Origin of the sequence: Amycolatopsis albidoflavus (assembly GCF_039525725.1) — a bacterium.
Lineage (GTDB): Bacteria > Actinomycetota > Actinomycetes > Mycobacteriales > Pseudonocardiaceae > Amycolatopsis > Amycolatopsis albidoflava.
Genome location: NZ_BAAAHV010000011.1, coordinates 1 through 57,671, shown reverse-complemented (window position 1 = coordinate 57,671; position 57,671 = coordinate 1). Strand labels below are relative to the sequence as shown.

Below are 57,671 nucleotides of genomic sequence, written 5' to 3'. Positions count from 1 at the left end.
ACGACGGGTCCACTGTGGACCTTGCTCGCGGTCTCGCGCCACGCGTCGTCAGTGACCAGGATCTTGACGCCGGACAGGAGGGTCTTAAGCCGGGGCTCGGGGGCGCGGGTGTCCAGCGGCAGGTAGGCCGCACTGGCCTTGACGATCGCGAGTTCGGCGATGATCAGCCCCGGCGAACGGTCCATCAGCACGCCGACGAGCGTTTCCGGCTGAGCGCCGAGCGACACCAGGTAGCGGGCGAGCCGGTCGGATCGCCGGTCCAGCTCCGCGTAGGTCAGGCGGATCCCGTCGCCCGCCACCGCGACCGCATCCGGTGCCAGCCGGACCTGCTCGGCGAACAGTTCGATCAGGTCGCCTTCCGGAAGCGGCTGGCTGGTGTCGTTCCAGTCGCGGAGCACCCGCTGCCGCTCGGCCGTCGTGAGCAGGTCGATGTCCTCCAGCGACTGATGCGTGCCGAAGGCCTCGAGGACAGAGGTGAGCTGCCTGGTGATCCGCTCGGCGGTCTCCTCGTCGAAAAGATCAGGGTCGTAGCCGACGTCCAGGGTCAGCTGCTCCCCCGGTGACGCAACGACGCTGATCGGATAGTTCGTCGTCTCGGCGGCGTCAACGTCGCGCAGCTTCAGTCCGCGCGTTGACGCGTTGTCGATCGGGTAGTTCTCGAACACCACGATGCTGTCGAAAAGGCTTCCTCCGCAACCACTCCACGCCTGCAGCTTCGTCAGCGGAAGGTGACCGTAGCGGCGGGATTCGACCTGAGCGGCCTGCAACTGGGCGAGCCACTCGGTCACGTCGGCCCCGGCCACGGTGACCCGCACGGGCAGGGTGTTGATGAAGATGCCGGTGATGTCGTCCGCGCCGGGCAGGTCGACCGGACGGCCGGAAACCGTGGTCCCGAAGCAGACGTCGCGCTCACCGCTGAGCCGGGCCAGCACCAGCGCCCACGCGCCCTGCAGAACGGTATTGAGCGTGAGACCGGCGCCGCGAGCGAAGTCCCTTAGCCGGGCGGAGTTTTCGACCGGCACGCGCAGCCATTCCGAAGACCGGGAGGTGTGCGCCTGCGCGGGCGCGCGGTCGTAGGGCAGCCGGGCCGGGGCCACGAGACTGCCGAGTTCCCGCCGCCAGTGCTCCTCGGCCGCGGCGTCGTCCTGCCGGTCCAGCCAGGCCACGTAGTCGCGGAACGGCGGTCGTTCGGGAAGCTCGGCGCGGGAGTACGCGGCGAAGACGTCCGACAGCACACCGAAGACGCTCCAGCCGTCGAGCAGGACGTGATGGAACGTCCACAGCACACGCACTTCGGTGTCCGACAATCGAGCGAAAGCCAGCCGCAGCAACGGCATTGCGGTGAAGTCGAGCCCTTGTGCCCGGTCGGCGGCGAGGAGTTCCCGCCACGCCTGGTCGCGTTCGTCCGGGGTCCGGCCGCGCCAGTCGTGCCGCGCGATCGGGATCGGGACCTGCCGCTGCACGACCTGGACCGGCTCGGGCACGCCCTCCCACGCGATCCGCGTCCGCAGCACCGGCGTCCGGTCGACCACCTGCTGCCACGCCCGTTCCAGCGCGGCCACGTCAGTTTCGTTCCGGACGCCGTCGAGCACGAAGCCAACCTGCTGGAAGTAAACGCGCTCGCCGGGCTGGGACAGCGCGTGGAACACCATCCCGGACTGCATCGGCGTCAGCGGGTAGACGTCCTCGACCTCGCGGCCGTCGCCGACCAGGTCGTCCACAGTGGACTGACTGAGCGCCGCCAGCGGGTAGTCCGACGGCGTCCGGCCGCCCGCCCCCGGCTCCGCGCAGTGCCGGATGATCTCGCGCAGCGCGGTGGTCATCGCTGCGGCTAGGGTGTCCATAGTGGACCGTTCGTGGACGCCTTCGGCGTAGTACCAGGTCAATTCCAGCTCGCCGGCCTCGACGCGGCCGACGACGTCCAGCAGGTGCGCCCGAGCCGAGCGCGGGCTCTCATCGGACTCCAGCCGGCCGGAGCCGAACTGGCCGAGGTAGTTGAAACTCACCTGCGGGTCGATCTCCGGCGCGGCACCGGTCAGGTACCGCAGCGCGCCGTAGCCGATCCCGCGGCGCGGCACCGCGCGCAGCTGTTCCTTGACGGACTTGAGCGCGGGACCCCAGTCGTCCGGGACGTCCAGCGCCACCGGGAAGACCGTGGTGAACCAGCCGACTGTCCGGGACAGGTCGACGTCGCCGAACAGTTCCTCGCGGCCGTGGCCTTCCAAATCGACCACGGGGGTCCCGCCGGTCCAGTCGCGCAGGACGCGGCCGAGTGCGGTCAGCAGCACGTCGTTGACCTGCGTGCGATAGGCCTTCGGGACGTCCCGCAGCAGCGCTCCGGTCTCCGCCGCGGACAGCCGGGCGGTCACCGAACGCATCGAAGCGTTGGTCGCGTCGCCTCGGCCGTCGACCGGCACCGTGGTCCGGCCGGACACGCCTCGCCAGTAGCCGAGTTCGTCGTCGAATCCGCCCGCGGCGGCGTGCTCGGCGAGCCGGATCGCCCAGTCGCGGAAGGACGTCGTGCGGGGGCCGAGATCGATCGGTTTGCCCTCCAGCACCTGGTTGTACGCGCGCTCGAAGTCCTCGATGAGCACGCGCCAGGAGACGCCGTCGACTACGAGATGGTGCACGGACAGCCGATCCTGGTCGAAGCTGACCAGCGGTGTCTCGGCGCCGACCGGGCCGTTCTCCTGCAGCCAGTGGGTTTCGCCGCGGGCGAAGCGCATCCGGAGCGCGTCGTGGTGCGTCAGCAGCGCCTCCACGGCCGCGCGCGCCGCGTCCGGATCGACGGTGCCGAGCCGGACGTACTGGTGGAAGTGGTCCGGCTCAGCCGTTTGCGTCGCGAAGAACCAGCGCTGGATCGGGGTAAGCGGCACCGGACCGTGGACCGGGCCGCGTTCGATCGCCGCCGTCGCGGTGCGGGCCGCCGTGGCGAGCGCGGCCGGGGTGCGGTGCGCGAACAGGTCCCCGGGCTGCAGTTCCAGTCCGGCTCGGCGAGCGCGCGAAACCACCTGCATGCTGAGGATCGAATCGCCGCCCAGCTCGAAGAAGTCGTCCGTCGCGCCGACGCGTTCGACGCTGAGCACATCGGCCCAGATCTCGGCGATCGCGCGTTCGCGCTCGGTCCGCGGCGCGACGTGGTCCCGCGCGCCGAACTCGGGCGTCGGCAACGCCTGCCGGTCGAGCTTCCCGTTGACGTTCACCGGGAACCGCTCCAGCCGGACGAACGCGGCAGGCACCATGTAGTCCGGCAACGTCTTTCCGAGAAATTCCGCCAGGTCACCGGTTTCACCGACGACATAGGCGACCAGACGCTTCACACCGCCGTCCTCGCGGGCCAGCACGGCAGCCTGTTCGACGCCGGGATGCTCGCCGAGCGCCGCCTCGATCTCGCTCGGCTCGACACGGAACCCGCGGATCTTGACCTGCTCGTCGGCCCGGCCGACGAATTCCAGCGCACCGTCGTCGTTCCAGCGCACCAGGTCGCCGGTGCGGTACATCCGCTCCCCCGGCGGCCCGAACGGATCCGCGACGAACCGCTCGGCGGTCAGCCCGGACCGGCCGAGGTAACCGCGCGCCAGGCCCGCGCCGGCGATGTGGAGTTCGCCGGGCGCGCCGGGCGGGGCGAGCCGGAGGTCGTCGTCGAGGACGTACACGCGGGTGTGGTCGAGCGGTCCGCCGATCGGGACGACGTCCGGCACCTCGCCGGGCAGCGGGTGCACGGTCGCGAACGTGGTGGTCTCGGTCGGGCCGTAGACGTCGGCGACCAGGGTGTCCGGGCAGGCGGCCTGGACGCGGCGCAGCGCTGCCGCGGGGACGGCGTCGCCGCCGGTCCAGACCTCCCGCACGCCCGCGAAGACCTCCGGCGATTCCTGCGCGACCAGCCGGAACAGCCCGGTGGTGAGGAACGCGCCGGTCACGCCGTGCGTGGTGAGCGAGCGGCCGAGCGTCTCGACGTCCACGTCCCCGGGCGGGGCCAGCACAACAGTGCCGCCGTTCAGCAGCGGCACCCACAGCTCGTAGGTCGCGGCGTCGAAGGCCTGTTGCGAGTGCAGCAGAATCCGGTCGTGCCGGGCGAACCGCTGGTCGATGGTGAGTGCCACGACGTCGCAATGCCGTGCAGAGACGCCTTTCGGACGGCCGGTGGAACCGGAGGTGTAGATGACGTAGGCGAGCTGTTCGGGATCGACGCGGACGGCAGGCGGCGTGTCCGAGGCGCTGCTTTCGCCGGTGATGATGGTGCCGGTGTGGACCTCCTCGGCGGTGGCCAGCCAGGTCGCGTCGGCGATCAACACCGTCACGTCGGCCTCGTCGAGGAGCAGCCGCAGCCGCTCGGTCGGGGCGCGCAGGTCAAGCGGCAGGTAAGCGCCGCCGGCTTTGACGATCGCGAGTTCCGCGACGACGAGTTCCGGCGAGCGGTTCATCAGCACGGCGACCCGGTCCTCCGCCCGCACGCCTGCCGCGAGGAGCCGATGGGCCAGCCGGTTCGCGCGGACGTCGAGTTCGCGGTAGGTGATCTGCTCCTCGTCCGTCACCAGCGCGACGGCGTCCGGAGTGCGGCGGACCTGGGCCTCGAACAGCTCGGGCACCGTCTCGGCCGGGAGCGGACGGGCGGTCTCGTTCCGCTCGGCGAGCAGCTGCTGGACCTCGGCCTCGGACAGCATCGGCACTCGGGACACCGGCTTGTGCGGGGCCGCGATCATGCCCCGGACCAGCGCTTCGAGGTGCTCCGCGAGTCTTGCCGCCGCGGTGTCGCCGATCCTCGCGGGGTCGTGCGTGAGGATCATCGACAGCCGGCGTCCGGGGTAGGCGACGACGCCCAGCGGGTAGCTGGTCCGCTCGGCCGCGCGGACGTCGCGCAGCTGCGACACCTCGTCGATCGGATAGTTCTCGAAGACGACGATGCTGTCGAACAGGCTTCCGCCGCCGCTCCACGCCTGCAGCTTGGTCAGGCCGACGTGCCCGAACCGGCGGGATTCCGCTTGTGCCGCTTGAAGATCGCGCAGCCACTCCGCGACTCCGCGCGTCCCGTCGAGCCGGACGCGCACCGGAAGGGTGTTGATGAAGATGCCGGGAATGTCGTCCGCGCGAGGCAATTCCGCCGGACGGCCGGACACCGTCGCGCCGAAGCACACCTCGGTTTCGCCGCTGTAGCGCGCCAGCAGCGCGGCCCAGGCACCCTGGACGACGGTGTTGACCGTGAGCCGGTGCCGCCGCGCGAAGGCGTAGACGGCTGTTGACGTCTCGTCGTCCAGCTCCACCGGGATCCGGCCGGTCGAACTCGACGTGTGCGTGCGGACCGCAGGACGTTCGAGGGGCAGCGGAGTCGGCATCGCTCCGGCGAGTTCGGTTCGCCAGTGTTCCTCGGCTCGCTCCTCGTCCTGGGCGGCGAGCCAGGCGGCGTAGTCGCGGAACGGCGGCCGGGCGGGCGGTTCTTCGCCGCGCAGCAGGGCGACGACGTCGGAGAGGATGCCGAAGACGCTCCAGCCGTCGAGAAGGACGTGGTGGAAGGTCCAGAGCACGCGCACCTTCGTGGCTGATTCTCGTGCGATGACCAACCGTGCGAGCGGGGCCTTGGCGAGGTCGAATCCTTCGGCGAGGTCTTGCTCCAGCTGATTTGCCAGTGCTTTCTCGACGTCCACAGTGGACCAGTCCAGATAGGACACCGGAAGGTCGACCTGGCGGTGCACGATTTGCAGCGGCTGGGGCACGCCGTCCCACACGACGCGGCTGCGCAGGATCGGAGTCCGCTCGACAACCCGCCGCCAGGCCTCGCCGAGCCGCCGCGGATCCGGGACATCGTCCACAGTGAACGAAACCTGTTCGAAGTAGACGCGGTCATCGGGTTGCGCCAGGTCGTGGAACACCATCCCGGCCTGCATCGGCGTCAGCGGGTAGATGTCCTCGACGTCGCGGCCATCGCCGACCAGATCATCCACTGTGGACTGGTCGAGCCCAGCCAACGGGAAGTCCGATGGCGTCCGGCCGCCAGCTCCCGGCTCCGCGCAGTGCCGGACGATCTCGCGCAGAGCCTCGGCCATCGCCGTGGCCAGCCGGTCCACAGTGGACTTATCGTGGACGCCCTCGGCGTAATGCCAGGCCAGCTCCAGCTCGCCGCCCTCGACCCGGCCGACCACCTCCAGCAGGTGCGGGCGAACGGCGTCCGGCGCGACGTCCAGCGCGAGTTCTCGGTGCAGGGTCAGGTCGCCGGGCACGTCGAACTGGCCGAGATAGTTGAAGCTCACCTGCGGTTCGATCACCGGCGCCGAACCGGCCAGATACCGCAGCGCGCCGTAGCCGATCCCCCGTCGCGGGACCGCGCGCAGCTGCTCCTTGACCGCTTTCAGCGCCGCGCCCCAGCCGTCCGGGACGTCCAGCGCGACCGGGAACATGCTGGTGAACCAGCCGACCGTCCGCGACAGGTCGACGCCGTCGAACAGCTCCTCGCGGCCGTGCCCTTCGAGGTCGACGACCGGCGGGTTCCCGGTCCAGTCCCCCAGCACCCGGCCCAGCGCGGCCAGCAGCACGTCGTTGACCTGCGTCCGGTACGCCTTCGGGACCTCGCGCAGCACCGCGTGCGTCTCGTCCGCGGTGAGCCGGGCCGTGACGACGCGGGCTTGGCCGAAGGTGTTCTCCGCCGTGCCGTCGACCGGCAGCGGCGTCGGCGCGGGCAGTTCCCACCAGTGCGCGAGTTCGTCGTCGAAGCCGCCCGCCTCCGCGTGTTCGGCTAGCTTTCTCGCCCACTCGCGGAAGGAAGTCGTCCGGGGTCCGAGGTCGATCTGTTCGCCGCGCACGGCCTGCTGGTAGGCGCGGTCGAGGTCTTCGAGCAGCAACCGCCACGACACGCCGTCGACCACGAGGTGGTGCGCGGCCAGGTGCAGCGTCCGCGGCTCGCCGGACAGCGACCACCGCAGCAGTGTGTGCCCCTCGCCGACCGCGGTGTTGTGCTGATGCCAAGCGTCGCGGTCGTGGCTGAACCGCATCCGCAGCGCGTCGTGCCGCTCGGACAACGCGGCCAGCGCGGAGATCAGCGCGGTCAGGTCGACGTCGGCGGGGAGTTCGACGGCGATCGTCTGGTCGAAGCGGTCCGTGGCCAGCCCGAAGTACCAATGCTGGATCGGGGTGAGGACGACGTCGCCGCTCTCCGGGCCGCGCTGCGGGATCGCCGCGGCCTCGCCGACCGTCGGGGCGAGCGCAGCGATGGTCTGGTGGCGGAACAGGTCGGCGGTGGTCACGCTGAGTCCCGCCTGCCGGGCCCGGGCGCTCACCTGGATGCTCAGGATGGAATCGCCGCCGAGGGCGAAGAAGTTGTCGTCCACGCCGACGCGGTCGAGGCCGAGCACGTCGGCCCAGATCCCGGCGAGCACCGCCTCCCGTTCGGTGCGCGGGGCGACCGTCCGCTCGCTGGAGGTCTGCGGCTCCGGCAGCGCGCGGCGGTCGACCTTGCCGTTGGCGGTCAGCGGCAGTTCGGTCAGCGGGACGAGCACCGACGGCACCAGGTAGTCCGGCAGCGTCCGGGCGACGGCGCGGCGGAGCGCCTCGGTGTCCACGGTTGCCGGGACCACGTAGCCGATCAGCTGCTTGCGTCCGCCGGTGGTCCGTGTGGTCACGAACGCCTGTGCCACCTCGTCCTCGGCGGCCAGCGCGCGTTCGATCTCGGCCGGTTCGACGCGGAAGCCGCGGATCTTGACCTGGTCGTCCACGCGGCCGAGGAATTCGAGGGTCCCGTCGGTGCGCCACCGGCCGAGGTCGCCGGTCCGGTACATCCGGTCCCCGGGGTTGCCGAACGGGTCGGCGACGAACCGGTCCGCGGTCAGGCCCGGCTGGTCGAAGTAGCCGCGCGCGAGCCCGGCCCCGGCGACGCAGACCTCGCCGGCCGCGCCGCGCGGCAGCAGGCGGAACCGGTCGTCGACCACGTGGATCCGGACGTCCCGCAGTGGCGTGCCGATCGGGATGACATCGGGGACCTCGTCCGTGATCCGGAACGAGGTGGCGAAGGTGGTGGTCTCGGTCGGGCCGTAACCGTCCACGACGGCGATCCCGGGGCAGCTGTCGAGGACCCGTTGCGCGGCGGCCGGAGGGACGACGTCGCCGCCGGTCCATACCTCGCGCAATCCGGCGAAGCATTCGGGCGTCTCCTCGGCGAAGAGCCGGAAGAGGCCTGCAGTCAGCCAGAGGGCGGTGATCTTCAGCCGTTGGATCACCTCGGCATCCAGATCGCCCGGCGGCGCGACGACCACCGTGCCGCCGTTGAGCAGCGGCACCCACAGCTCGTAGGTGGAGGCATCGAAGGCGAGCGGGGAATGCAGCAGGACCCGCTCGTGGCCGGAGAAGCGCGGGTCGGTCGCGAGTGCGGTGACGTCCGCGTGCCGCACAGCCACGCCCTTCGGGACACCACTGGACCCGGACGTGTACTCAACGTAGGCCAGGTTGTCCGGGCTGAGGTCCGTGAAGGGCTCCTCGAGGGAATCAGATTCCCTCAAGGAGTCCTTCACGACCAGCGACGTTCCTCTGTGGACAGTGACAGCGGTGTCGTGCCAGGTGTCGTCGGTGAGTACCAGCGACACTCCGTCGAGGACGCGGCGCAGGCGATCGGCGGGGGCGCGCAGGTCCAAGGGCAGGTAGGCCGCGCCTGCCTTGAGGATCGCCAGCACGGCCACGACGAGGTCGGCCGAGCGGTCCAGCAGCACGCCGACCCGCTCCTCCGGCCTGATGCCGCGCCGGATCAGGTGCTGCGCGAGATGGTTCGCCTTCGCCCGCAGCTCTGCGTAGGTCAGGCTGGTGTCGCCGCACACCACCGCTGTGGCGTCTGGACTTTGCTCGGCGCGTCGGTCGAACAGCTCCGGCACCGTCTCGGCCGGTGTGCTCTCCAGCTGGCGTGGAAGCAGGAACCGCCGGTCCTCGGCGGTGAGCAGCGGGAGGTCGCCCACCGGCCGCGACGGGTCGGCGGCGATCCCGGTGAGCAGCACTTCCAGGCTCTGCGCGAGACGTTCGATGGTGGCGGCGTCGAAGAGCGCGGTGGCGTACTCGACGGTGACGCGCAGGCCGTCAGGGCGCGGCCAGAACTCCACGACCAGGTCGAACCGCGCCGAAGGCCGGGGCAGCGTGCACTCGCTGACCTGCAGCCCGGCGACCGTTCGTTCCGACACCAGCGGGCGTTGCAGGACGACGACGGCCTGCACCAACGGCGTCCGCGACGGGTCGCGTTCCGGCTGGATCTCCTCCACCACGCGGTCGAACGGGACGTCGCCGTGCGCGAACGCGGCCAGCGCGGTCTCGCGGAACTCCGCCAGGAAGCGGTCGAACGGCTGCGCACCGTCCACTGAGGACCGCAGTACGAGCGTGTTGACGAAGAATCCGGTCAGCGGCTCCAGTTCGGCCCGGTCGCGGCCGGACACCGCTGTGCCGACCGCGATGTCGCGCTGGCCGCTGTACGCAGCCAGGACCGTTTGGACAGCCGCGGTGAGGGTCATGAACAGGGTCGCGCCCTGCGTCCGGCCTGCTTCGGCGACCCGGCGGACCAGGTCAGCGGGCAGGTCGTGCCGGTGCACCGCGCCTGCCGTGGTGCGCTGCGGGGGCCGGGGGCGGTCGGTCGGGAGCGCGAGCGGTTCGAGACCGTCGAGCGTCTCGCGCCAGTAGCCGAGCTGGTCGAGACGTTCGGACGCCAGACGCCACCGGGTGTAGTCCTGGTAGCCGAGCGGCAGCGGAGGCAGGGACTTGCCGCCGTACAGGTCGAGAAGTTCGTCGGTGAGCACGGCGATCGACCGGCCGTCGGTGACGATGTGGTGCTGGCACAGGAGAAGCAGGTGCTCGTCCGCGGCGAGCGGGAACAGCACGGCTCGGGTCAACGGGCCGGTCCGCAGGTCGAACGGCTCACTCAATTCGGCCTTCAGGACGTCGTCGTCCGGGGCGGTATCCGCCATCCTCAACAGGATTTCCCCGGTCGGCGCGATCCGCTGCATCCCTTGTCCGGCAACGGAATCGAACGTCGTGCGCAGCGATTCGTGCCGTGCGCACAGTGCGGCCAACGCGGTGCGCAGAGCTTCGAGATCAAGCGAGCCGGACAGCCGGATCCCGACGCCGGTGTTGTATTCGGTGCTGCCGCCGGTCATTTCGTCGAGGAACCACAGTCGCCGCTGCGCCGGGGACAGCGGAAGCAGCTCAGTCGGCGACGCGACCGGGATCGCCTGCTCGGCTCGCGAGCCGTTTTCCAGCAGCAGTGCGAGTTTTTCCACACTCGGCGCGTCGAACAGCGCCCGTGCGGAGAGATCCGCGCCGAACGTTCGGCGCAAGCGGGACAACGCCTGCACCGCCAGAATCGAATCACCACCCAGGGCGAAAAAATCGTCGTCGACGCCAATCCGGTCCAGGCCCAGCACTTCGGCGAGGATCTCGGCGACCGCGCGTTCGATGTCCGTCCTCGGTTCAGCCCCGGCGTCTGCCGGTTCCGCCGACGGCGCGGGAAGCGCTTTTCGGTCGACCTTTCCGTTGGCGCTCAACGGAAGCGCGTCCAGTACGACAATCGCCGAAGGCACCTGATAGTCCGGCAATACCGCCGCGACAACGGCTTTCAGGTCCTTTCGCGGCGCGCCCGGCACCAGCACGACGTACGCGACCAGACGCTTCGTGCCCGGCCCGTCCGCCCGCGCGACGACCACAGCCTCCGCGACAGTGTCGTCCGCGGCGAGCACGGTCTCGATTTCGCCGAGTTCCACGCGGAAACCGCGGATCTTGACCTGGTCGTCGGTGCGGCCGAGGAATTCCAGCTCGCCCTCGTCGTTCCAGCGGACCACGTCGCCGGTGCGGTACATCCGCTCGCCGGGCACGAGGGGATCGGCGATGAACTTCTCCGCCGTCGCCCCGGGACGCGCCCAGTACCCGCGCGCGAGCCCGGCACCGCCCAGGTGCAGCTCGCCGGGTTCGCCGAGAGCGACCGGATTCAGCGCGTCGTCCAGCACGTACGCGCGGACGTCGTCGAGCGGGCGGCCGATCGGCATCGCCGTCACGTTCGCCGACTGGGCCGCGTGAGCCGTCGCGAAAGTGGTGGTCTCGGTCGGGCCGTACCCGTCGACGACGGTGACGCCGGGGCAGGCGCGCAGCACTCGTCGCACCGCGCCGGCCGGGACGACGTCGCCACCGGTCCAGACCTCTCGCACGCCCTGGAAACAGTCCGGCGCTTCCTGCGCGACGACCCGGAAGAGACCCGCGGTCAGCCAGACCGCGCCGATGTCGTGCCGGGAAAGAACTTCGCGGAGGCTCTCGACGTCGAGGTCTCCGGGCGGTGCGACCACCACGGTGCCTCCGGTGAGCAACGGCACCCACATTTCGTAGGTCGAGGCGTCGAAGGCGGCCGGAGAATGCAACAGCACCCGCCGATGCGCGTCCCCCGCGAACCGCCGGTCAGCCGCGAGCGCAGCGACGTCGCGATGCCGGACCGCGACCCCCTTCGGCTTGCCGGTCGATCCGGACGTGTGCATCAAATACGCCAGGTTGTCCGGATGCACTGTCACCGAAGGGAAATTAGCTTCCGGCAGCGGCCGCCCCAGCATCGCTATCTGTCCACTGTGGATTTCCGCGGCCCGTACCGGGTCGTCGGTCAGCAGCACGGTGACCCCGGCTTCGACCAGCAGCGTCCGCAACCGGCTGTCCGGCGCTCGCCGATCGAGCGGCACGTACGCACCGCCCGCGGTCACCACGGCCAGCTCCGCGACGATCAGCCCGGCCGACCGCTCCGCCAGCACCCCGACCCGGTCCTCCGCGCGCAGCCCGAGCCGCAGCAGGTACGCAGCGAGCCGCCCCGCCTCGTCGGCCAGTTCGGCGTAGGTCAGCCGGGCCGCACCGTCCACGGCGACGGCGTCCGGTGCCGACCGCGCCTGTGCGGCGAACAGCTCCGGCAGACCGGCGGTCGCGTCCGTTTCGGCCGGGATGTCTTGGGCGGTCATCGTTTCTCGCTACCTTCCGGGCACACCAAGGGATCCCGCGTGGCGCGGGTGGGGACGAGGAGTTCTGCGGGCCGCTCAGCACCTCCGCGCGAGCCGGCCGCCGATTTCGACGGCGGCCGCCGCGCCGGGTTCGCCGCGGAACCGGCCGCAGGGGGTGGCGCGGCCGGTCGCCGGATCGCGGACGGTGAACGTGCCGTCGGCGTACCGGGTCAGTTCGGGGAAGACGTCGCCGTCCACGTCGAGACACGCGCCGCCGAGGCCGTCCGGCCGGACCGTGTACCCGATGGCACCGTTGCGGAAACTGCCGAAATCGCCTTCCGGCATGGGAATCGGGCAGGATTCCGCGACCTGGACGCGGTGCGGCGGGAGGCCGAATTCCGGCAGTTCGCCGACCAGGTCGTGCCAGAGGTCGGTGCCCCCGGCCCCGTTGGCGGTCAGCGCGAGCACGCAGGCGCCTGCCTGGTCGATCCGCAGGTGGCACGAGGTGCCGTCGGCCGTCCCGTCGTGTCCGAGCCAGCGGGATTCCTCGTCCCCGAAACAAGCCAGCCCCAGGCCCCAGCCGTCCGCGAGGCCGAACGGTTCCGCGCCCGGCACCGGCCGGTGCAGGTCGCTCGCGGTCACGACGTCGAGCAGCCCCGGTTTGCCGAGGTGGACCCGGCCGAGCGCGACGAGGTCGCGGGCGCTCAGCGCGAGCGCGCCCGCCGGGTCCAGCATCGGCGGCAGCACCTGCGCGAGCGGGCGCTCGCCGTCGCGCGCGTGCCCGGTCGCGACGCCCGGGCTGTCGACGTAGACCGGCTCGATGTCCAAGGGCCGCAACAGGATCGACTCGACCGCCTGGCGCCAGCCCATCCCGGTGACGTCCTCGATCAGCTGGCCGACCAGGGCGTAGCCGAGATTGGAATAGGAGAACGCGGTCCCCGGCTCGCAGACGAACTCCGCGGACCGCACCTCTCTCCGGCAGTTCCCGGCGGCGTCGGCCGGATCGGAAGGAAGCCCGCTGGTGTGGCTCAGCAGCCCCCGCAGGGTCAGCGAAGCGGGCAGCCCGGGGTCGCCGAGGATCTCGCCGACCGGCTGGTCCAGCTCGAGATCCCCGTCGGAGACGAGCACCATCGCCAGCGTCGCGGTCGCCACCTTGGTGATCGAGCCGATCGGCACGCGCGAGCTCTCCCGCATCGGCCGCCCGCGGCTCTCGACACCGGTCTGGACCATTGCGGTCTCGCCGCCGGACCAGACCGCGACCTGCGCTCCCGGCACCCGATGCCGCACGGCCAGCCGCGCGAGCACCGCGGCCAGCCGCTCGGCATTGCCAGCGCCGGGCGCCGGCCGCTGTCTCGGGGGGTCGAATCTTTCTTTCCGGGAGTGCATGACCATGCCCTTTCGAATACTCGCAGGAGCCGCCCGGGGAATTGCCCCCTGCCCGTGCGGCACTAGCCCCAGCAAGCGCGGACGCCACGAAGCACAGACCCGCGCCGGAATCCATACCCTGCCTAGATCGGTTGCGCTCCAGCAACCGCCAAACGAAGGACCCCCGCAAACACCGGCTCGCACCCTGCGTCACACATTGCCGAGAGCATTCTAAAATATGAACAACGGACTCACACCTCGGGGCGAACACAGATAAGCGGAAGATCAGCCTTCGCATTCGGCGGATCTCCGTCCCGCGCACCGCAGCGATTCCGGTTGCGCCGACCAGCGTAAACCCGCGTTTCCCCGCGCCGCCGGAACGGCGATCACCACCAAAGAAGTGGTGCCAACAGCCGTCGCCGTTACCCCGACCGCAGCAACAGCACGGCCGCGGGCGCGCCTTCGGCCCCACTACGGGAAAAGATCACCGGCCGCCTTCGCCGATAACGTTCCCGAACAGGTAGCGGGACAAGTCGATCTCAGGGAATCCGAGAATCCGCCCGCTAAACCTCACCCGATCACCGGAAGATTCCGGCAGCTGCCCGCCAAGCGGAATTCCCCGATCCCGGTCCGCCGCGCGAATGGCGCGCCGCGGCAGTAGCGCTTACCGCCGGGCAACCCGCTCTTCCGCTGTTCCAGTCCCGCTCGAGTACGCAGTGGCTCCGCCGATTCCGTCACAAGCACCTCCGCCCGCACAGTCGCCGCCGCCGACCGAAACGTTGCAGCTTCTCCCCGACCAATAGCCGAACAGCGGAACCGCCTTCTTGCCGCCGCGGCGTAAATGCCAGTTGTCGGCAGCCTGCCAATAAGCAGACTATTCCAATAAGGACGGTAAAGGAATCCATGCAGTCGGTTTCCCGATCATTGACCAGCGACCTGTGCGGTTCCGGAATACGTCCACTCAGGACATTTCCGCCGCCCTCTCCCACCCGCCCGTTCAGCCGGACGTCTTCCCCGCCCGCATCGCCGAGAGAAGCACCGGCAACGCCGCGGCCAACGCGATCCCCCGCACCGCGCCCGCCACCGGATACGCCGCCCGGATGCCGGCCACGTCCGCGACCAGCCCGCCGGCCAGCGATCCCAGCGGCATCAATCCCCAGCCCAGCATCCGGTAGACACTGTGCACCCGCCCGCGCAGTTCCGTCGGCACTGCCTGCTGCCGCAGGCTGACCGTGACCACGCTCCAGAGCGTCGTGGCGAATCCGTTGATCCCCAGCAGGACCCCGAGAACGACCGCGTTCGGGCTGATCCCGATCAGCCCGAAGATCACCACGTTGCTGGCCAACGCCGTCAATAACGCTTGCAGCGCCCCGATTTTCGCCACAAGCCGTGCATTGACCATCCCGCCCGCCACACTCCCGACCGCGGCCCCCGCGAGCAGCACGCCGTAACCGCGCTCGCCGACGTGCAGGATCTGCGTCGCGAGCAGCACGACCGTCACATTGCCGAGCTGGTAGCAGAACGTGTTCACCGCCAGCAGTCCCGCCAGCGTGCGCAACAACCGGTGCCGCCCGAGCCAGCGCACCCCCTCGGCCGCCGCGACCCGAATCGGCGGCTGCGCGACCTGCGGCACCCGGCGCCGCGGGAGCGTCGCCAGCAACACGGCGGACACCGCGAACGACGCCGCGTCCACGCCGAACGGCAACGCCGCCGCGACCGCGAACAGCAGACTGCCGATCGGCGGCCCGACGAACAACTGCCCGGCATTGGCGATCGCGTACTGACTGCCGTTCGCCCGATGCAGCTGCGCCTCGGACACCAGGTCCGGCAACACCGCGAGCGACGCGTTGGAGAACACGACCTCGCACGCGCTCAGCGCGAACCCCATGACCGCCAAGCCCGCGATGTCGATCCGCCCAAGCCAGATCATCGCCGCGCCCACCGCGACGATCGCCGCCTGCGCGGCTTGCGACCGCCACAACAGGCCGACCCGCTCGCGCCGGTCGACGAGCGCGCCCGCGGGAAGGGAGAGCAGGAGCCAGGGCAGGTAGGTCGCCGCTGAGACGACCGAGACCAGCACCGGGTCGCGCGTGATCGTGACGGTCAGCAGCGGAACGGCGGCCGCGAAGATTCCGTCGCCCGCGTTGTCCACCGCCGAGGCCCACCACAACCGCCAGTACGCGGCGGGGAGTTTGGTTCGGGGTTCGGATTCCTTCATGTGGGCGATGGTTCCGGACTCGAACATGTGTTCGCCATCATGTAGGCTGGGGCTACATCGAAAGTTTCGTGGTGTGCCGTCGTCGTATTTCGCTTGCCGCGGGTTCCTGGGCGCCGCAGACTGACCCGCCGATGCCAAGTCCTGCGCGAATCCCGAATCAGCCCAGCGCGTCCGCCCGCCGACGTGGACGCGCGACGGCTGAACGCACCGCAGCCGGACAGGCGGTCGAGCGCGCCGCGGCCGAGCACCACACAGCTGCGCGCCACCCAGCTGAGCCGACAGCGGCTGGTCCGGCAACGGCCCGGCACACCATGTCTGGATGCACGCCAGCGGCGCGCTTCCGGTCTCTGTCACGCCTCCGCTACGCGTCCGGACACCCGGCAGTCAACCGCGCTGCCACCGCCGAACACCCGACACTCAACCGCCCCGCCACTACCGAACGCCCGACACTCAACCCCGCCTCCACTACCGGACACCCGGCACTCAACCCCGCCGCCACTACCGAACACCCAGCACTCAACCTCGCTGCCCCTCAACGAAGCGAACGAACAGGTGGTTCATGATCGACGTCATCATCTCCGGCTGCGGCCCGACCGGCGCGACGCTCGCCGCCGAGCTCCGGCTGCACGGCGTGCGCGTCCTGGTCCTGGAGAAGGAAACCGAGCCGCTCCCGCTGGCCCGCATCGTGAGCCTGCACATCCGCAGCCTCGAACAACTGGCGATGCGCGGCCTGCTGGAGCGGGTCCTCGAACGCGGACGGCAGCGTCCGGTCGGCGGCATCTTCGCCGGCATCCCCAAACCCGCGCCCCAGGACCTCGATTCCGCGTACCTGCTCGGCATACCGCAGCCAGTCGTCGTCCGTCTGCTCGAAGACCGCGCGATCGAACTGGGCGCGGAAGTCCGGCACGGCCGCGCAGTCGCCGCCTTCGAACAGGACGAGGACGGAGTGACCGTCGAACTGACCGACGGCGAACGTCTGCGATCGAAGTACCTAGTCGGCTGCGACGGTGCGCGCAGCACCGTGCGCAAACTGCTCGGCGTCGGCTTCCCCGGCGAACCCTCGCGGACCGAGACCCTGATGGGCGAGATGCCCGCGACCGCGCCGCAGGAGGAGATCACCGCCAAGGTGGCCGAGATCCGCGAGACCGACAAGCGCTTCATGCTGAGCCCAGTAGGCGAGGGCGTCTACCGCGTGGTGATCCCGGCGGCGGGCCTCAGCTCTGAACCGCCCGTTCTCGAGGACTTCAAACACCAACTGCACGCCATCGCCGGAACCGACTTCGGCGTGCACTCCCCACGCTGGCTGTCCCGCTTCGGCGACGCCACCCGCCTGGCCGAGCGATACCGAGTCGACCGGGTGCTGCTCGCCGGCGACGCCGCGCACATCCACCCGCCCACCGGCGGGCAGGGCCTCAACCTGGGCGTCCAAGACGCGTTCAACCTCGGCTGGAAGCTCGCCGCGCAAGTCCGAGGCTGGGCCCCGGCGACCCTGCTGGACACCTACGAGACCGAACGCCATCCGGTCGCCGCGGACGTCCTCGACAACACCCGCGCCCAAATGGAACTGTCCTCCGCCGACGCGGGACCGCGGGCCGTGCGCAAGCTGCTCGCCGAGCTGATGGACTTCGACGAGGTCAACCGCCGCCTGATCGGGAAAATCACCGCGATCGACCTCCGCTACGACTTCGGCGAAGGCCCCGACCTGCTGGGCCGTCGCCTCCCCGACCTCGACCTGAAACAGGGCCGCCTCTACGACCGCCTCCACCAGGGCCGAGGCCTGCTGCTGGACCGCACCGAACGACTGAACGCCGAAGGCTGGGCCGACCGAATCGACCTCACCGCGGACCCCGCCGCACCCCTGGACGCCCCGGCCGTCCTCCTGCGCCCGGACGGATACGTCGCCTGGATCGGCGAGGACCAACAGGACCTGAACACCCACCTGACCCGCTGGTTCGGGCCGCCCGCTGGTGCCTGAGCACCGCACGAGTACCGCATAAATGTCGCTCGGGCGCGGCGAAGTTCGGCGGGACTTCGCCGCACCCGGAACACCTGCTGGATCGGTGACGGCCAGAAAGCCCTCGACGCTCCCTCTGGCCCGGCAACCCTTTGGACGACTGCCACAGGCCGCCACCCAGACCGGCAAGCCCGCCGCAGAGTTCAGCCAAGCCCTCCGCTTCCAGCTGGACGACCATTGAGAGTCGCACCCGCCCAGCCCAACACCGAGCTCGACCAAACCCTTTGCTTCCGGCTGGACAACGACCTAGGTCGCACCCCGCCCAAAGAGGCGACAACCAACAAGACCGCCACCGAACTCGGCCAAACCCACCGCATCCCGCCGAACAACCACGGGCACCGCAACCACCCAAACAGACGAGGACCAGCAAGCCCCACACCGATTTGAGCCGAACTCACTCCTGCCCACCCAAGAACCAGAGAGCCCCACAACCGCTCAGGCTGACAAGAACCAGCAAGACCGCCCGGCCACGCCCGCCGCTTCCGGCCGGACATCCGCCGCGAGTCGCACCCGCCCGGACCGACAACCACCTCCGAGCTCGGCCAGCCCGCCCCTTCCCACCCGGCACCGATCAAGCCGCGACCGTCCCCGCACAGCCCACCCGCCGAGTCGGCAAACCCGCCGATCCCACCCGACAACCACGTTCGAGCTAGGCTAGCCCGCCCCGTCCGACCCGGTACCGATCGAGCCGCGACCGTCCCCACACAGCCCGCCCGCCGAGTCGGCAAACCCGCCGATCCCACCCCGCCAACCACCGAGTGCCGCATAATCGCGACGTGCCGCTGACCCTCGACCTCAGCACCGACGACCTGGCCGCCACCAGGCTCGCCGTCTCGCCGTTGTCCGAGACCGTCTCCGGGTTGCAGACCCTGGCCGGCTGCTGGGGCCGGACTCGCCACGGGCGGTGGACCCGCTGGGCCGCGAACGAACTCGGCGCCCGGCCGCTCGACCTGGCCTGGACCTGGCCGTTGCTCGTCACCGGGCGGACCAGCTGGCCGCAGTTCCTGCTGCCCGCCCCGGCCCGCGCGGCGAGCACGATCGACGAGGCGCTGGCCGCGATGCGCCAGACCACCGCGAGTCAGGTCCGGCGCAGTCTGCACGGCGTGTTCGGCGACCGTCTGCCCGCCCCCGCCCGGGCGCTCGCCGCCGATCCCGCGGCCGGGCTCCGCGCGATCGCCGCCGAACTCCGCCAGGCACATGACCGCCTGATCGCACCGCACTGGCCCCGCCTGCGCGCCGTCCTCGACGCCGATATCGCCTACCGAGCCAAACAATGGGCTGACGGCGGCGCGGGCCACCTTTTCGCCGACCTGCACACCGAGCTGAACTGGTCCAACAGCCAGCTCACCCTCGACGGCGACCACCGCCCCTCGCCCGGCCGCCCGTCCGGCGGGCTGGTGCTCTCCCCCGTCGTGCTCGGTCCGCCGTGGGTGATGATCAAACTGCACACCACCACCCAGACCACGATCCGCTACCCGGCCCGAGGCAGCGGTGCATTGTGGACAGCCGCCGAACGCCCTCCCGCCAATCCGGCGGTCCGCTTGCTGGGCCGACGCCGTGCCGCACTGCTGGAGACACTCCGCTCCCCCGCCACGACGACCGACCTCGCCGAAGCCCTGCACATCTCGCCGAGCGCGGTTTCGCAACACCTCCGAGTCCTGCGCGACTCCGGCCTGATCACCGGGCGACGGTCCGGTCGCACAGTCCTCTATCGGACCACCGAACAGGGAATGCGCCTGCTGGCCCCCGCAGCCGAACCGCGAATGTGAAGCCGGCACAACCGACCCACGCCCGCTCGCACCGGCACGGCCTCGCACCGCAACCACCAACCAGCGATCCGCTACGCACCACTGACCAAGCAACGCGCCTCCTGAATCGCTCTCAACCGAACCGCGAACGCGACGCCCTCACAACCAACCCACGCTCACTCACCCAGAACTACAAAGCACCAACTCGGCCGCCTCGCAACGATCCGGCCGCACGCCCCGCTACCGCACAGGAACCGCGCGACGAATCCACATCCGACCCAGCTCCTCGCCCGACCATCACGGACATCCCCCAACTCCGCCGAAACACCCGCACCCCTGCTCGGAAGGCGCTCGACGCGCTCACGCCAACCATCACGGACATCCCGGCTCCACCAAAGCACCCGCACCACCGGGCAAGAAAGGCACCGACCAACCCCCACGGCCAGTCCGAAACCCGCCACCCGCCCGCGCCCCGTTCCCTCGACCGAGGCACAAATGTGACAACTCCACCCCCGATGCCACATTTCCGGAGTACGATCTCGCCGACCGCGGGCGGCCTCGCGGGGAGGGGAAGCGGCGGGGATGAGCGACACCTGGCAGGTGCCCGGGTTCACCGAGGTCGACGTGCTCGGCGTCGGCGGCTTCGGGCGCGTCGTGCTGGCCAAGCATCAGCAATCCGGCCGCATGGTGGCGATCAAGTACCTCCTCGCGGAATACCTCGCCGACCCCGACATCGCGGCCGGGTTCCGTCGCGAAGCGTGGCTGTTGTCCGGCGTCCGAAGCCCGCATGTGGTGCAGTTGTTCGACTTCGTCGAGACGCCCCAGGGCGCGGCGCTGGTGATGGAGGCAGTGCCCGGAGTGTCTTTGCGCGCGCTCCTCGCGACGGAAAACGTTCTCGTCCCGGAATCCGCGCTGGCCATTCTCAAAGGCTCGCTGCTCGGCCTCGCCGACGCGCACACCGCCGGGGTCGTCCACCGCGACTACAAACCGGGGAACGTGCTGGTGTCGCGGGAAGGCCAGTCGAAACTGGTCGACTTCGGACTGGCCACTTTGGACGGACACAACGGACTGACCGCCGGTTCCCCGTCGTACATGGCCCCTGAGCAGTGGGCCGGGCAACCAGGCCAGCCGGCCACCGACGTGTACGCCGCGACCTGCGTGTTCTACCAATGCATCACCGGGCACCAGCCGTTCGAGGGGACCACCACCGACGAACTGCGGTCGCTCCACCAGATGGCTCCCGTGCCGCTCGACGCGGTGCCCGAGAAGCTGCGTCCGCTGATCGCGCGCGGCATGGCGAAGGATCCGGCGTGGCGACCGTCCACAGCGGACGCTTTCGTGTCCGAATTGGAGACCGTCGCGCGCAAGGCGTACGGAAAGGACTGGGAGAAACGCGGCTGGAAGCGCCTGGCCACCTCGGCCGCCGCCCTGACCGCGCTCACCCCGCTGGCTCTCCTGACCACCGCTGGCACGGCCGCCGCGCCGATCGGAGCAGGCACCGGTGCCGTTGCGGCGGGAGTGCCTGCCACCGGCACCGGAGCGGGCGCGACGGCGGTGATCGTCGGCAAGGTCGTCGCCGTGCTGGTGGTCGTCGGCGCGCTGGTCACCGGCGGAATCCTGGTCTTCAATCGCCAGGACGATCCGCCGGCGCCGGCAGCGCTCACGGTGGCGATCCAGACCGACTCCGGCCGCGACCAGGCCCTCCCGATCACCTACAACCTCCAGTATCCGCAAGTGTCCGGCGGCTCGGATGCCGTGCGGAAACGCCTCAACGACGCACTGCGCGCCCCAATCGACAAGCGTCTGAAGGCCATCCGCGACGCACGGTCCAATCCGGACTGGCAGCAGCAGTTCACCGAAGCCGGGGAAACGCCCGCCGCGCGATCGACCGCGCGGATCCTGCTGCAGACCCCGAGCCTGCTTTCCGTTCGCTACGACCATGATCTCGAATCGAAAGTGCTGTGGCACACGACGTGGCGGTTCCCGGAAACCGTCACCGTCGACCTCGGCACCGGGAACCCGATCGGCCCCCAAGAAATGTTTCGGCCCGAAATGCTGACCGCGGCCGGGATGAAAACACTGACCGACCGCATCGAACCGCACACCAGGAATGGTTTCTGCCAGCTGGCGTCCGTCGACGAAAACGGCCGGAAAACCACCATTGACGCCGCGGACCGGGTCCCGGCACGCGGGCACGTTCCGGCAGCCTCGATCGGATTCACCAAAGCCGGGGCTGAATTCGAAATCCTGTGGTACGACCTCGGCTGCGTCACGGCGGCGGGGAAAGAAACAGTGACCGTTCCGTACTCCGAGATCTCCGATCTGCTGCAACCGAAGTTCGTGACAATGCTCGGCGCTCCAACAGCTTCCCCGTCACCTACGCCCTCGTCGCCGTCTTCCACAGCGGCCAGCAACACCTACACCAACCCCCGCTTCGGTTTCACGACCCGTGTGCCGCAGGGCTACACCGCCGCGCCCTACAGCCCAGACAACGGCGACGGGATGACGTTCACCAACACCACCCTCGACGCGACCCTCACCGTTTGGGGCACCAATTCCGGCGGCCGAACCACCGCAGCCGCACTAGCCGACGCTGCCGCCCAAGCAGAAGCAAATGGCGGCCGCGTGACCTACCGCAAGGACGACGGCGACCATTATTCGATTTCCGGCTACCAAAGCGACGGCAAGATCTTCTACGAGAGAGGATTCTCCGGAGCCGGGTCGACGGCGGCGCTGCGCTGGGTCTATCCGCGCGAGCACAAAACCGAACTCGACACGCCGGTGAGCGCCACATTGGACGCCTTCCGCCCCGGCGATCTCTCCCAGCCGCACTGACCCGCTCAAGACACCGCGCCAGCGGGTTCTTCCGGAAACAGCGGCCCGAGCCGCGCGGCGAGTTCGCTGGCGAGATAGTCGATAGCCATCCGAGCCCGGTGCGGCACCGAATGTGCGGAGGGATAAACCGCGTAAATCGGAGCGTCTGGAGTGGGCACGTCGGCGAGTACTCGCACTAATTCCCCGCTCCGCAGCAGCGGGGCGACACTCCACCATGAACGCATCAACAACCCGTGCCCGACAAGACACCACTGGGTCGCGATCTCCCCGTCATTGCTGATCATCGCGCCCGGCACCTTGACCGCGGCCTCGTCGCCGTCCGTGCCGAAGCGCCAGATCGCGTAGTCCGAGTCGTTTTCGCGGATGACGATGCAGTCGTGCCCGGGCAAGTCCTGAATGGACTGTGGCGGCGGCCGTTCCCGCAAGTAGCCGGGCGCGGCGCAAACCACCCGGCGGTTCGGGTGCAGCAACCGGGCGTGCAGGCTGGAATCTCGTTGCCGCCCAACGCGAATCGCGAAGTCGAACGGCGTTCCCGCGATGTGCAGCGGCAGATGCGACAGCTCCAGGTCGATCTCGACACCGGGGTGCTGCCGCTGGAACTGGCCCAGCAGCGGCGCGATGTGCGCGCGCCCGAGCCCGATGGTCGAATGCACCGCGACCCGCCCGCGCACGCCGTGGCGGAGCCTGCCGACTTCGTCCTCCAGGTCGGTGATCTCCGGCAGCAGCCGCGCCACGCCGGCGGCGTAGCGCTCCCCCTCGTCGGTGAGGTTCAGCCGGCGCGTGCTGCGCGTGACCAGCTGCACGCCGAGCCGCCGCTCCAGCTGGGTCAGCCGTTTGCTGACCGCCGACGGCGACACACCCCAGCGGCGCGCGGCCTGCGTCAGCGTCTCCGAACGGGCGATGACGTCGAAGAACTGGAGATCGTCCAGTCCGGGCAGATCCATGCCGCTCCTTTCGCCTGACGCAACAGTGTCGTGCGAGTTCCGGGGTTTTTCCCGGGTTTTGTGCTTCTTACGCTACGCATCATGACCACCACCCACCGGATCGCGGTGATCCCCGGCGACGGGATCGGCAAGGAAGTCGTGCCCGAGGGCCTGCGGGCGCTCGCCGCCGCGGCGAAGACCGGCGGCTTCGGCCTCGACCTGGTCGAGTTCGATTTCGCGAGCGCCGACTACTACCTCGAACACGGCAAGATGCTCCCGGACGACTGGTTCGAGCGACTGCGCGACTTCGACGCATTGTTCTTCGGCGCCGTCGGCTGGCCGGACGCGGTGCCCGACCACGTGTCACTGTGGGGCAGCCTGCTGCAATTCCGCCGCCGCTTCGACCAGTACGTCTCGCTGCGTCCGGTCCGGCTTTTGCCGGGCGTCGCCAGCCCGCTGGCCGGCCGCGTCCCCGGCGACGTCGATTTCCTGGTCGTGCGGGAGAACACCGAGGGCGAATACTCCAGCATCGGCGGCAAGATCTTCGAGGGCACCGACCGTGAGACGGTGGTGCAGGAAACCGTCATGACGCGCACCGGCGTCGACCGGATCCTCAAGTACGCGTTCGACCTGGCGCGAGCGCGGCCCCGGCAGCGGCTGACGTCGGCCACGAAGAGCAACGGGATCTCGATTTCCATGCCCTACTGGGACGAACGCGTCGAGCGCGTGGCAGAGGGCTATCCGGACGTGGCGACGGACAAGTACCACATCGACATCCTCGCCGCGAACTTCGTGCTGCACCCCGACTGGTTCGACGTCGTCGTGGCCAGCAACCTCTTCGGCGACATCCTGTCCGACCTCGGCCCGGCCTGCACCGGCACGATCGGCGTCGCGCCCAGCGCGAACATCAACCCGGAGCGGACGTTCCCGAGCCTGTTCGAGCCGGTGCACGGCTCCGCGCCGGACATCGCGGGCAAGGGCATCGCCAATCCGGTCGGCCAGATCTGGTGCGCCTCGATGATGCTGGAACACCTCGGCGAACCGGCCGCCGGAGCCGAGGTCCTGCGCGCGATCGAGGACGTTCTCGGCCGCGCCGACGCCCCGCGCACCCCGGACCTCGGCGGAAACGCCACCACCGCAGACCTCGGCATCGCCATCGCCGACGCCATCCGCTGATCCTTTCGCTGGAGAACTCAATGACGAGCACATCCACCGCAGACAGTCCGGCCACCGCGCGGAGAACCTGGAATCCCTTCAAAGCCAAGGTCGGCGGCGTACCGCTGCCCGTGCCGGTATTCCTCACCGCTCTTGTCGTCGTCGCGGGCGTGGTGCACCGCATCCCGGAGGACATGATCGGCGGGCTGGCGGTGATCACCGGCTTCGGAATGCTGCTCGGCCCGCTCGGCAACCGGCTGCCGATCATCTCCAAAATCGGCGGCGGAGCGTTGCTGTGCTTGATGATTCCGTCAGTACTCGTCCACTTTGGAGTGTTCGACGAGAACATTCTCAACGCCACCGCGGCCTTGATGAAGAAGGCGAACTTCCTCTACTTCGTCATCTCCGCGTTGGTCGTCGGCAGCATCCTGGGCATGCGGCGGACGACAATGCTCAAGGCACTGGTGAAGATCTTCCCGCCGCTCGTCATCGGCACCATCGCCGCAGCCGGGGCCGGAATCGGCGTCGCCATGCTGTTCGGCTATTCATTGCACCGAGCGTTCTTTTTTATCGTCGTACCGATCATCGGCGGCGGCATCGGCGAGGGCGTCGTACCCCTGTCCGCCGCCTACTCGCATGCGCTAGGCGGCGAGCCTTCTTCCTTTGTCGCACAACTGATTCCCGCCGCCGTGATCGGCAACATCGTCGCCATCGTCACCGCTGGTTTGCTTCGCCGGCTGGGCAACCGCCGCCCGCACCTCGACGGCGGCGGCGATCTGGTCAAGCACAACACCACCGCGCTGGAAGAACCGCCCGCCGCCGTGGGGAATTACGGCGTCGGAATCCTGGTCATCTGCACCATGTTCGTCACCGCCACCCTCTGCGAGCCCGCATTGCATTTGCCAGCCCCGGTTCTCACCATCGTTTTTTCAGTGCTGGCCAAGCTTTCCAGCGTAGTGCTCACCAGCGTCGAACAAAGCGCTCGGGCCTGTTACAACCTGGTGGCCGAACATTTCATCTATCCGGTCATGGTCGGGCTCGGCATGCTCTACGTCCCGCTGGCGAGCGTCTTCGGCGTGCTCTCCGCCGGTTTCGTCGCCACCTGCGCCGCGGTGGTGCTCGCGATGGCTGGTTCCGGTTTCCTGGCGGGGAAACTGCTGCGGATGTACCCGGTCGACGCCGCGCTGGTCACCGTGTGCCACAGCGGTCTCGGCGGCACCGGGGACGTCGCCATCCTGTCCGCGTCCGACCGGATGGTGCTCATGCCGTTCGCGCAGATCTCGACCCGCATCGGCGGCGTTGTGACCGTGATCAGCGCGGCGTCGCTCATCCAAACTTTCCACTGAGTCGCGAGGACGGTCATGAAGGTCTTGCTGGCTCCGGACAAGTTCAAAGGCAGCCTCAGCGCCGCCGAAGTCGCCGCCCATCTGGCCGATGGCCTGGCCGACCGCGGGATCGACAGCCACCCCCTCACACTGGCCGACGGCGGCGACGGCAGTGTCGCCGCCGCTCTGTCCAGCGGCTTCCGTCCGGTGCCGATAACGGTCTCCGGTGCGACCGGACAGCTTCGCCGGTCGGTCCTCGCCTTCGACGGCACCACCGCCGTCGTCGAGGTCGCCAGCACCTGCGGCCTGCAAACCCTGCCGGACGGCCCTGCTCCGCTTTCCGCCTCGAGCCGCGGTTTCGGCGAGGCATTGGGGCGCGCCATCGAGCTTGGTCCCCGCCGCGTCGTCCTCGCGCTGGGCGGCTCCGCCAGCACCGATGGCGGTGCCGGGATGCTCGCCGCCCTCGGTGCCGTCTTCACCGACCGGCACGGCCGGAGGATGGAAACCCTGAACGGGCGAACACTGCCGGCCGTCGCCGCGATCGACCTGCCGCGCTTGGATGTCGAGATCGTCATCGCCACCGACGTCCGGAATCCCTTGCTGGGCCCGTCCGGCGCGGCGGCGGTGTACGGGCCGCAGAAGGGTGCTGCTCCAGCTGACATCGCCTACCTCAACGCTGGTCTGGACCACTTTGTCCAGCTCGCCGATGCCCGTTCTTTGGCCGACACCCCCGGTGCCGGTGCCGCCGGCGGTATCGGCTTCGCCGCCCTCCTGCTGGGCGGAAAGATTGTGTCTGGTGCCGACTTTTTCCTTGACCTGCTGGATTTTCCGACGGCCTTGCGCAGCTGCGACCTGGTCGTCACCGGCGAGGGCCGGATCGACAGCCAGACCGCCGAAGGAAAGCTCGCCGCCGCGGTCGCCCGGCGAAGCGACGGGGTGCCGGTGATCGCAGTGGTCGGACACTCCGTCCTAGCACGGGAGGATGCGGCGGCGCTTGGCCTGTCCGCGGTGCACGCGCTGACTAACTACAGCACCGATCCGGCCGCGGATCCGCGGTTGTCGGGGGAACTTCTTCGGCGGATCGCCCGAACTATCGAACTTCCGGGGCGCGAAAACCGTTAGACGAGCGCCGTCCGGCGTGGTCTGATGAAGACGAACTTCATCGTCGCGCGGACATCCAACCGAGAGACTGGCCTTTGCCGACAACGCACCCTGCCCCGAATCCGGTGCTGGTCAGGCGCCTCCTGGCCGCTCAATTGCCCGAACTGGCAGGGCTCCCGCTGGCCCGGCTGGACCCGGCCGGGTCGGACAACGTCATCTACCGGCTCGGGACCGAGTTGTCCGTGCGCCTGCCGCGCGGCGAGTGGGCGGCGGGGCAACCGGAGAAGGAAGCCCGGTGTCTCCCCCGGCTCGCGCCGCACCTGCCGTTGGCGATTCCCGAGCCGATCGCGCTCGGATCGCCGACCGAAGGCTATCCGTGGCACTGGTCCGTGTCGCGCTGGCTGCCGGGTTCGCCACCGGACATCGGCGGGCTCCCGCACCCGGACCAGACCGCGGCCGAACTGGCGCGTTTCGTGGCGGCTCTCCACCGGATCCCCGCCGACGCCGCGCTCGCCCCGGGGCCGCACAACGGATTCATCGGCGCCCCGCTTGCCCGCCGCGACACCGAGACCCGGGTCGCGATCGCCGAGACCGCCGACGTTTTCGACAGCTCCGCCCTCACCGCGATCTGGGACGCCGCGCTCGCGGCGCCGCCGTGGCCGCATCCGCCAGTGTGGGTGCACGGCGACCTGCATCCGGGCAACCTGCTGATGGCCGACGGGCGGGTCAGCGCTGTCCTCGACTTCGGCGGACTCGGCGTCGGCGATCCGGCGTGCGACGCGCTGATCGCATGGACTCTCCTCCCGGCTTCGGCACGCGAGATCTTCCGCGCCGAGTCGGGCTTCGACGAGGACACGTGGACTCGCGGACGCGGCTACGCGCTGTGCACCGGGCTCAACGCCTACACCGCTTACGCGGCAACGAATCCCCGGGTGGCGGCGAGCACGAGACACCAGATCACCGAGACGGTCGCGGACTTCCAGCGCGACGGATTCCGCACCGCAGCTCCCCGATAACCGACAAATCCGGCGCGTGCCGCTGCTCCATTCGGATGATCGACAACTCCCTCGCCCGGCATCCGCCCCCGCTCGCACCTAGCCTCGACGGACCCGGCGGCCGCACACTGTCCCCGCGTCAGCGAGGCCCAGCTCCGCGGCCGGTTCCGACAACGTTGTCGGCGGGGGCGCGACCGCGGGACGGCACGGCCGAACGAGAGGAAGATCGATCGATGGCTGATCGGATCACCGGGCAGGGCCAGGGAAACCCGGACACCCCGGGCGAGGCGACCCCGAACGAAGCGGCCGCGGGCACGACGACCCCTCGCGAGGGGACCGCGGGCGAGGCGGTCCCGGCGGAAGCAGCCGACCGCACGGTCGCTCCGGGCGACGCAACCCCGGGCGGAGCGACGGCAGGCACAACGCCCCCTGGCAAGGCGGCTACGAGCAAGGCGGTCCCGGCCGAAGCAACCGAACGCACAGCGGCTCCAGGCGAAGCAACCCCGAGCGAAGCGACGGCAGGCACAACCACACCCGGCGACGGAACAGCAGGCAAGGCGGTCCCAGCCGAGGAAACCGAACGCACAGCCATCCCACCCGAAGCGGCTCCCCGCACCACCACCCCAGCCGACGCGACCAGAGGCAAGACGGCCTGGGCTGCGAGCGAAACAGCCTCAGCCGAAACCACCCCACCCGAATCGAAGGCCGGCCCCAAAAAGCTGCGCTCCCGCCACATCACCATGATCGCCCTCGGGGGCATCATCGGAGCCAGCCTCTTCGTCGGATCCGGAAACGTAGTGCGCGCCGTCGGGCCGGCAGCCGTCATTTCCTATCTCATCGGCGGGCTTCTCGTCTTTCTCGCGATGCGGATGCTCGGCGAGATGGCCGCGGCTCGGCCGGCGATCGGGTCGTTCATGGAGTACGCCCGGGTGGGGCTCGGCGAGTGGGCGGGGTATCTCGTCGGCTGGCTGTACTGGTACTACTGGATCGGCGTGATCGCGTTCGAAGCAGTCGTCGGCGGGTCGGTGCTCGGCGGGTGGTTCCCGGACGTGCCGCAGTGGGTGTTCTCCGTCGTGTTGCTGCTGTTCTTCACCACCACGAACCTGGTGTCCGCGCGGTCGTTCGGCGAGGTCGAGTACTGGCTGGCCAGCATCAAGGTCGCCGCGATCATCGTGTTCCTCGCGGTCGGCACGCTGTTCGCGTTCGGGCTCTGGCCGAAGGCGAGTTTCTCGATCCCGAACCTCTGGCAGCACGGCGGGTTCGCGCCCAACGGCTGGTGGCCGATCCTCAGCGGCGTCGCGATCGTGATTTTCTCCTACTTCGGCACCGAGATCGCGGTGATGGCCGCGGCCGAATCGGAGGATCCGGCGAAGGGCGTCCGGCAGGCGGTCAGCACGGTGATCTGGCGGATCCTGCTGTTCTTCGTCGGCGGGGTGCTGCTGATCGTCACCATCGTCCCCTGGAACCAGCTGCCGAATCCCAAGCAGGAGGGGCCGTTCGCGCACGCGTTCACGCTGTTCGGGCTCCCCGGCGCCGGGCTGGTGATGAACGCGGTCGTGCTCACCGCCGCGTGTTCGGTGCTCAACTCCGGGCTTTACTCCGCCGGCCGGATGTTCTCCGCGCTCGCCGAGAAACGGCTCGCGCCGCGTGTGGTGGCCAGGAAGAGCAAAGCCGGCGTGCCGGCCGTCGCGGTGGTGGCCTGCACAATCGGCGGGTACATCGCGGTCTTCGTCAACTTCGTCGCGCCCGACTCCGGCATCTTCGATTTCATCATGAACTCCGCCGGCCTGGTCGCGCTGTTCGTGTACTCGTTCATCGCGTTCACCCAGATGCGGATGCGGCAGAAGATGACGCCGGAGGAACGCGCCGGGCTGAAGCTCAAGATGTGGCTGCACCCGTGGCTCGGCATCCTGACCGTCCTCGGCGTCGTGGCGATCATCGTGGTCATGCTGCTGACCGACGACTCCGCCCGCACCCAGGTGTGGACGAGCATCGTCTCGCTGGCCGTGATCGCGGCGTTCTGGCCGCTGGTGCGGCGGGGATTGCGCAAGTCCGCGGCGAAGGAGGGCTGAGGGGACGGTCAGGGGGCGCTCCGGGAAAGCGCGTCTTAAGCTGTCGCGGTGGCTGCTCCGCAGGTGATCGCCGGGCGTTACCGGCTCGAGGAACGCCTCGGGGCCGGCGGGATGGGTGTCGTCTGGCGGGCCAGCGACCTCGAGTTGCGCCGGACGGTCGCGCTCAAGCGGTCGCTCGACGGCGACGAACCGCAGATCCGCCGCGAGGCCCGGCTCGGCGCGGCCCTGCAGCACCCGAACATCGTCGCGGTCTACGACTCCGTTTCGGACGGTGCCGACCGCTGGCTCGTCATGGAGTACCTCCCGGCGCGCAGCCTGGCCGAGATCGTGCACGCCGACGGCGTCCTGACCCCCGAGCGAGCCGCGGCGGTCGGCGTGCAGATCGCGGGCGCGCTCGCCGCGATGCACGCGCGCGGCATGGTGCACCGCGACCTCACCCCGGGCAACGTCCTGGTCGCCGACGACGGCACCGCCAAGCTCGCCGACCTCGGCATTTCCCGCGGCCACGAGGTCACGCTCACCGACAGCGCCCGCGTCGGCGGCACCGCCGGGTACCTCGCGCCGGAAGTCGCGAACGGCGAGGCGGCCACCGCCGCGTCCGACGTCTTCTCGCTCGGCGCGACGCTGTTCGCCGCCGTCGAGGGTGGTTCTCCTTGGGGAAGCGGGGAAAACGGTCCGTTCGCGCAGCTGCGCCGGGCCGCGGAGGGGACGCCCGAATCGCCGCGCAACGCTCGTGAGCTCGGGCCCGCGTTGCAGGCGATGCTCAGCCGCCAGCCGGAAAGACGGCCCACTGCGGTCGAAGTCGAGGGGTTCCTGCGCGGTTCGCCGGTGCCGCGGGTGAAGAAATCCAAGCGGCCCGTGCTCATCGGCGCGGCGCTGGGCGCGGTCGTCCTTCTGGCCGCCGGGTTTCTCGTCTTCACCCGCGACGACGCGCCGCCCGCGAACGCCACCGCCGCACCGCCGACGCCGGACCTCGTCGGCGACCCGCACACGGCCGACCCCTGTTCGCTGCTTTCGGTGAATTCCCTGAGCCAGTACGGAAAAGTCTTCCTCGAACCGAATCTCGGCACGTTCGCCCGCTGCGACCTGAACACGAGCCTGCCCGACGGCGGCGGCACGATCGTGACCAGCCTCGAGCTGTCCGAACCGGAGCAGTACCCGCAGGTGCCGCCGGTCCGGGGCAAACTCGGCGAGATCCGGCGGCCGAATCCCGACGCCGGGAAGTGCCGCCGGTCCTTCACCCTGCCGGATCTCGCCGTCGTCACGGTGAGCTCCGTCCGCTCCGACAGCGCCGCCGCGCCGCAGCTGTGCGCGATGTCGGACGCGGTCGTCGGCGACGCCTACGCGCGCGTAGCCCGCAGCCCGATCGCCCGTCGCGCCGAGCCATTCCAGCCGGGTTCGCTGGCGCGGACGGACGCCTGCACCTTGGTCGACGAGGCCACGCTGCGCCGGACCGTCGGGCCGGACTATCCAGTCGACCGGCATTTCGCGAACTGGGCCTGTTCCTGGGGCCACGACGCGAAGTCGGTCGACCTCTACTACGACCGGCAATGGCCACTGGCGGAAGACCCGCCCGATGGACAGACGCGCACGACCGTCGGCGGCCGCGTCGCGTACGTCGATCCGCACGAAAGCGCCGGCGACACGTGCGACGTCACGGTCGTCTACCGCACGTACTCGCCGACGCTCCCGGCGCTGGAAGGGACACCGCAGCGGCGGGACGAGGTCGTGCTGGTCGAGATCACCGACGAAGCGAACAAGGGCAATCTGACCGCCATCTGCGACACCGCGAAGTCAGTCGCGGGGGTCGTCGCGACCCGGCTCCCCCAGTCCTAGCCTTCCGTGAGGGGAACCCTGCGGGAATCAGAGTCCGTGAGGGTTCCCCTCACGGCACGCTAGCCCACCGGGCACTGCAGCGACCTCCGCCAGATCGGGAAGTTGAAGTAGGTGTCCGGGAAGGTCTCCGGCTGGAACGTGTAGTGCCACCATTCCTCGGGCAGGTTCTTGAACCCGGCCCGCTGCAGCCCGTGCAGCAGGAGCATCCGGTTCGCCTTCTGCTTGCCGGCGATCCGCGGGTCGAGCGTGTGCGCGAGGGTGTCGAAGCAGTCGAAGCCGGTGCCCATGTCGAGCGAGTTGTCCGGGAACCGGTCGGCTTTCGGGCCGTAGCAAGGCTTCAGCGGTTCGCCGGGGTGGTACGGCCGCGTCGGGAGCGCGGGAAGGCGGACGAGCGTCAGGTCCACCGTGCTGCCCCGGCTGTGGCCGGACTTCGCCGCGATGTAGCCGTCCGCGAAGAGCCGGTCTTTCTCGACGCGCGGGTAGAACTCGGCTTTCATCCGCAGGTCGGACAGGTCCTCGGCCCAGCGCACGAAGTTGTCGACCGCGCGCTGCGGCCGGTAGCAGTCGTAGACCTTCAGCGTGTAGCCCTGGCGCAGGAACGACAGCTGCGCTTTGTGCAGCGCGACGGCGGCGTCCCGGGTCAGGATGCACATCGGCTGCCGGTAGCCGTCGACCGGCGCGCCGGTGAAGTTGTGCGGCGTGAGGTAGCGGATTTCCTGCACGATGGTCGGATCGACGTCGCGCAGGGCGACGAACTCGGGCGGCGCCTTCGGCTCCGGGGCGGCCGGTGCCGGCGGGGCGGCGACGAGACAGGTCAGCAGGCTCATCGCGGCGACCGCCAGGCCGCGCATCATCTTTCCGCGCATAGCCCGCTTGCTTACCACAAGTTCACGCGCTGGTGTAGGCGTCGTACACCTGCCGGTGCGCGGCCAGCGCGGTCTTCATCATCCTCGGCACGTCGGCGATCACGTTGCCGTGCGCGGGCGCGATCAGGTCGGCCGGACGGGTGGCCAGGAACTCGCCGATCTTGCCGAACGTGTCGGTGACGTCGACATATCGCGTCCAGTACAGCGCGCGGCCGGTGCCGTAGGCCGCCTGGTCGACGGTCGGCGCGGCGGGCATTTCCGTGGACAGCAAACGGCATTCGCCCGGACGGTGGCCTGGCTCGTCGTCGCCCATCGAGGGCAGCGCCGGGACGTCGTGGACGAACGAGAAACCGTCCGACACGTAAAGGACGCGGTCTCCCGGGTCGTAGGCCCAGACGGTGTTCGGCAGGTCTTGGATGTACGCCTCGGCGAGTTCCAGCTGCCGGTCGCCGAGGTCCAGCCGCTCGCCGGGAGCGAGCGGGCGCAGGCGATGGGAGTACTCCGGGTAGTGCAGGTGGTAGTCGCGCACGTCGCCGACCACCTCGGCGCCGGGATAGCGGGCCAGGAGCGCCGGGAGGTTGCCCGCGTGCGGGAGTTCGGGGTGAGTCGGCAGGAGGTAGTCGAGGGGACGTCCGGCGAGGGCTTCGTCCAGTTGGGCTTCGATCAGCGGCCAGTGCCGCGGATCGCCGGTGTCGATCAGGACGGTGTGCGCCGAGCCGGAAATCAGGTAGGCGGAGACGTGGTAGTGGACCGGCCCGTCGCTGGCCATCGCTTGCATGCAGCCGCCCAGCCAATGCGTGGCGGCGGCGATCCGGCGAGCGGTCATCGGACGATCTCCTTCAGCACAGCCTCGACGTGCGCGGCGACGGTTTCCTTGCCCAGCAACGGGAACCCGTGTCCCGGCGCGATGGTCTCCACCGGCTCGGCGGCGAAGACGGCGCGGAGGTCGTCCGACACCGGCGCGGTGTCCGCGTGGTCGAGCCAGGAAAACTTGACCCTCAGCTGCGCGGCCACGGCGGCCGGGTCCGGTTCTTCGTCGGCTTCGGATCTGTTGTGGCAGAAGGCATCGGAGGTGAAGAGCGTCTGGCTCACCGGGTCGTACGGCCAGAGCGTCGGCAGCAAGCGCAGGCGCGGCGCGTGGATCCGCAGCGGGACGCCCGGGATCGGTTCCAGCTCCAGCGGACGGCCTTCTTCAACGGTGATCCGCTCGCGGGCCGCGTCCACGACCGGCACGGTGATGCCGCCGGTGTAGTGCACGGCGGTCACCGGGAAGGCCGCTTCGATCTCCGGGAGGTTGAGGCAACAGTCCATTTCGGTCCGGGTCAGCACCACCGCCAGCGGAGTGTTCACGGGCAGCACTTCGCGCAGCTGCGCGACAATCCGCGCCGCGTGCGCGCGGACGCCGGTGTCGATCAGCACCGCGCCCGCCGCCGAGCGGATGAGGTAGCAGTTCAGCGGCTGCGTCCCGCGGACGCCGGCGGGAGCCCAGCTCACCCGTCCGTCCAGCGGGACCGAGCCGCCCAGCCGGAACACCCGGCCCTCTCGCAGTGCGGTCATGTACTTCAGTTTGTTGAAGTAGCATCACTATGTCAACGTCTTGTCCGGTTCCAGTCGCAACATACTGAAGAGCTTTTGATAAGATGACGCCGTTCGCACGATCCGCCCCGCGGGCGGACCGGCTCCCGGAGGAGAAGCAAAGATGGGATCCGCCCAATCCGAACCGCCCGCCGCGGAGGACAACCGCGACTACTGGGTGAACCACCTCGGCGCGACGCTCAGGGCGCGCCGCAGCGGCCGGTTCACCGTCGAGGAGCTGTCCGCGCGCTCGGGCGTCAGCGCGGGCCTGATCAGCCAGATCGAGCGCGGCATCGGCAATCCGTCGTTCGCCACGCTGCTGCGGCTGGCGAACGCGCTCGAGGTGCCGATGGCCGACATGTTCCTCGGCCAGCAGTCGCACGAGACGAAGGTGCTCGTGCGCCGCGAGGAGCGGCTGCGGATGGAACTGCCCGGCGACGGCATCGTGCAGGAGATGCTCGTCCCCAACACCGACCGCAAGCTCGGCGTGCTGGAAATGACCATCCCGCCCGGATTCCGCGGCGAGGACGTGCCGCATTCGCACCCCGGCGAGGAGGTCGTGGTGGTGCTGTCCGGAACGCTGCGCGCCACGATCGGCGGGCAGGCGTTCGTGCTCAACGAGGGCGACACGATGAGCTACGACTCCTCGACGCCGCACTGGTGGAGCAACGAACACGAGGAGCCCGCGGTCATCCTGGCGATCTCCACTCCCCCGTCGCTCGGCCGCGTGCACTGATGCAGCCGGGCGAAACGCGGCTCGGCCTGATCGTGCCGTCGTCGAACACGAACGCCGAACCGCTCACCGCGGCGATGCTGGCCGGCACCCGGGCGACCGCGTTCGCTTCCCGCTTCCCGCTGCCCGCGGACCTGGACGCGGTGATCGACGCCTCCCTGGTCGGTCCGGCCGCGGATCTCCTCGCGGAGGCGGGGATTTCGGCGATCGCGTTCCACGGGACTTCCGGTTCGTGGCTCGGGCTGGACCACGACCGGGCACTGGCCGCCGGGTTGGCGGAACGGACCGGGGCGGCGGCCACCACGGCTTCGCTGGCGCTGGTGGCGGCGGTGGAAGCGTTGGGGGTCAAGAAGGTCGGGCTGGTCTTTCCCGGGCCTTCGTCCATTGCGGACACTATCGCTTCCGAGTACGGCGCGGCCGGGATCGAGGTCGTCTCGCGATCGGTGCCGTCGCGGCCGATGACGAATCCGGAGATCTCCGGGCTGCCGTTCTCGGAGATCTCGGCACTGGTGTCGGCCGCGGCTTCCGATGCGGCGGAAGCGATCGTGTGCGTCGGGACGAATCTTCGGGCGGCGTATTTGGTGCCAGAGCTGGAATCCCGGCTCGGGGTGCCGATTGTGGACAGTGCGGCGGCGACCGTGTGGCAGTTGCTCGCCCTCGCCGGAGTGTCGGAGCAGCCTCAGGGCTGGGGCCGGTTGTTCGAGACGGATTCCCGCCAGTAACGGGCGATCTCGCCCCGCCGCGCCACCCACACGTCCCGCTCTGCCGCGTAGCGCAGGAACGTCCGCAACGCGTTCACATACCCGGGACGGCCGATCAATCGCGGGTGCAGCCCCACGCTCAGCACGGTCGCCCCCGGCCGGGGATCGTTCAGCAGCATCGCGAGCGAGCCGCACAGGTACGCGCCGAACGCGCGGCCGGTCCGAAACTGGCTCAGCAGGCCTGAATCGTTCGTGTCCCCGGCATACGGGACCACCGGCAGCTCACCGTCCACATAGGGCAGGTCGTCGCAGAAGCTGTTGGAGTCGTAGGAATATCCCTCCGCCGCGACCGCGGCACGGGTCCAGGGCGAGATGCCGTCGCGCGAGTACCAGCAGGCTGGGCGTTCGCCGGTCAGCTCCCGCAGGAGGGCCGTCGAGGACTGGATCTTGGCGAGTTCCTCCGACGGCGAGAGGTCGGTGTGCGTGTCCCACCGCAGGCCGTGGTTGGCGATCTCGTGACCGTCGGCGACCAGCGCGGCCGCGATCGGCGGGGTGAGCGCGTGGGCGCAGCAGAACGCCGTCGCCGGAGCGTCGAACTCCCGCAACGCCCGCAGCACCCGCCAGAAACCCGCTCGCGCACCGTAGTCGAAGGCTGACTCCAGGCTCAGGTTCCGTTGTCCTGGCACAACCCGGTGCCGCTCCCAGTGCGCGCCCAGGTCGTCCACGCGGTCGCCGCGCGCGGTTCGCCGTTCTGCGCCGTCCTCGATGTTGAGCACAATGGACACGGCGACCTTCCGGCCGCCCGGCCACGTGCCCGCGGGCGGCTCCGCCCCGTACCCGATGTAGTCGCGTTCGCTCACAGGGACATATTGAATACTCTTCTATTTGTTGAAGCAAGCTCGTAGACTCGTCCGGCATGCGGACCGTCATCACCGGGGGAACAGTCATCGCGGGGCCGGACGCGCTCGCGGCCACCGCCGTCACGCTCGACGGCGGCCACATCCACACCATCGATCCGCGCCCGCCCGAGGACGCCGACGTCCGGCTCGACGCCGCCGGATGCGTTGTCCTGCCTGGTTTGATCAACTGCCACACGCACGGCGTCACCCCCGGCCCGCTCTTCCCGAGCGGCGCGGCAGCACTGCCCGAGGACGGCTGGCTCGGCAACCTCGACCGGCACCTGCTCGCCGGCACCACGACCGTCCTCAATCTGTGCGGACTGGCCACAATGGACGAAGTCCGGACGGCGGACCGCGCGCACGCGGTGAAAGTCAAAGGCGCGACCACACACACGCCAGCCGCCATGGCCGCCGCGCAAGCCGCCGACGGCGCGGGGCTGACCGAGGCGCATCTGACGACGTCGGTCGAGAAGCAGCTCGCGGACGGCGCGGTCGCGATCGGCGAACTCGGCGGCGGTCAGACGATGGGCGGCGGCGGCCAGGACCTCCAGTACATCCCGGCCGCGATCCACCGCGAGACCGGCGTGACCATCTCCGCCGAGCAGGCGCGGACGCTCAAGGAAGCCGTCCTCGGGCCTCGTCTCGACGGCGATCTGGACGAGCCCTCGTTGAAGGAGGCGCTTGCCGCGGCGGGCCTGGCGGGATTCAGCGCGCAGACCGCAGCGAAGCTGGTCCGCGAGTCCGTGCTGCCGTCCTTCCACGCCGCGCTCGACGGGCTCCGGGAAGGCGTCGAGGCGGCGGCGAAGTACGGCGTGCCTGCGCTCGTGCACAGCGCCGCGGCCAGCGGAAAACCGCTCCTCGAACTCGCGCGGAAGCAGCTCGGCGCGAGCGTGATCGCCACGCACAGCAACCATCCGTCCTACTCCCCCGGCGAAGCCGTCGAAACAGCGTTAGCGCTGCAGTCTGAAGGCTGGCTGCTCGAGTGCTGCACGTTCGACCTGCTGCACCGGCAGCACACAGTGCGCACCCGCGAGCACTGGGACCGGATGTTCGCCGAAACCGCGGTGGACCTCCTCGCCACCGACTACGGCTACCTCGGGCAGCACGACCCGCTCCTCTCCGGCGTCGCGGACCTGGTCGCCAGCGGACACCGCAGCCTGCCCGCCGCGGTAGCCCTGGCGAGCGCGAACGTCGCCGACGCCATCCCCGGCCTCGCTCCGAATTCCGGCCGGCTGCGGCCGGGAATGGCCGCCGACGTGGTGGTCGCCAGCGAGGATCTGCGCGAGGTGCGGCACGTGTTCGTCGACGGCATCCAGGTCGTCCGCGACGGACAGCTCACCCTGGCGGCCCGCCGATGAACGACGCCGAACTCGCCGCCGTCGCCCAGCTCGTCGGAGAGGACGTGCTGGCGGAGGACCGCGCCGCATTGGAAGCCGCGCACGCCAATCTCGCCGGAGCGATCGAGCAGCTGCGCGCGGTCTCCGGCGAACACCCCAGCGACTTCGACGTCAGGTGGACCCAGTGAAGTGGCAGTACGGGATCGAGGAAGCCGCGAGACGCATCGCGGCCCGCGAGCTGAGCGTGGTCGAGTATGTCAGCAGCGTGCTCGACCGCCTCGCCGAGACGGAACCTGAGGTATCAGCCTGGACCTACGTGGACCGGGAAGGTGCTCTAAGAGCCGCCCAGCAGGCGGACGTCGAAATAGCAGCGGGACAGCACCGAGGGCCGCTGCACGGCATCCCGTTCGGCGTCAAAGATGTCATCGACACCGCGGGTCTGCCGACCGAAGGCGGGTCGAAGGCCTATGCCGGGCGCATCCCCGACCACGACGCGGCGACCGTGCGCGCGCTGCGCGAGAACGGCGCGATCCTGCTCGGCAAGACTGTCACACACGAAATCGCTTACGGGCAAAACTTTCCGCCCACCCGCAACCCGTGGGACCCGAGCCGCTACCAAGGCGGGTCGAGCGCCGGTTCCGGAGTCGCCGTCGCGGTCGGCTCGGCGCCGGGATGCCTCGGGACCGACACCTCCGGCTCGGTGCGCAATCCCGCGTCGGTGAACAGCCTCGTCGGGATGCGGCCGACGACCGGGCTGATCGACGGCTCCGGGGTGATGAACCTCAGCGAGCAGCTCGACCAGGTCGGCCCGATCGCGCGCACGACCGTCGACTGCGCCCTTCTGTTGCAGGGCATGGTGAAAAGCCGCGCCGACCTCGGCCCGGAAGACATCGCCGCGGCAGTGCGCAGGCCGTTGAACCGGCCTCGCGTCGGCGTCGATTTCGCTGCCTGGCACGACTGGGGCGTTTCCACCGAAGTGCAGGCGGCGATCAAGGAAGCAGTGAATGTCCTGGCTTCCACCGGCGTCGAGATCGTCGACGTCAGCCTGCCGGAATTGAGCCTCGCGCTGCCGGTCACGCTCGTGTCGTGTTTAGCGGACGCGTTGCGGCTGCACGGTTCGGCACTTTCCGACCGGCCGGAGGATTTCGAACCCGGCACTCGCGTCATGCTCGAACTCGGTTGCGCCGTAACCGAAGAACACCTCACCCTCGCCCGCCGCGCGCGAGCACATCTGCGAGACCGCGTCCGCGCGACCTTCCTGGACGCCGATCTCACCGCGCTCGTCTCCCCGACGCTGTCCGGAATTCCCCCGCGACTGAGCGATCTCTCGACCGATTTGACCCGCGAAAGCGACGAAGCCGACCTGTCGAGCGCACTGCTGTTGCTGGCCCCGGCGAACGTCTGCGGCCTGCCCGCGCTGAGCGTGCCCGGAGGGTTCGTCAACGGGCTCCCGGTCGGCCTGCACCTGCTCGGCCGCCCGTACGGGGACCTGGCGCTTTTCCGTTTGGCGCAGCACTATGAAACCGCCGTGGCCCGCCCCGCGCAGGCCACGCTCCGAAGTGGACGGTGAACCCCTCGTGACCTCGCTTCCGCCCTGGACAGAGCCTTCTTCAATATGTAACAGTGACCCAATGCATAGTGAAGGTCCGGCATGACCGCGGCGGCCGTCGGCACCGACCGGGTCCGGTCCGCGCGACGGCGGTCCGGACGCCGGTTCCGCAACGCGGGCGTGCTCGCCGCGCTCGCCTTCCTCGCCGGCCTGTGGGTCGTCGCGGCGTTCGTGCCGCTTCCCCACAGCGCCACGGTGCCGGACGTGTCGGCGATCGCCGCCGCGCCGAGCGCGGCACATCCGTTCGGTGCCGACATCAGCGGGTTCGACGTCTTCTCCCGCACCATCGCCGCCGCCGCGAGCGATTTGCCGATCGCGGTGTTCGGGTCGCTGCTGTCGCTCGCGATCGGCGTCCCGATCGGACTGTTCACCACGACCGGCCGAATCGGCGAAGCGTGCATGCGCGTGGTGGACGCGTTTTCCGCGCTGCCGGTCATCGTCCTCGCCGTGGTCGCCATCCAGTTGCTCGGCGGCGGACTGCTCGACGTCATCGGCGCGATCGCGGTCGTCAACATCCCGCGCTTCGCCCGGCTCACCCGCGCCGAGGCGGTGGCGCTGCGGCAGGCCCGGTTCGTGGAGGCCGCCGTGGCGATCGGCTGTTCCCCATTGCGGGTCGCGCTCAACCACGTGTTCCGCAACGCCTACGGCGTCGTGCTGGTGCAGGCGATCTTGGCCGCCGCCAACGCGATCGGCGTCATCGCGGCGCTGAACTTCCTCGGCGTCGGCGTGCACCCGCCGCAGCCGACGTGGGGTTCGATGATCCACGACGGCGCGTCGATGCTGGTCGAAGGACAATGGTGGGCCGCGATCTTCCCGACGGTCGCGATCTTCCTCGTCGTCTCGTCCCTGACCGTCATCGCCGACTGGTTCGAGAACCGCGTCGAAGGAGGGGCGAAAGCATGAGCGAAGTGCTGTCAGTCCAGGGGCTGGAAGTCGAATTCCCGGTGCCCGGCGGCGCGTTCCGCGTGCTCGACGACGTGTCGTTCTCCGTGCGGGACAACGAGATCGTCGGCGTCGTCGGCGAATCCGGGTCCGGAAAGTCCACCACCGTCCGGTCGGTGATCCAGCTGCACAAACCGGCCCGGATCACCGGCGGCAGCGTCGTGTTCAACGGCCGCGAACTGCATCGGGCCGCGCCGAAAGAACTGCGCCGGATCCGCGGCCGCGAGATCGGTTTCGTGGCGCAAAGCCCGTTCGACGCCTTGAATCCCGTGCTGCGGATCGGCAAGCAGTTCGAGAACGTCATCCGGGCGCACGAACGCGCGAGCCGCGGCGAGATCCGCGCCCGCGCGCTCGAATTGCTGGCCTCCACCGGAATCCCCGACCCGGCGCGCACGCTCGACGGCTTCCCGCACGAACTCAGCGGCGGCATGGCCCAGCGCACCGTGATCGCGCTGGCGCTCAGCCTCGGGCCGCGGCTGCTCATCGCCGACGAACCGACGACCGCGCTCGACCTGACCGTGCAGCGGCAGGTGCTCGACCTGATCCGCGGCCTGGTCCGGGAAGGCCAGCGGTCGATGCTGCTCGTGACCCACGATCTCGGCGTCGTGGCCAACTACTGCGACCGCGTCGTGGTGATGTACTCCGGGCGGGTCGTGGAAGTCGGCGACGTCGCGACGGTGTTCGGCGATCCGCGCCACCCCTACACCCGCACGCTGCTGGACGCGGCGACCACCGACATTCGCGCCGCCGCCCCGAAATCCTCCCCGGCGAAGCGGGAAACCGCGCCGGGCTGCAACTTCGCCCACCGCTGCCCGCGCGCCGACGGCGTGTGCGCCGAGGAACGTCCCCCGCTCACCGTGACGGACCCGGGCCACGGCTTCGGGTGCCACCACCCGCTTTCGATCGAGGTGACCACCAGTGCCGGTACTAGTCGCTGAAGACCTGCGCCGCACGTTCCCCGGCCCCGGCGGCAGCAAGGTCTGCGCCGTCGACGGAGTCGATCTGGCCGTCGCCGAGGGCGAAACCCTCGGCCTGATCGGCGAAAGCGGGTCCGGGAAGTCCACTTTGGGCAGGCTGCTCGTGCGCCTGCTCGACGCCGACCGCGGCACCGTCACGCTCGACGGCCACGAGCTGACCAGCCTGCGCGGGGCCCGGCTTCGCCGCAGCCGCCGCGACTTCCAGATCGTGTTCCAGGAGCCGTTCGCCTCGCTCAACCCGCGGCTGAAGGTCGGCGCGATCGTCGAGGAACCATTGCTGGTCAACGGAAAGTCCGGCACCAAAGCCGAACGGCGGCAACGCGTCCTGGACACGCTCGCCGACGTCGGCCTGTCCGAGGAGCACTACGACCGCCGCCCGGCCGACCTCAGCGGCGGCCAGCAGCAACGCGTCGGCATCGCCCGCGCCCTCGTCACCGGCCCGCGGTTCGTGGTGCTGGACGAGCCGACGTCCTCTTTGGACTTAACAGTTCGCGCCGAGGTCTTGCAACTGCTCGCCCGATTGCAACACGACCGCGGACTGACCTTTCTGTTCATCTCCCACGACATTCACACCGTCCGGCGGCTGTGCTCGCGCACCGCGGTGATGTATCTGGGCCGGATCGTGGAAATCGGCCCCACCGAGTCCGTGCTCGCGCACCCGCAGCATCCCTACACCAAGGCGTTGCTGTCCGCGGCGCTGCCGGTCGACCCCGGACACCGGCTGCCGCACCTGCCGCTGGCCGGAGACCCGCCGAAACCGACCGCCCATCGCGTCGGCTGTGCGCTCGTGGGCCGGTGTCCTATCGCGACCGACGAATGCGCCGCCACCGAAGTTCCGCTGCGCCCGGTCGCCGCCGCGCACGAGGTGGCTTGTCTGCACGCGGGCCAAGATCTCGGCATCGAAGCGAAGGAAGCGCAAGCATGATCGTCTTCGTGCTCCGCCGGCTGGCCGCCGGCGTCGGAATGCTCGTCCTGCTGATCGCGCTGAGCTTCGGCCTCGTGTCGATGATCCCCGGCGACCCGGCCGTCACGATGCTCGGCGACGCGGCCACGCCGGACCAGATCGCGCACGTCCACGAACAACTCGGCCTGGACAAGCCGTTGCCGGTGCGCTTCTGGGACTACTTGGTCCAGGTGCTGCACGGCGACCTCGGCACGTCGTACTTCACCGGCGCGCCGATCACCCACGAACTGCTCACGCGGTTGCCGAACACCCTGGTGATCCTGGTGCCCGGCCTGCTGCTCGCGGTCGTCCTCGGCACCGCGATGGGCACCGCCGCCGCGTACCTGCGCGGCCGCCCGGCCGATCGCGGGCTGACCTGGGCGTCGTCGCTGATCCTCGCGGTGCCGGAGTTCGCGCTGGGGCTCGTGCTGGTCTACGTCTTCTACCAGCTCCTGCACCTGGCTCCGGCCCCGCTCGGCATGGTCGACCCGACCGCGCCGATCCCGCCCGTCCAAACCGGTTCGGTCACGCTCGACGCCCTGCTGTCCGGCTCGTGGCCGACACTCGGCTCGATCTTCTCGCACGCCGCGCTGCCGATCCTGACGCTCGGGATCTTCTTCGCCGCGTACTTCGCGAAGACTGTGCGCACTGGGTTGAGCCAATCGCTGCGGAGCGCACAGGTGGAGTTCGCGCGGGCTTGCGGGTTGAGCGAGTTCCGCGTGTACCGCTACGCGATGGCGGACATCAGGCGCTCGCTGCTGACGTATTTGGTGATCCTCTTCGGTGCTTCCCTGAGCGGCGCGGCGATTCTGGAGAGCGTGTTCGCCTGGCCGGGGATCGGCGGGTGGTCGCTGGACGGCGTGCTGAAGGGAGATATCCCGGTGATCCAGGGGTTTGTGCTGGTGCTCGGGACGGCGACGCTGGGCGCGTACTTGATCCTCGACATCGTGACCATGCTGATGGATCCCCGGGTGCGAAGCAAAGCCCGCACCCGGGGCAAAGCCGTCAAACCAGCCGCAGCCTGATCAGTAGTCCCACACCGTCGGGACGAACCGGAACGCGTTCCCCGCCACCGCCACATGGCACACCGACGGGAACGGCAGATGAGTGGCCACCAGCTGCTCGCCGCTCGGCGCCAGCTCCGTCAAGAGCCGGACCCGGACCCGCGCCGACTCCTCGGGATCGTGCTCGAACCCGTTGTACCACTCAGGATTGTCGAACCCGGGCTGGAACACCGCGTCCCCGGCGAAGGTCAAGCGGTCCCCGCGTGACTCCAGCCGGACGATGCTGTGTCCGGGAGTGTGCCCGCCGGTGCGGCAGATCCGCACTCCCGGCGCCACCTCGTGCTCCGTCTCGAACGGCCGCAGCTGGCCGCGGTACACGTCCAGGAACCGGGTGGCCGTCGTGCGCAGCACCTCCGGGATCGGCTCCGGCATCACCGTCCGCGAGAAATCGGGGGCCTGCCAGAACTCCGCCTCCGCCGACGCCAAGTGGACCCGCACGTCCTCGCGCAGACGGCCGCGGAGACCCTCGACGAGCAAGCCGCCGATGTGGTCCATGTGCAGGTGAGTGAGCACCACGTCGGTCACCGACGCCGGGTCGATTCCGGCCGCGACGAGGCGCGTCGCCAGTTGGCCGGCGCGCGGGAAGCCCGGGAATTCGGTGCCCAGCCCGGAATCGATCAGCACCGTCCGGCCGCCGCTGCGCACGACGGCGACGTTCAGCGGCCAGTCGATCATCTCCGGCGGCAGGAACATTTCGCGGAGCCACGCGGCCAGATCGGCCCGGTCGGCGTTGGTGGCCAGCGTTTCGGCGGTGATCGGCAGCACGCCGTCGCTGATCACCAGCACCTCGATGTCGCCGACCTTCAGCGCGTACCGCGAAGGGACCGCCTCGTCGAGACGGGCGGAAGGGGCCAAGCTCATGGATTCTCCTCGGGGAGTAGGCCAGGTCGTCGGCTAAGACCGGACCGGCCCCGAGTTTGTGACAGGCCCGCGAGAAAAAGGCGCGGCCCGAACCGGGCCGCGCCTTTCTCCAGGGCAGGGTCAGCAGGCCGGACGGCTCGCCACGTCCGAGGACAGCGACTGCTTCAGCAGCCGTCCGCCCGGGGATGGGGAGCGCAGCGCGCCGTTCTCGACCAGGATCTGCCCCCGCAGGACGGTCAGCCGGTTGCGGGCCGCCGCCTCGTAGCCGTCCCACGGCGTGTAGTCCGCCTCGTGCAGGTCAGCCGCGGTGATCTTCCACTCCAGACCCGTTTCCATCAGCGCGAAATCCGCGTCGCTGCCGACCGCGATCGCGCCCTTGTGCGGGTAGAGGCCCATGATCTTCGCCGCGTTGGCCGACGTGAAGTCCACGAACCGGTTCAGCGGAAGTCCGCGCCGCACCACGGCTTCGGTGTACGCGACCGCCATCCGGACCTCCACGCCGGCGTGCCCGCCGGTGGCGTCGAGGATCGTCTGCCCGCGCGTCTTCACGTCGAGATCGGTGCACACGCCGTCGGTCGCCAGCGTGCTGAGCGTGCCCGCGACCAGCGAGTGCCACATCGCGTCCCGGTCCGCGGCGGACTTCAGCGACGGATAGGTGTGGTAGATGACGCCGTTCTCGCGTTTGTAGTCCTCCGCGGTGTAGTACGCGTAGTGCGGCAAGACTTCGCCGTACACCGGCTGTTCCCGCCCGCGCGCCTCGCGGATCGCCTCGATGCCTTCAGCCGCGCTGACGTGCATCAGATAGATCGGCGCACCGACATGCCGAGCGAGCGTGATGACCCGCTGGAACGAAAGCTGCTCGGACAACGCGTTGTGCGCGTCCGGCATGTACGGCACCGCGGTCTTCTGCTCGCGCTGCAGCCGCTTGTACGCGTACATGACGATGTCGTCGTCCTCGCCGTGCACGCACAGCATCGCGCCGGCCTCGGCGGTCTTCTCCATCAACGCCCAGATGTGCCCGACGTCGGTCTTCTGCTTCGGGCGCGTCGGCGTCGTGTTCGTCATCCAGACCTTGAAACTGCCGTGCCCGGCCGCGACCACCTCGGGCACCTGGTCGAGGACCTCGAACGGGATCTCCGGCTGCGCGAAGGTGCCGTGCAGCGCGTAGTCGGTGTACGAGCTGCCGGACCATTCCTTGCCCTTGCGCTCGAACGACTGCCACAGCTCCTCCCCCGGCTTCCAGTGCGCGAAGTCGATGAGCGTGGTGGTGCCGCCGTGCACCGCGCCCTCGCTGACGCGGTCCGGGCCGAAGCATTTGATGCCGGATTCGGCGGCGGTCGGCAGCACGGAGTTGGTGTGCACGTGCGGGTCGATGCCGCCGGGGACGACGAGCAGCCCGGCGGCGTCGACGGTCCGGGCGGCCTCGGGCGGTTCGCCGTGCCCGGACTGGAAAAGCCCGACGATGATTCCGTCAGCCACCGCGATGTCGACGTGTTCGACCCCGGCCGGGGTCACCACGGTGCCGTTGCGCACGATGAGATCGAGCATGGTTTCCTCCGCTACGGTTGGGCACGCGTCAGCCAGGACGCGTGCGGCGTGCCTGCGAAATGCGCGACGTCCACCGCCGCTTTGGCCGACAGCCGGGCGTTGACGAGCTGGCAGATCCCGACGTCCGCGGCGATGCTCAGGAACATCGCCGCGCGCTCCCGGGTCCAGCCGAACGCGTCGGCGGTCAAGGCGAGCAGGTCGTCGAGCGCCGCCTGGACAGCCTCGGCCAACGTGTCGCCGTCGCCGATGGTCAGCAGCCTGCCGTCCGCGCTGAGCACCAGCGGACGATCGGAGCCGGTCGGTGCCGCGCGGTGCCAGGACAGCGTGACGGCGCCTTCGACTTCGACGCCGGTCAGCGACGATTCGCCGTCGCCCTGGCAGGCGTGCAGATCGCCCGCGTACAGCGCGGCGCCGTCGGTTTGCGCGGTCAGGAAGATCGACGCACCCGCGGTGAGTTCCTTGCAGTCGAGGTTGCCGCCGTGGACGCCGACGGTGCTGCTGCCGGGTGCCTCGCCGGGAACGCCGACGCCGATCTTGCCGACCATCGGGTGCACCGGGATCCGCACGCCGTCGCCGAACTCGACATAGCCGTCCTTGATCGGCACCGAATGTCCGGAGGTGCCCAAGCCCGGGACCGCGCCGCGTCCCGGCAAAGTCACCAGCGCACCTCGCTCGGCGATGTCGATGCCGTGGAGGTCGACGCGGATCCGGTCGCCCGCGCGGACTCCCGACAACCGGACGGGGCCGGTCAGCGGAATCGACAGGTCGGTGTAATCGCGCGACCGGTCGAAGCCGCCGCCGGTGTGGAGGCTGCGGGTGCCCAGGACGAACCGTTCGTGCTCCGGCACCTCGCACCGCGGCGGGGTGTCCGCGCCGAACTCCTGCTCGACGCGCTCCGTGCTGACCACCATCGTCATCGGTCGGCCTCCGCCGCCAGCCCGCCCAGCACGCTGAGCAGGCACTTCTCCCAGTACACCGAGCAGGCATCCGCACCGCGCGCGAACGCCGCGGCAACCCCGGCCGCGTCCGCCGCGGGCAGCCCGACCGGCACCCCGTGCTCGCGGAACACCCCGAGCGCCTGATCGATCAGCTCAGCCACCTCGGATGCCGACCCCGGCCGGTTGATCCGCACGTCGTCCGCCAGGTCGGTCGGCCCGAACCACGCAGAGTCGACCAGCCCGGATTTGGCGAAGGAAGCCGCCTGCTCAACAGCGTCGGCGGTCTCCACCAGTACCGCAATCCTCGGCGCACCGCTGAAATCCGTGCCGTACCGGCTGGCCCGCGAAACCTGCCGCGATCGAGTTCCCGCCGGCGGAAAGCGCGTCGCCCGATGAGCGGCTTCGATCTCCGCGAGCGTCCGCACCTGCGGCAGCAGCAGCTCCGTCACCCCGGTGTTGGCGTATGTGACCAGCGTCTGCGGCGACAGATCCGGCACCCGCACCGAGACGTCGACGCCGCTGCCCGCCAGCGCCAGCACGACGTCCGCGCACCGGTCGGCCGAAAGCGTGGTCTGTTCGGCGTCGAGGACGACGAAGCCGAGCCCCGCCTGCGCGATCTGGCTGATCAGCAGGCGGTCCGGCTCCGCCGTCAGGACACCGACCCGTCGGGTCACCTGGCCACCGCGGCGGGCGCGTACACCGGCTGCGCCCAGCCGCGGTCGGCGGCGACGCGGTTGCGCACCGCGCGCCGGTAGAGGTCCTGCAGCTGCCGGGTCAGCTCGCCGGGTTCGCCGTCGGCGACCGGGATCCGGTCGACCGAGCTGACCGGGCTGACCTCGGCCGCGCTGCCGCAGACGAACACTTCCTCGGCGGAGTACAGCTCGGTGCGGTCGATCGGCCGCTCGGTCACGTCGATGCCGAGCTCGGTCCGCGCCAGCTGCAGCACCGAATCCCGCGTGATGCCTTCGAGGATGCTCTCGGTGACCGGCGGCGTGCACAGCTTGCCGTCGCGCACCATGAAGACGTTGTAGCCCGCGCCTTCCGACACGTGACCGTCCACAGTGGGCAGAAGCGCGGCGTCGTATCCGTTGCGGCGCGCCTCAAGCAGCGCGAGGCGGCCGTTCTGGTAGTTCGCGATCGACTTGACCCGCGGCGGCATCGACCGGTCGGAAATCCTCGCCCAGCTGGAAATCTGGACGTTCAGCCCGGGCCGGTCGAAGTACCGGCCCATCGGGATCGCGGCCATGAAGACCGTCGCGGGTCCGGTGTCGTCCGGTTTGCCGTCCGGCGAATCCACGAACACCTGCGCCCGCATGTGCAGGTCCTCGTGCAGGTCGTTCGCCCGGATCAGGCCGAGCAGCTGCTCCTCGAGCTGGTCGACGTCCGCTGGCCCGTCGATGCCGACGACCCGCATCGACGCGACCAGGCGCCGCATGTGGTCGGCCACCCGGAACGCGTACAGCTCGCCGGCCTCGTCGTCGAAATATGCGCGGAAGCCCTCGAAGACGCCGACGCCGTACTTGGTCGAGGTCGAAAGCACGTGGAGCTGGGCGTCGGCGTAGGGCACGAGTTCGCCGTCGTGCAGCAGATAGGTGGGTTTGGCTCCCATGGGGATCGCTTCCTACTCGTCGGGGATGAAAGTCCAGTTCTCCGCGACGCTCATGCCGACCACCAGGTCGACGTCCTGGTCGGTGTCGTTGGTGAGGCCGTGGACCACGGACTTCGGGATGTAGACGGCGTCGCCGGGCCGGGCGCGGAAGTTCTGGTCGCCGAGGTGGATCAGCGGTTCGCCGCCGACCACGACGTAGAACTCCGAGGCGTCCGGATGGTGGTGGCGCAGGTGGTGCTGACCGGGCCGGATCCGGCCCCAGCTCACGTTGAGGTCGTCCGACCCGCTCAGCTGCGGGTTGATCAGCGGGCAGACGAGACCCTCGTCGCGCTGGCCGCGCAGCCCGGTCTTGTCGAGTTCGGTGAACCCCTGCTGCGCGACGCTGTGCACCAGGCGGCTGAGGTCGAGCGTCACCGGGCACCCCGCGGCGCGTGGTCGATCCACCACTGCGCGATGTCCGCGCGGGTGGCGAACCAGACGCCCTCTTGCGCGAGCGCGTACTGCAGGAACCGCCGCAGCGCGATCGCGACACCCGGCCGTCCGCCGATCCGGCAGTGCAGGCCGACCGACATCAGCTTCGGCACCGTGTTTCCCTCGTGCAGCAGCATATCGAGACTGTCGGAGAGCACTGCGACGAAGTCGTCCGCCGTGCCGAGGCTGCCGGGACCCCAGAAGCGCGCGTCGTTCGTGTCGCCCGCATAAGGAACGATCAGGTGTTCCGACTCGCCCGCTGGCACGAAGTAGGGCAGGTCGTCGCAATAGGCATTCGAATCGTAACGGAAGCCTTCTTCTACGAGGATTTCCCGCGTCTTTTCCGTGATGCCGTCGCGCAGGTAGAACCCGACCGGACGGACGCCCGTGGTCTTCTCGACCGACTCGCGGGCGCGGCGGATCTCCTCGCGCTCGTCCTCCTCGGGCATCCCGACCGTGCCCTGCCAGCGGTAACCGTGGCAGGCGACCTCGTGTCCTTCGCGGATCAGCGCCTCGGCGACCTGCGGATTGCGTTCCAGCGCCATGCCGCAGGCGAAAACCGTGGACGGCACTTCGAATTCGCGCAGAATGCCGAGCAACCGCCACACACCGGCACGGCTGCCGTATTCGAAGAACGATTCCTTCATCATGCTGCGCCGCTCGGGCGGGCTGCTCCAGCCGCCGAAGACGGAAATGTCCTCGTCGGCCTCGTCGCCGTGCGCGATGGAGCTTTCCGCGCCTTCCTCGTAGTTCAGCACCACCGAGACGGCGACCTTCGCGCCGCCCGGCCACGGCACCGCCGGCGGGTGCTCGCCGTAGCCGATCAGATCGCGCTCGCTCACGACGCCACCCGGCGGCGCGCGCCCGACTTCCACGCGGCGATCGCTTCTTCGAGCGTGCAAGTGTCGTGCCGGGCCCGCATCACGGTCATCGCCGCGTTGTGCACCTCGGTGTCATACGCGCCAACGCAATCCTCGACGAGCACGGCGTAGAAGTCGTGGTGCGTCGCGTCCCGCAGTGTCGCTTCGACGCAGCCGCCAGTCGAAATCCCGATCACAGCTACCGATTCGATTCCCTGGCTGCGCAACAGCAATTCGAGTTCGGTGCTGATGAACGCGCTCGGCCGCCGTTTGGTGACGACGGATTCGCCCGGCTCCGGCCGGCAATCGGCACAGAAGTCCGTCGCCGGGTCGCCCGCCAGGCTGAGCCTTCCCAGGTCCACCGAGCGTCCGTTGGCGATCGTGTACAGCGACCGCAGCCAGGCCGGCGGCGAACTGTGCGCGTCCGGCAGGTTTTCCACGCGGACATGGAAAACCGGGACGCCGTTCTCGCGGGCCGCCGCGATCGCCTGGCCGCAGCGGCCGGAAACGCCGCTCATCATGGACAGGTCGTGGTCTTCGCCGATGGTGCCGCCCTTCGCGACCGCGCCCTGCTGCATGTCGATCACGAGCAGCGCGTTCACGGCCGGGTCGAGCAGTTCTTCCAGGGTGTCGCGGACTTGTTTGCCGCAGATTTCGATCATGTGCTCAGTCCCCTTGTATTTCGTGGCCCGCGCCCGGCTCCGGCAGTCGCCCGGAGCCGGGCGCGGGAAGTCGTCAACCCGCGATGCCGGACCAGCGGATCGGCCCGTTCGGCAGCGGGGCCGCGGTCTTCTCGCCGCCTGCCGTGACGACCAGGTTGGGCGTTTCGACCAGCTCGATCACCGGCGTCTGGGTGTCGCCGATCCGCGCCAGCTGCTTGAGCAGGTCGGTGCGCTTGGCGCTCTGGTCGACCGGAGTCCCGGCCAGCTGCTGCCGCAGGCTGTCGTAATTCGGGTCGGAGAACCCGGTGGTGTTGTTGGGAGAGTTGGAGAATTTGATCCAGGCCAGGTATGCCGGATCGGCGATGACGACCGGTTCGCCGTACAGGACGGCCTGGTAGGTGCCGCCGAGGACGGCGGTGGAGAAGTCGGTCGGGCTGGCCATCGGCCGCAGCGTGACGTTGATGCCGACGTTCTTCAGCATCGACTGCACGAGCACCGCGGTGCGCTGCGAAACCGGACCCGGGCGGGTCGGGCTGTAGGTCAGCGTCAGGTCGAACCCGTTGGGGTAGCCCGCTTCCGCCAGCATGGCTTTCGCTTTGGCCGCGTCGAAGCTGTAGGCGTCGCCGAACGCGCCGAGATTGAAAGTGGCGTTGAACGACGATTTCGCGGGTTTCGCGTAACCGAAATAGGCGCCGGTGACGATTTGCTGACGGTCGATCGCCATCGAAATCGCCTGCCGCACCCGCACGTCGTTGAGCGGCGGTTTCTGGGCCGACAGCATCAGGTTGTCCATGTTGAGCCCAGGACAGTCGTGCACCTTGACGTTCGGCTTCGCGGACAGCGCCTTGTACTGGTCGTACTGGAAGCCGCTGGCGACCTGCGCCTGACCGGACGTGACGATCTGACTCCGGGTCGCGTCGGTCGGGACCGCCTGCACGGAAAGCGAGTCGATGCCCGGTTTCTGCCCGCCGTAACCGGCCACTGTGGACACACTGAGCGCCTGTCCGGGAGTGAAGGAGTCGAGCTTCCATCCGCTGTAGTCGGCGATGTTCTTGGCCAGCCAGTCGTGCCCGATCGGGTCCGCGCCGGTCGTGTGTTTCTTCGCCTCGGTACTGTCGTACACATACGCCAGCGGGTTCTGCAGCATTTCCTCGGTGTAGGAATTCCACTTTTTTACGTTCAGCGAAACGGTGTGCGGATCGACCACGGACACCAGGTTCGACGTGTCGTATCCGGCGATCTCGAAGGTCTTCTTCAACACCGGCTGCGCTTTGAACCCGTAGGTCTCGAACGACCATTTCACGTCGTCCGCGGACAGCGTGTTGCCGGTCTGGCTCTTGAGCGAGCGCAGTTTCACCGTGATCGCCGTATGTGCCGGGTTCACCTCGATCGAATCGGCGATCAGCCCGGTGACGCCGTTGGGCGTGGAACCGCAGCCGTTCGCGGTGTCGCCCTGCTGGTAGGTCGCGAGCTGGGAACCCAGCCCGGAAAGGACGAGCTGCGACGCCGCCCCGCCCCACGGGGCGATAGTCAGCGTGTCGGGCAGGCTCTGGACTGCCATCACGACGTGGCGGCTGCTGCTCGCTTGCTGGGGGCCGCCGCCGCAGGCGGTGATCCCGGCGGCCAGGAGCAGGACCGCTCCCGCGGCCGCACCGTGCACAGGCCTCATTGTTCGCTCCTTGCTGACGAGCGCGATCAGGGGTGAGAGGTGAGCGGGTCCGTGAAGGGAACCCTGAGGGAATCAGAGTCCGTGAAGGTTCCCCTCACGGCATTCGCGCGAGGCGTTTTCAGGCGCGGTAGGCCTGTTTGTGCCCGGCGCGGACGATCGGCAGCACGTCGAGCAGGTCGGTGATGACGTTGCCGTGCGTGGGGCACACCAGTTCCGCGCCCAGTTCCCGGGCGAGGTCGGCGACCCCCGCGTACCGTTCGTCGGCGTCGTCGACGAAACGGGAGAAATACAGTGCGCTGCCGGTGAAGAACGCGGCGTTCTCCACAGCGATCGGCTGGCGCAGTTCGCCGGTCGTGAGCCCGCATTCGCCCGGAAGGTGCGCCGGGTCCTCGTCGTCGAGCTCCGGCCGGTGCATGTAGCAGAATCCGTCCGCGGTGAAGAGGCTTTTCGCGCGCGGCGCGTAGCCCCACTGCGTGTTCGGCAGGTCGCGGATCATGGCTTCCACCACCAGGAATTCGTGCCCGCCGCCGAGATCGAACCGGTCGCCGGGCCGGGTGGCGCGCAGGTTCGGCACGACCTCGGGATAGAAGAGGTGGTAATCGCGGACGTCGCCGATCACCTGAATATCCGGGTATTTCTCGACGAATCGCGGCAGATTGCCGGTGTGCGGCAGTTCCGGATGCGTCACGAACAGATAGGTGAGATCGCGGCCGCCGAGCACCCGCTCGACCACCTCCTCGATCGCCCACCAGCTCGACGGGGCCCCGGTGTCGACCAGGACCGAGCCTTCGGCGCCCTGCACCAGATACGCCGAGTTGTGCCCGTGGATGAGCCGTCCGTCCACTTCGAACGGAAGACAGGCCCCGATCCAGGTGACCCCGTCCGCGACGAGCCGCGGCAGGTCGCTGCTCAGCTCGTGCGCCATCGCGTCCAGGTCGAGATCTTCGATCTTGCTTGCTGGCTTGTTCACGCGCCCACCGTCCTCAAAGCCTGGAGCATCAACTGCAGATGGCGTTCGACGACCGGACGGCCGCGCAGCACACAACCCCGCGCGGGCGCGATGATTTCCGGCTGCAGCGTGGAAAACCGGTCCTCCAGCCACTCGCAGAGCCGGTTGGTGGTCGCCTTGCGCAGCCATTCGTACTTCGCCACGAGATGACCGACGACATCGTCCACAGTGGTCGAGTCCTCAGTGGACGGATCGATCACCCGCGACGCCGCCGGGTCGCTGACGATCCCGTGCGTGAACACGTCGGAGGTGAATATCGCACCGGTTTCCGCGTCCCAGCCCCAAAACGTCGGAAGAAGCCGCAACAACGGGGACTCGATCTCCAGCGCCCGCCCGCCTGCGCCGACCTCGAGCCGCGGCGCACGGGGCATCGAATCCCCGCCCTCGCTGCGGGTGTCGATCTGCTGACGCCGGCCTTGGTAACGCATCCGGTGGACGTCGTCGAAAGCGTCGAAGGGATTCACGACGCCGCCGGTGAAGAGCGCGGTAATGTCGAATTCGCGGGAAATCGGCTCCAGATTGGACACACAGTCCATCTCGCCGCGAGTGAAGAAAACCGCGAGTTCTTCGAGCCCGCCGAGCGAGGCGCGCAGCCCGTCGAGCACCGCTTCGCGGTGAATGGCCAGCCCCGAGTCGACCAGCAGCGCACCGGACGGCTCGGTGAGCAGATAGCAATTCGACGGCTGCCAGCCCTCCGCCGTCGAAGGCACCCAGCTGACCCGACCGTCGATCGGGATCATCCCGCCGAGGGCGGTGAGCTTGCCGGGAATCAGCGTTGTGGTCACGTCTTCATCGTGATGAAGACCCATCAATATGTCAAGGACAAGTGTGCGCCGTTCGGCCCAGCCGGACAGCCCGATCCTCGTCCGGCCGCAGGTGGAAGGGAAGAGTCCGGAGTGGACGGTAGTTTTCCACGCGCTGACGGGCAGGCAGGGTTGAAGAATCACCGATCTGACGCTGGGGCTGGGAAAAGTCCGTTGCGCGGGAAGAAATCCACCGGCGCTTCCGGCTTCAACGCAGTGAAGACGGCCCTGGGGATCAGGCCTGCGGCGCAGCCTTCCACGCCCTCCGCACCACCCGCCGCCGCCCGTCCGCACGCAGCATCGACCCGAACCGCAACCGCGCCTCCCCCGCCAGCTCCACGCCGAGGTCCACCTCGAACCCGCCCGCCGACGTCACGACACGCAACCCATCACCCCGCCCGGCAAGCCCAGCGACCCGATCCCGCGCCACCGCCAGCAACTGCACCCCATGCGCCAACGGCCGCGTCAACACACGAAGTGAAGACAGCTCTGCGCATCAGGCTTGCGGCGCAGCCTTCGACGCCCTCCGCACCACCCGCCGCCGCCCATCCGCACGCAGCATCGACCCGAACCGCAACCGCGCCTCCCCCGCCAGCTCCACCCCGAGGTCCACCCCGAACCCGCCCACCGACGTCACGACACGCAACCCATCACCCCGCCCGGCAAGCCCAGCGATCCGATCCCGCGCCACCGCCAGCAACTGCACCCCATGCGCCAACGGCCGCCGCCCCAGCACATGCCGCACAACCACCAGCTCCTGCCGCGTCAGCACGACGAACGCCGCGGGCCGGGATTGCTGCCACAGCCAGCGCCGCGGCAGTTCCGGTTCCGCGCCGAGATAGCGCGTATGCCGGGTATGCCCGAGCGCCACCAACGGCGACGCCGGAAGCCGGTCCCAGCCGAGAGAAGGCGGCCCCGCGTGTGCCGGTTCCGCCGAACCGGGCCGATGCGCGCGCGACCGCACGTGCGTCAAGAGGTCCGCCACCGCGGGCCACGCCCACGAGCGGTAGCGGAAAACCAGTGTCGTCCGGACGCCGGTTAGCACCAGGCAGGCGTGCTTGCCCGCCATCGCGTGCTCGACCGCGATCAGCTCCGGATACGGGATCGCGCCGACGATGCGCGGGTACGGCAGGTCGTCGACCCACAGCGCCACCCCGCGCGCGCCCGCGCCCAGCGCCTGCTCCGGCGTCCACACGACGCCGTCGCCCGACGGCCGGGTCGCCGACGGGGCCAGCACCACCTCGCCCGGGCCGACCAGGTCCGCGAGGTCCTCGGCCGCCGCGCCCGGCCGGGACCAGCGGGAAGGCGGTTTGGTGTCGAGCCGGTCGGCGAGGTCGCGGCCGACCTGGACCTCCCACGGCTGCGCCGCGGCGGTGAGCTCGGCCCGCGCCGAACCGGTGCCGGACATGCGAGCCTCCTGCCGCCGCGGGAGCCGGGCCGGGTGCCCTGTGCTTCCAGCGTATACACCGCCGCGCGGCCGCTTCTCATTCCGCGGCGCACCGGGGTGGGACCGAGATCACCCGATTGCCGCAACCCGCTTCGACGATGCGCCCGCACCCGGACCGCCCCTAGAATCGGCAGCGCGGCACCGTGGCCACACCGTCCTTTGTGGACACAGCGCCGCGCGGTCAGCCTGCGTCGAACCTGGAGGGAACCCTCGTGTCCGCACCGGAATCCGTGCAGATCGTCACTGCCCGGCGCATCGTGACCATGGCCGGCTCCGAGTCTCCGGCCTTCGCAATGCGCGGCGAATGGGTCGTCGCGCACGGCACCGTCGCCGACCTGCGCGGCGAGTTCCCCGCGGCGCAGGTGCACGATTTCGGCGACGCCACCGTCATCCCCGGGTTCAACGACGCCCACCAGCACCCGACCGTCGTCGCCGCGCAGACCCTGCAGGTCGACCTGTCGCCGTCGCGGATCCGCTCGACCGCCGACCTCACCGCAGCCCTGCGCGAGCGGGCCGCCGCGACGCCGCCGGGCGAATGGGTCATCGGCTGCGGCTACGACTCGTTCCGCAGCAACGGCGGCCGCGAACTCACCCGCACCGAACTGGACGAGGCCTGCCCGGACCACCCCGTGCTGGTCGTGCACGTGACGCTGCACGCCGGCGTCCTCAACTCCCCCGGCCTCGCCCTGTCCGGCCTGACCGACGCCAGCGAACCCCCGCCCGGCGGCCACCTCGGCCGCGACGCCGCCGGCCGTCTCGACGGCGTCGTGCACGACCAAGCCCTCTACGACCTGGCCTTCCCCGCCTTCACCCCGCGCCCGACCATCGTGCGAGACCCGCCCACCGAGGTGCTGGCCGCCGCCTTCACCCGGCACGCCGCCGACCTGCACGCCGCGGGCATCACCTCCGTCGGCGACGCACTGGTCGGCCGCACCGAATGGCAGACGCTCCGCCACCTGGCCGACCAGAACCAGCTCACGCTGCGGGTGAACGCCCTGGCCGCCTACGACCATTTCGACTACTTCCGCGCTCTCCCCGAGTCGCCGGTGGCTCCGGAAACCCGGCTGCGCCTAGGCGGCGTCAAGACCTTCGCCGACGGTGCCGTCAACGGCGGAACCTGCCTGGTCGAACAGCCCATCGAAGGCACCGACAGCTACGGCCTGGAGCGCGTGTCCGCAGCTCAACTGGCCGCCACCGTGCGGCACGTGCACGACGCCGGATGGCGAGTCTGCGTGCACGCCAACGGCGACCGCGCGATCCGCCGCGTGCTGGACGCCGTCGACCAGGCTCAAGCCGCCAACCCTCGGCAGGACCCGCGGCACCGGATCGAACACTGTTCCATCATCGACGACGAGATCCTGAAGCGCATGCGCGACCACGGCATGGTCGCAGTGCCGTTCGCGAACTACGCCGCCGCGCACGGAGACAAGCTGACCCAGTACTACGGGGCGGAACGCGTCGAGCGGATGTTCGCCCACCGCTCGATGCTCGACGCCGGGGTCGCCGTGGCGGGCTCGTCGGACCATCCGTGCGGGCCGTTCCCGCCGCTGTACGCGCTGCGCAGCTGCGTGACGCGCCGCGCTCCGGACGGGGAGTTGTTCGGGCCTTCGCAGCGGATCAGCGTCGAGGACGCGCTCGGCGTGTATACGACGGGGTCGGCTTACGCTTCCGGCGAGGAGACGACGAAGGGCCAACTCGCGCCGGGTTTCCTGGCCGATTTCGCGGTGCTGGTGGAGGACCCGTTCGAGGCGGATGCGGAGACATTGGACCGGGTGCAGGTGCGAGAGACTTGGGTCGGCGGGCAGCGGGTCTGGTCGGCCTAGCGGCTGCGTGGCGGGCGTGCCGTGAGGGGAACCTTCACGGATTCTGCGTCCAATGCCAGAGACTTAAGGCGGCGCTCTCGGCACGATTGAGCTGCGTCTGCCCAAGTCGATGGAGTCGCGGCGCGGGCGGCAGGAGCGGGATTGTCGACTGTGAGGGCCTCCTTGAGGGAATCTGATTCCCTCAAGGAGGCCCTCACGGCACGCGACCTCCTCCGCCAGCGGGCCGATTTATCGCGGAGAATTCGATATTTTCAAGATAAATCGCGACGGCTACCGTTCTCGGAATGAACGCTGTCGTCGTCCGTGCCACGCCTGAATCCGTTCCGCGACTCGTCGCCTCGGCCACGTCCTTGTTCGCCGAGGACGGCGCGCTGCGCGATCCATGGATGGACCTCACCTGGCCACACCGCGAAGGCCCCGCCTACTATGCGGATCTAGCGCACCGGAGCGATTCCCTGTGCCTGCTGGCGCTCTCCGCCGCAGGCTCAGCGATCGGCCACCTGATCGGCCGAACCCGCCGCGCCGACCCACTCCGGCCCGGGGCGGTGGTCGGAGCGCTGGAGAGCATGCGCGTCGACCCCGCACACCGCGGAACCGGCGTCGGAACGGCCTTGGCAGACGAATTCTTCGCGTGGGCCAGAGAATTCGGCGCGAACCAGGTCAGCGTCACGGCCTATGCAACCAACGACTCCGCCATCCGCTTCTACCGCGGCCGCGGCTTCACCCCGTTCGAACTCGCCCTGCACGCCCCGGTCTAGTGTCCTGCGCCTGAAGTCCGCTATCTAATTGTAGGATGCGGTGATGGCGGGTCGTGGAC

Annotated in this window: 41 protein-coding genes (1 of these 41 running past the window's edge); 20 read left to right on the top strand and 21 right to left on the bottom strand. The window is 69.6% G+C overall.

Annotated elements, in window-relative coordinates; all coding sequences use genetic code 11:
• The 3 genes from ABD156_RS15080 to ABD156_RS15070 form a co-directional block, all read right to left on the bottom strand.
• On the bottom strand, window positions 1–11,942 hold the 5' portion of the coding sequence (locus ABD156_RS15080) for a non-ribosomal peptide synthetase (RefSeq protein WP_344272583.1). It extends 5,647 nt beyond the left edge of the window; the window shows 11,942 of its 17,589 coding nt (coding positions 1–11,942); it begins with the start codon at window positions 11,940–11,942; the stop codon falls past the left edge of the window.
• 75 nt (window positions 11,943–12,017) lie between these two features.
• Window positions 12,018–13,307, bottom strand: a complete 1,290-nt coding sequence (locus ABD156_RS15075) for a serine hydrolase domain-containing protein (RefSeq protein WP_344272580.1) — start codon at window positions 13,305–13,307, stop codon at window positions 12,018–12,020.
• Between the two features lie 976 nt (window positions 13,308–14,283).
• Window positions 14,284–15,504, bottom strand: a complete 1,221-nt coding sequence (locus ABD156_RS15070) for an MFS transporter (RefSeq protein WP_344272577.1) — start codon at window positions 15,502–15,504, stop codon at window positions 14,284–14,286.
• 559 nt (window positions 15,505–16,063) lie between these two features.
• Between ABD156_RS15070 and ABD156_RS15065 the strand changes: the two genes are divergently transcribed.
• The 3 genes from ABD156_RS15065 (at window position 16,064) to ABD156_RS15055 (ending at window position 22,101) form a co-directional block, all read left to right on the top strand.
• Window positions 16,064–17,479 carry an FAD-dependent monooxygenase gene (locus ABD156_RS15065; RefSeq protein WP_344272574.1) on the top strand — a complete coding sequence of 472 codons (1,416 nt, stop codon included), beginning with the start codon at window positions 16,064–16,066 and terminating at the stop codon, window positions 17,477–17,479.
• Between the two features lie 815 nt (window positions 17,480–18,294).
• Window positions 18,295–19,287, top strand: a complete 993-nt coding sequence (locus ABD156_RS15060; protein ID WP_344272571.1) for an ArsR/SmtB family transcription factor — start codon at window positions 18,295–18,297, stop codon at window positions 19,285–19,287.
• Between the two features lie 561 nt (window positions 19,288–19,848).
• A complete protein-coding gene (locus tag ABD156_RS15055) occupies window positions 19,849–22,101 on the top strand; it encodes a serine/threonine-protein kinase (protein ID WP_344272568.1) in 2,253 nt (750 codons plus the stop codon).
• 5 nt (window positions 22,102–22,106) lie between these two features.
• Here ABD156_RS15055 and ABD156_RS15050 read toward each other — a convergent pair whose 3' ends face one another.
• Complete coding sequence (locus ABD156_RS15050) at window positions 22,107–23,045, bottom strand: LysR family transcriptional regulator (RefSeq protein ID WP_344272565.1); 939 nt, start codon at window positions 23,043–23,045, stop codon at window positions 22,107–22,109.
• A gap of 81 nt (window positions 23,046–23,126) precedes the next feature.
• Between ABD156_RS15050 and ABD156_RS15045 the strand changes: the two genes are divergently transcribed.
• The 6 genes from ABD156_RS15045 to ABD156_RS15020 all read left to right on the top strand — a co-directional run bounded on the left by ABD156_RS15045 (window position 23,127) and on the right by ABD156_RS15020 (window position 31,508).
• A complete protein-coding gene (locus ABD156_RS15045; RefSeq protein WP_344272562.1) occupies window positions 23,127–24,200 on the top strand; it encodes a tartrate dehydrogenase in 1,074 nt (357 codons plus the stop codon).
• A gap of 20 nt (window positions 24,201–24,220) precedes the next feature.
• The gene (locus ABD156_RS15040; RefSeq protein WP_344272559.1) at window positions 24,221–25,525 is read left to right on the top strand and encodes a 2-hydroxycarboxylate transporter family protein; all 1,305 of its coding nucleotides are present in this window, start codon (window positions 24,221–24,223) and stop codon (window positions 25,523–25,525) included.
• A 15-nt stretch (window positions 25,526–25,540) separates the two neighbouring features.
• Window positions 25,541–26,626, top strand: a complete 1,086-nt coding sequence (locus tag ABD156_RS15035; RefSeq protein ID WP_344272556.1) for a glycerate kinase — start codon at window positions 25,541–25,543, stop codon at window positions 26,624–26,626.
• A 104-nt stretch (window positions 26,627–26,730) separates the two neighbouring features.
• Entirely contained in the window at window positions 26,731–27,621 is an 891-nt protein-coding gene (locus ABD156_RS15030; protein ID WP_344272553.1) for an aminoglycoside phosphotransferase family protein, read from the top strand.
• Window positions 27,622–27,833: 212 nt separating this feature from the next.
• Window positions 27,834–29,672: an amino acid permease gene (locus ABD156_RS15025; protein ID WP_344272550.1), complete on the top strand. Its 1,839-nt coding sequence runs from the start codon at window positions 27,834–27,836 to the stop codon at window positions 29,670–29,672.
• A 48-nt stretch (window positions 29,673–29,720) separates the two neighbouring features.
• Window positions 29,721–31,508, top strand: coding sequence for a serine/threonine-protein kinase (locus tag ABD156_RS15020; RefSeq protein ID WP_344272547.1), 1,788 nt, complete (start codon window positions 29,721–29,723; stop codon window positions 31,506–31,508).
• Between the two features lie 59 nt (window positions 31,509–31,567).
• Here the strand turns inward: ABD156_RS15020 and ABD156_RS15015 are convergent, their stop codons facing one another.
• From ABD156_RS15015 to ABD156_RS15005, 3 genes are read right to left on the bottom strand one after another with little or no spacing between them, the layout of a single operon-like run.
• On the bottom strand, window positions 31,568–32,374 hold the full coding sequence (locus tag ABD156_RS15015) for a M15 family metallopeptidase (protein WP_344272544.1): 807 nt from the start codon (window positions 32,372–32,374) through the stop codon (window positions 31,568–31,570).
• A 22-nt stretch (window positions 32,375–32,396) separates the two neighbouring features.
• Window positions 32,397–33,200 (bottom strand): MBL fold metallo-hydrolase, encoded by an 804-nt coding sequence (locus ABD156_RS15010; protein ID WP_344272541.1) that lies wholly within the window; start codon window positions 33,198–33,200, stop codon window positions 32,397–32,399.
• A complete protein-coding gene (locus ABD156_RS15005; protein WP_344272538.1) occupies window positions 33,197–33,931 on the bottom strand; it encodes an MBL fold metallo-hydrolase in 735 nt (244 codons plus the stop codon). The genes ABD156_RS15010 and ABD156_RS15005 overlap by 4 nt, the downstream gene beginning before the upstream one ends.
• Before the next feature lie 142 nt (window positions 33,932–34,073).
• Between ABD156_RS15005 and ABD156_RS15000 the strand changes: the two genes are divergently transcribed.
• Window positions 34,074–34,685 (top strand): helix-turn-helix domain-containing protein, encoded by a 612-nt coding sequence (locus tag ABD156_RS15000; protein WP_344272535.1) that lies wholly within the window; start codon window positions 34,074–34,076, stop codon window positions 34,683–34,685.
• On the top strand, window positions 34,685–35,404 hold the full coding sequence (locus ABD156_RS14995; protein WP_344272532.1) for a maleate cis-trans isomerase family protein: 720 nt from the start codon (window positions 34,685–34,687) through the stop codon (window positions 35,402–35,404). The genes ABD156_RS15000 and ABD156_RS14995 overlap by 1 nt, the downstream gene beginning before the upstream one ends.
• Here ABD156_RS14995 and ABD156_RS14990 read toward each other — a convergent pair.
• Window positions 35,362–36,243 carry a polysaccharide deacetylase family protein gene (locus tag ABD156_RS14990; RefSeq protein WP_344272529.1) on the bottom strand — a complete coding sequence of 294 codons (882 nt, stop codon included), beginning with the start codon at window positions 36,241–36,243 and terminating at the stop codon, window positions 35,362–35,364. The genes ABD156_RS14995 and ABD156_RS14990 overlap by 43 nt on opposite strands.
• Window positions 36,244–36,299: 56 nt before the next feature.
• Between ABD156_RS14990 and ABD156_RS14985 the strand changes: the two genes are divergently transcribed.
• The 7 genes from ABD156_RS14985 (at window position 36,300) to ABD156_RS14955 (ending at window position 43,115) form a co-directional block, all read left to right on the top strand.
• The gene (locus tag ABD156_RS14985; protein WP_344272527.1) at window positions 36,300–37,640 is read left to right on the top strand and encodes an amidohydrolase family protein; all 1,341 of its coding nucleotides are present in this window, start codon (window positions 36,300–36,302) and stop codon (window positions 37,638–37,640) included.
• Window positions 37,637–37,807: a hypothetical protein gene (locus ABD156_RS14980; RefSeq protein ID WP_344272524.1), complete on the top strand. Its 171-nt coding sequence runs from the start codon at window positions 37,637–37,639 to the stop codon at window positions 37,805–37,807. The genes ABD156_RS14985 and ABD156_RS14980 overlap by 4 nt, the downstream gene beginning before the upstream one ends.
• A complete protein-coding gene (locus tag ABD156_RS14975; RefSeq protein ID WP_344272521.1) occupies window positions 37,804–39,189 on the top strand; it encodes an amidase in 1,386 nt (461 codons plus the stop codon). Before ABD156_RS14980 ends, ABD156_RS14975 begins: the two co-directional genes overlap by 4 nt.
• 81 nt (window positions 39,190–39,270) lie before the next feature.
• Window positions 39,271–40,131 (top strand): ABC transporter permease, encoded by an 861-nt coding sequence (locus tag ABD156_RS14970; protein ID WP_344272519.1) that lies wholly within the window; start codon window positions 39,271–39,273, stop codon window positions 40,129–40,131.
• On the top strand, window positions 40,128–41,108 hold the full coding sequence (locus ABD156_RS14965) for an ABC transporter ATP-binding protein (protein WP_344272516.1): 981 nt from the start codon (window positions 40,128–40,130) through the stop codon (window positions 41,106–41,108). The genes ABD156_RS14970 and ABD156_RS14965 overlap by 4 nt, the downstream gene beginning before the upstream one ends.
• Complete coding sequence (locus ABD156_RS14960) at window positions 41,089–42,072, top strand: oligopeptide/dipeptide ABC transporter ATP-binding protein (protein ID WP_344272513.1); 984 nt, start codon at window positions 41,089–41,091, stop codon at window positions 42,070–42,072. The genes ABD156_RS14965 and ABD156_RS14960 overlap by 20 nt, the downstream gene beginning before the upstream one ends.
• Window positions 42,069–43,115, top strand: coding sequence for an ABC transporter permease (locus ABD156_RS14955; RefSeq protein ID WP_344272510.1), 1,047 nt, complete (start codon window positions 42,069–42,071; stop codon window positions 43,113–43,115). The genes ABD156_RS14960 and ABD156_RS14955 overlap by 4 nt, the downstream gene beginning before the upstream one ends.
• On the opposite strand, the gene ABD156_RS14950 is transcribed toward ABD156_RS14955, so the two are convergent.
• The 13 genes from ABD156_RS14950 to ABD156_RS14890 form a co-directional block, all read right to left on the bottom strand.
• On the bottom strand, window positions 43,116–44,015 hold the full coding sequence (locus ABD156_RS14950) for an MBL fold metallo-hydrolase (RefSeq protein WP_344272507.1): 900 nt from the start codon (window positions 44,013–44,015) through the stop codon (window positions 43,116–43,118).
• Window positions 44,016–44,135: 120 nt separating this feature from the next.
• Window positions 44,136–45,563 carry a dihydroorotase gene (locus ABD156_RS14945; RefSeq protein WP_344272504.1) on the bottom strand — a complete coding sequence of 476 codons (1,428 nt, stop codon included), beginning with the start codon at window positions 45,561–45,563 and terminating at the stop codon, window positions 44,136–44,138.
• Window positions 45,564–45,574: 11 nt separating this feature from the next.
• Window positions 45,575–46,480 carry an acetamidase/formamidase family protein gene (locus ABD156_RS14940; RefSeq protein ID WP_344272501.1) on the bottom strand — a complete coding sequence of 302 codons (906 nt, stop codon included), beginning with the start codon at window positions 46,478–46,480 and terminating at the stop codon, window positions 45,575–45,577.
• Complete coding sequence (locus ABD156_RS14935; protein ID WP_344272498.1) at window positions 46,477–47,175, bottom strand: aldolase/citrate lyase family protein; 699 nt, start codon at window positions 47,173–47,175, stop codon at window positions 46,477–46,479. Before ABD156_RS14935 ends, ABD156_RS14940 begins: the two co-directional genes overlap by 4 nt.
• Window positions 47,172–48,110 (bottom strand): branched-chain amino acid transaminase, encoded by a 939-nt coding sequence (locus ABD156_RS14930; RefSeq protein WP_344272496.1) that lies wholly within the window; start codon window positions 48,108–48,110, stop codon window positions 47,172–47,174. Before ABD156_RS14930 ends, ABD156_RS14935 begins: the two co-directional genes overlap by 4 nt.
• Window positions 48,111–48,122: 12 nt before the next feature.
• Complete coding sequence (locus ABD156_RS14925; RefSeq protein ID WP_344272493.1) at window positions 48,123–48,524, bottom strand: cupin domain-containing protein; 402 nt, start codon at window positions 48,522–48,524, stop codon at window positions 48,123–48,125.
• Window positions 48,521–49,423 carry a polysaccharide deacetylase family protein gene (locus ABD156_RS14920; RefSeq protein ID WP_344272490.1) on the bottom strand — a complete coding sequence of 301 codons (903 nt, stop codon included), beginning with the start codon at window positions 49,421–49,423 and terminating at the stop codon, window positions 48,521–48,523. Before ABD156_RS14920 ends, ABD156_RS14925 begins: the two co-directional genes overlap by 4 nt.
• Window positions 49,420–50,103, bottom strand: a complete 684-nt coding sequence (locus ABD156_RS14915) for a cysteine hydrolase family protein (protein ID WP_344272487.1) — start codon at window positions 50,101–50,103, stop codon at window positions 49,420–49,422. The genes ABD156_RS14920 and ABD156_RS14915 overlap by 4 nt, the downstream gene beginning before the upstream one ends.
• A 73-nt stretch (window positions 50,104–50,176) precedes the next feature.
• The gene (locus tag ABD156_RS14910; protein ID WP_344272484.1) at window positions 50,177–51,772 is read right to left on the bottom strand and encodes an ABC transporter substrate-binding protein; all 1,596 of its coding nucleotides are present in this window, start codon (window positions 51,770–51,772) and stop codon (window positions 50,177–50,179) included.
• A 118-nt stretch (window positions 51,773–51,890) separates the two neighbouring features.
• Complete coding sequence (locus ABD156_RS14905) at window positions 51,891–52,742, bottom strand: MBL fold metallo-hydrolase (protein ID WP_344272482.1); 852 nt, start codon at window positions 52,740–52,742, stop codon at window positions 51,891–51,893.
• Window positions 52,739–53,566, bottom strand: a complete 828-nt coding sequence (locus tag ABD156_RS14900) for a hypothetical protein (protein ID WP_344272479.1) — start codon at window positions 53,564–53,566, stop codon at window positions 52,739–52,741. Before ABD156_RS14900 ends, ABD156_RS14905 begins: the two co-directional genes overlap by 4 nt.
• 253 nt (window positions 53,567–53,819) lie before the next feature.
• Window positions 53,820–54,053, bottom strand: coding sequence for a hypothetical protein (locus ABD156_RS14895; protein ID WP_344272476.1), 234 nt, complete (start codon window positions 54,051–54,053; stop codon window positions 53,820–53,822).
• A 27-nt stretch (window positions 54,054–54,080) separates the two neighbouring features.
• Window positions 54,081–54,992 (bottom strand): hypothetical protein, encoded by a 912-nt coding sequence (locus tag ABD156_RS14890; RefSeq protein ID WP_344272473.1) that lies wholly within the window; start codon window positions 54,990–54,992, stop codon window positions 54,081–54,083.
• Window positions 54,993–55,243: 251 nt separating this feature from the next.
• Here ABD156_RS14890 and ABD156_RS14885 point away from each other — a divergent pair, with 251 nt between their 5' ends.
• Together ABD156_RS14885 and ABD156_RS14880 are read left to right on the top strand one after the other, a co-directional pair.
• Complete coding sequence (locus tag ABD156_RS14885) at window positions 55,244–56,854, top strand: amidohydrolase (protein ID WP_344272470.1); 1,611 nt, start codon at window positions 55,244–55,246, stop codon at window positions 56,852–56,854.
• A 284-nt stretch (window positions 56,855–57,138) separates the two neighbouring features.
• The gene (locus ABD156_RS14880; protein WP_344272467.1) at window positions 57,139–57,612 is read left to right on the top strand and encodes a GNAT family N-acetyltransferase; all 474 of its coding nucleotides are present in this window, start codon (window positions 57,139–57,141) and stop codon (window positions 57,610–57,612) included.
• Window positions 57,613–57,671: the final 59 nt, after the last annotated feature.

Bases quoted from the DNA above. Each gene is read 5' to 3' on its own strand.
- ABD156_RS15075 (WP_344272580.1), bottom strand. From the start codon at position 13,307: ATGCACTCCCGGAAAGAAAGATTCGACCCCCCGAGACAGCGGCCGGCG.
- ABD156_RS15070 (WP_344272577.1), bottom strand. From the start codon at position 15,504: ATGAAGGAATCCGAACCCCGAACCAAACTCCCCGCCGCGTACTGGCGG.
- ABD156_RS15065 (WP_344272574.1), top strand. From the start codon at position 16,064: ATGATCGACGTCATCATCTCCGGCTGCGGCCCGACCGGCGCGACGCTC.
- ABD156_RS15055 (WP_344272568.1), top strand. From the start codon at position 19,849: ATGAGCGACACCTGGCAGGTGCCCGGGTTCACCGAGGTCGACGTGCTC.
- ABD156_RS15050 (WP_344272565.1), bottom strand. From the start codon at position 23,045: ATGGATCTGCCCGGACTGGACGATCTCCAGTTCTTCGACGTCATCGCC.
- ABD156_RS15045 (WP_344272562.1), top strand. From the start codon at position 23,127: ATGACCACCACCCACCGGATCGCGGTGATCCCCGGCGACGGGATCGGC.
- ABD156_RS15040 (WP_344272559.1), top strand. From the start codon at position 24,221: ATGACGAGCACATCCACCGCAGACAGTCCGGCCACCGCGCGGAGAACC.
- ABD156_RS15035 (WP_344272556.1), top strand. From the start codon at position 25,541: ATGAAGGTCTTGCTGGCTCCGGACAAGTTCAAAGGCAGCCTCAGCGCC.
- ABD156_RS15025 (WP_344272550.1), top strand. From the start codon at position 27,834: ATGGCTGATCGGATCACCGGGCAGGGCCAGGGAAACCCGGACACCCCG.
- ABD156_RS15015 (WP_344272544.1), bottom strand. From the start codon at position 32,374: ATGCGCGGAAAGATGATGCGCGGCCTGGCGGTCGCCGCGATGAGCCTG.
- ABD156_RS15010 (WP_344272541.1), bottom strand. From the start codon at position 33,200: ATGACCGCTCGCCGGATCGCCGCCGCCACGCATTGGCTGGGCGGCTGC.
- ABD156_RS15005 (WP_344272538.1), bottom strand. From the start codon at position 33,931: ATGACCGCACTGCGAGAGGGCCGGGTGTTCCGGCTGGGCGGCTCGGTC.
- ABD156_RS15000 (WP_344272535.1), top strand. From the start codon at position 34,074: ATGGGATCCGCCCAATCCGAACCGCCCGCCGCGGAGGACAACCGCGAC.
- ABD156_RS14995 (WP_344272532.1), top strand. From the start codon at position 34,685: ATGCAGCCGGGCGAAACGCGGCTCGGCCTGATCGTGCCGTCGTCGAAC.
- ABD156_RS14985 (WP_344272527.1), top strand. From the start codon at position 36,300: ATGCGGACCGTCATCACCGGGGGAACAGTCATCGCGGGGCCGGACGCG.
- ABD156_RS14980 (WP_344272524.1), top strand. From the start codon at position 37,637: ATGAACGACGCCGAACTCGCCGCCGTCGCCCAGCTCGTCGGAGAGGAC.
- ABD156_RS14970 (WP_344272519.1), top strand. From the start codon at position 39,271: ATGACCGCGGCGGCCGTCGGCACCGACCGGGTCCGGTCCGCGCGACGG.
- ABD156_RS14965 (WP_344272516.1), top strand. From the start codon at position 40,128: ATGAGCGAAGTGCTGTCAGTCCAGGGGCTGGAAGTCGAATTCCCGGTG.
- ABD156_RS14955 (WP_344272510.1), top strand. From the start codon at position 42,069: ATGATCGTCTTCGTGCTCCGCCGGCTGGCCGCCGGCGTCGGAATGCTC.
- ABD156_RS14950 (WP_344272507.1), bottom strand. From the start codon at position 44,015: ATGAGCTTGGCCCCTTCCGCCCGTCTCGACGAGGCGGTCCCTTCGCGG.
- ABD156_RS14945 (WP_344272504.1), bottom strand. From the start codon at position 45,563: ATGCTCGATCTCATCGTGCGCAACGGCACCGTGGTGACCCCGGCCGGG.
- ABD156_RS14940 (WP_344272501.1), bottom strand. From the start codon at position 46,480: ATGACGATGGTGGTCAGCACGGAGCGCGTCGAGCAGGAGTTCGGCGCG.
- ABD156_RS14930 (WP_344272496.1), bottom strand. From the start codon at position 48,110: ATGGGAGCCAAACCCACCTATCTGCTGCACGACGGCGAACTCGTGCCC.
- ABD156_RS14915 (WP_344272487.1), bottom strand. From the start codon at position 50,103: ATGATCGAAATCTGCGGCAAACAAGTCCGCGACACCCTGGAAGAACTG.
- ABD156_RS14910 (WP_344272484.1), bottom strand. From the start codon at position 51,772: ATGAGGCCTGTGCACGGTGCGGCCGCGGGAGCGGTCCTGCTCCTGGCC.
- ABD156_RS14890 (WP_344272473.1), bottom strand. From the start codon at position 54,992: ATGTCCGGCACCGGTTCGGCGCGGGCCGAGCTCACCGCCGCGGCGCAG.
- ABD156_RS14880 (WP_344272467.1), top strand. From the start codon at position 57,139: ATGAACGCTGTCGTCGTCCGTGCCACGCCTGAATCCGTTCCGCGACTC.